Raw genomic sequence first — 55446 nt, 5'->3', positions numbered from 1 at the left:
GTTCGCCGGTCAGCTTCAAGCGCGCGGCCGTACCCGTGGGATAGCCCAGCGAGAAGTCGAAGCCGACCAGCACCCGGTCGCCGCGCTTGCGGTGATCGGCCAGGATGGAGGCCAGCAGGGCCTCGCCCTCGGCGCGGGTCGCGACATTGTGGGTCTCGGTATAGAGGCGGAAGCGCACGTCGCGCTTGGCCACTCCGATCCACACGGAATTCTCGCCGAGCTTCTTGCCCTCGGCGGCGGTCCAGTCAGCGATCACATAGGCGTCGAAAAGGCGGGCCACGGCGGGCTCCTCAATACTCAGGCACGGATAAGGAACGGGGGGTTCTAGCCTTCCCGGGCGGTCGCCGAAAGGGCGATCAGGCCTTCAACAGCGCTTCCAGGTGGGACAACCAGCGTCGGCCCAGCCGCAGGGCCTCGGCGGGCGAGCCTGTCTGGGTCGGCGCAGTGGCGTTCCACAGGGCCAGTTCGAACTCCGGATAGCGGGCGTCCGCGAACATCAGCCGCAGGGTGACCTGTTCGGCGTCGGGGGCCATGACGTCCAGGGACTTGCGCGGTTCGCCCCGACGGATGCGCGCCAGGACATGGCCGTCGACGATGACCTCGCCGCCCTCGACCTCCTCGAAGCCATAGACCAGGCCGTGGGCGCCCCGGTCCCAGAGGACGGCGATCTGGCCGCCATCGAAGTCCAGGCCGGCGGCGCGGCCCTCGGTCGGCGACAGGGCTTCGGCCTCGGGCTGGACGCCCAGCGACTTGAGCAGGGCGCGGCGCATCCGGCGCTCGGGCTCCATCCACCAGTTCAGCGTCAGGGCGCCGGTGGTCAGGGCCGCGGCGGCGAGGCCGACCAGCAGGATGACCCGCAGCGCCTCGCCCATCAGGCGTCGAGAGCCAGTTCGACCACGACAGGCACGTGGTCAGAGGGCTTGTCCATGTCGCGGGCGTCGCGGTGGGTCTCCACGCCCTTGAACCGGTCGGCGGCCTGGGGCGAGAGCAGGTGGAAGTCGATACGGATGCCGTTGTTTCTCTGCCAGGCGCCCGCCTGATAGTCCCAGAAGGTATAGGTCCCGGGCGGCTGCTCGCCCAGTTCGCCGGCTTCCGACAGGCCCAGCCACTTCAGCGCCTTGAAGGCCGCGCGGCTCTCGGGCTGGAACAGGGCGTCGCCGACCCAGTCGGCCGGGTTCTTCGCATCGACAGGCTCGGGAATGACATTGTAGTCCCCGCACAGGACGAAGGGCTCTTCCAGCGCCAGCAGACTGCGGGCATGGGCGTTCAGCCGGTCGAACCAGGCCAGCTTGTAGGGGAACTTGCCAGTGCCGACGGGATTGCCGTTCGGCAGATAGATGGCCCCGACCCGCACCGGAACCGGCGCCTCGACCAGGGCCTCGATATAGCGCGCCTGATCGTCGTCGGCGCCGTCGATACCCGCGCCCTCCGCGCCCGGCAGGCCGCGGCGGATATCGGAGAGGGGGAATTTCGAGAGGATGGCCACGCCGTTGTAGGTCTTCTGGCCGTGGGTCTCGACGTTGTAGCCCAGCCGCTCGAACTCCTCGCGCGGGAATTTCTCGTCGATCGTCTTGATCTCCTGGAAGCAGACGACGTCGGGCGCGGCGGCCTCAAGCCAGGCCAGCACCGTCGGCAGACGGGCGTTGACCGAGTTCACATTCCAGGTGGCGATACGCATGCGCCGGACGCTAGGGCGATCCGCTCAAAAGCGAAAGAGCCGCCCCGCTTTCGCGGGACGGCTCCTGAAGGCGTCAGACCGGAGGTCTGTTTACTGCTGGGTCGCCGGGGCGGCGGCCGGAGCGGGGGCGGCAACCGGAGCGGGCGCTCCGGTCAGGGTGCAGCCGCCGCCGATGCGCTGGGCCTCGGCGCAGGGATAGACCTGCTGCACGGCCATGGCGGTGTCGAAGCGGGCGATGAGGCCGTCGCCGGCCGCACATTTGGCTTCATAGAAGGAGCCGTTGGCGTTCGAGCCCATGTAACGGGCCTGGGCCACGTCACAGGCGGAGGCGGCGCTGCCTTCGAACCACTTCTTCAGGGTCGCGGCCTGTTCGGCGGGGGTGGTGAAGCGGCATTTGCCGTTGGTGGTGACTACCTTCTGACATTCGGTGATGGTCCAACCGGTTGGGGTTTTTTCGAGCCAGTAGCCATCGACGCCGGCGCAACCGGCCTCATAGATGATGTTGCCGCCAGAGGACCGGCCGACCGAGGCGCCCTGATCGACAGTGCAGGCGACGCCCGCAGTCTTGGCGTATTCGGCGACGACCTTGGTCACGTCCAGGTTGGCCGGGATGGTGCACTGCAGGCCGACATCGGCGGCCGGGTTGGCGGCGCGGGTGATGTCAGCCTGGCCGGCCAGGATGACGCAATCGATCGCCTGAGGCGGGGTGGAGGCGATCAGGATCAGGCCGGGACCGGTGGCGCAGGTCGCTTCAAAGACGTTGGCGCGCTCGAGCTTGCCACGCACGATGGCGCCGGTCAGTTCGCAGGTTGCGTTGGCGGCGGTGGCGACGGCCTGGGCCTGGGCCAGGGTCTGGGCCGGCGAGGGGCCGCCGCTCAGGCGACCGCGACCGCGGGGGGCTCCATCGGTGACCGGCGGGGCGTTGGGCCGCTCGTTTGCAGCTTGCGGGGCGGCGGGCTCGGCGTTCGCCGCGACGGGGGCGCCGGCGACCAAGAGAGCGACCGCGGCCAGTGCGCCGGTGAAAGCTCGAGTGAACACGAAAACGACTCCTGTCGATGGACTTGATCGGGAAGCCATGACGTCCCGGGAACGCGCGGTCAAGCGATCCAAAACCGGGGAGCAGCGCCCTCTCGCGGACCCGTGGGGGCGGGAGACGGGTCTGGACGCAAGCCAATCACGCGCCTAAGTCAACGTTGCGATAGGAGACTGACTTGGCCGAGGGCGCGCCGACAACCACCCGGGATGGAACGGCTGAGGTCGGGTCGGGCAACCGCGGGTTGACCTATCCGCTCGGCGCGCCGCCCGTTCCCGGTCAGACGGTCGAGGCCGCCCCCGGGGTCCTGTGGCTGCGCCTGCCCCTGCCGATGTCGCTGGATCATATTAATGTCTATGCGCTCGCGGACGGCGATGGCTGGACCCTGGTCGACACGGGTCTTTACACCAAGGCCTCGATCGCCGGCTGGGAAGCGGCCTTCGAGGGGCCGCTGGGCGGCAAGCCGGTCAAGCGGGTGATCTGCACCCATATGCATCCCGATCACCTGGGCCTCGCGGGCTGGCTGTGCGAGCGGTTCGGGGTTCCGCTGCTGATGTCGCGGCTTGAGTATGTCACCGCCCGGATGCTGGTCGCCGACACCGGCCCGGCCCCGCCAGAGGGCGAGACCTTCTTCCGCGCGGCGGGCTGGGACGGCGAACGCATCGACGGCTGGCGGCGCGAGTTCGGCCGCTTCGGCAAGGGCGTCTATCCCATGCCCCAGAGCTATCAGCGGCTGAGCGAGGGCGATGAGGTCGAGATCGGCGGCGATGTCTGGACCGTGGTCGTCGGCAACGGTCATTGCCCCGAGCATGTCTGTCTGTGGCGCAAGTCCGACGACGTCTTCCTGTCGGGCGACCAGATCCTGCCGCGCATCTCGTCCAACGTCTCGGTCTGGCCGACGGAGCCGTTGCAGGATCCGCTGGGCGACTGGCTGACTTCGCTTTCGAAGCTGCGCGCCCTGTTGCCGGAGGGCCTGTTGGTCCTGCCCTCGCACGGCGAACCCTTCACCGGCGTGCATACGCGGCTGGACGCCCTCACCCGGGGCCATCACGCCGGGCTGACCCGGCTGGAGCGGGCGCTCCGGGAGCCGCGCCGCGCCGTCGACGTCTTCTCCAGCCTGTTCGCCCGCCCGATCGGCGACGCGGTCTTCGGCATGGCCACGGGCGAGAGTGTGGCCCACCTGAACTATCTGGAAGCCCAGGGCCGCGCCCGCCGCGAGCGCGACGCCGACGGCGTCGACTGGTGGACGGCGATCCGTACTGAAAATGAAATCGGGAACGATCCCGAAGAGGAAGCGACCGCATGAGCGACCCCATCCGCACCGAATTGAACGATGGCGTCCTGACCGTCACCCTGGCGCGGGCCGAGAAGAAGAACGCCATCACCCAGGCCATGTACGCCGCCCTCGCCGAGGCGACGGAGCGGGCCCAGACCGACGCCGCCGTGCGGGTTCTGGTGTTCAAGGCCGAGGGCGACAGCTTCTCCGCCGGCAACGACATCGCCGACTTCATCGCCATCGGAACCAGCGGCGGCGGCCAGATGCTGGATGCTCCCGTGTTCCGCTTCCTCAAGAGCCTGGCCGAGCTGGACAAGCCGGCGGTGGCGGCGGTGCGCGGCCGCGCGGTGGGCATCGGGGTGACCCTGCTGCTGCATTGCGATCTGGTGGTGGTCGCAGAGGACGCCCTGCTGTCGACGCCCTTCGTCAATCTGGCCCTGGCGCCCGAGGCGGCGTCCTCGATGCTGCTGCCGATGGTCATGGGTCATCAGCGGGCCTTCGAAATGTTCGCCCTCGGTGAGCCCATCGACGGCAAGACCGCCTTCGCCTGGGGTCTGGCCAACCGCTGCGTTCCAGCCGCCGAGGTGGAGGCCGTCGCTGATGGTCTCGTGGCCAAACTGGCCGCCCGCGCGCCCAATTCCATCCGCAAGACCAAGCGGTTGATGCGCGACGCCGAGCAGATCTGGGCCCTGATGCAGCGCGAGGGCGAGGCCTTCGGATCGCAGCTGTCCAGCCCCGAAGCGATGGAGGCCTTCATGGCCTTCAGCCAGAAACGTGCGCCGGATTTCTCGAAAGCCGGTTGAAACCGTCACATCAAGGGCCTAGGTGCGCGCGCCATGACCGCCGCCGCCGTGCTTCGTAACACCCCTCTGGCCATCACGCCGGAACTACCGTCCGACCGCGCCGCGGTCGAGGCGCTGGTTCTGGCCGCCTTCGGTCCAGGGCGGTACGCCAAGACGGCCGAGCGCATTCGCGAACACGCCCGCATGACCCTGGGTCTGGTCGCCCGCGACGGCGACCGCATCGTCGGCTCGGTGCATCTGTGGGCGGTGAAGGTGGGCGAGGTCCCGGCGGTATTTCTGGGCCCCATCACCGTCGATGCGACCTGCCGCAAGGGCGGGCTGGGCGGCGATCTGGTCGCGGCCTGTATCGAGGCGGCGCGTCAGGACGAGGTCGGAGGGGTGCTGCTGGTCGGCGATCCCCCCTATTTCGAGCGCTTCGGCTTCCTGCCGGCGCCGGACGCCATCCTGCCCGGGCCAGTCGACCGCCGCCGGGTCATGTGGCTGCCGGTCACCGCGCCCGTTCCTGCCGGCCCGGTGATGCCCGTCGCGTAAGCGGTTTGCGGCGCGGGCTTCCCGCGCTTAAGTCGGGGCATGACGGATCAACCGACAGGACTCGCTGGCATCGCCGCCGCCGCCAAACAGGCGCCTGGCCGGGGCTTGCCGCCAGTGCATCTCTGGCATCCCGAGCACTGCGGCGATATCGACATCCTGATCCGGGCCGACGGCGTGTGGATGCATGAGGGTTCGCCCATCGGCCGCAAGGAGCTGGTGCGGCTGTTCTCCACCGTCCTGCGCCTCGACCCGGACGGCTATCATCTGGTCACCCCCGTCGAGAAGATGAAGATCCGCGTTGAGGACCTGCCGTTCCGCGCCGTGACCATGGAACAGCGCGGTGACGCCCTGGCCTTCACCACCGACGTCGGCGACGAGGTCCTGGCCGACGCCGACCATCCCATCGTGGTCGAGACCGATCCGGTGACAGGCGAACCCGCGCCGCGCATTCGGGTCCGCGCGGACCTTGAGGCCCGCATCGCCCGTACCGTCTTCTATGATCTGGTCGAGATGGCCGAGGTGACTGACGGGCGGCTGACCGTGACCTCGGCGGGCGAACGCTTCCCCCTGGGGCCGGTCGGGGCGGGCATCGAATGAGCCTCGCTTCCCTGAAGGCGCGTCTGATCGAGCGCCTGCATTCGCCCGAGAGCTGGCGGCCGGACGCCGACGCCGAACGCTCGGACTTCGACCTCAATCCGGGCCTGACCCCGGACGGCAAGCCGCTGAAACCGGCGGCGGTGCTCGTGCCCGTCATCGCCCATGCGGACGGGGCGACCGTCCTCCTGACCCGCCGCGCCGACACCCTGACCAGCCACTCGGGCCAGATCGCCTTCCCCGGCGGCCGCCACGAGCCGGGCGAGACGGCCGTTCAGACCGCCCTGCGCGAAGCCAATGAGGAGGTTGGCCTCGACCCCGCCGCCGTCGAGGTGCTGGGGATCATGCCCGCCTATCGCACCGGCACGGGCTTCCTGATCACCCCGGTGATCGGCTGGATCGCCTCGGCGCCCGAACTGACGGCCCAGGACGGGGAGGTCGCCGACATTTTCGAGGTCCCGTGGGACTTCCTGATGGACGTCGCCAATCACCAGCGCGGCCATATGGACCCGCCCGAGGGGCCGCGCCGCTGGTTCTGGGCCATGCCGTTCGAGAACCGCTACATCTGGGGCGTGACCGCCGGGATGATCCGCGCCCTGCACGATCGCCTGTATGAAGACGTGCCCGACCCGGAAGCCGCCGCCGCCGAGGACGCGGCATGAGCGCTTCGGTTTCCGATCGGGACTGGCTGACCACCCCGGCGACCCGGGCGGTGCTCAAGGCTCTGGAGGCCGCGGGCGGGCCCGACTGTGTCCGCTTCGTCGGCGGCTGCATCCGCAACGCCCTGATGGGGCAGACCGTCGACGATCTGGATCTGGCCACCCGCCTGTTGCCTGAGGTCGCGATGGCGGCTCTGCAGAAGGCCGGGCTCAAGGTCGTGCCGACCGGGATCGCCCACGGCACGGTCACGGCGGTGTCGAAGGGCCGACCCTATGAGATCACCACCCTGCGCCGCGACGTCTCGACGGACGGCAGGAACGCCACCGTCGCCTTCACCGACGACTGGGCCGAGGACGCCGCGCGCCGCGACTTCCGCCTGAACGCCCTCTATGCAGACGCGCAAGGTCAGGTGTTCGATCCGACGGGCGCAGGCGTCGATGACGCGCGCGAGGGCCGGATCGTCTTCGTCGGCGACCCGGAGACCCGCATCCGCGAGGACTACCTGCGGATCCTGCGCTTCTTCCGCTTCTTCGCCTGGTATGGCCGGGGCGAACCTGACGCGGCGGGGCTGAAGGCCTGCGCCGACCTGTCCGAGGGCATGGTCCGTCTCTCGGCCGAGCGGGTGTCGAAGGAACTGCTCAAGTTGCTGGCCGCGCCCGATCCGTGTGCGGCCGTGCAGGCGATGGCGCAGGCCGGGGTGCTGGCGCGCATCCTGCCCGAGGCGGAGGACATGGCCGCCTTCGAGGTCATGGTCGGCCTGACGGATGACCCGGCCCTGAGACTGTCGGCCCTGCTGTCTTCAGACCTGACCCGGGTCGAGGCGGCGGCGCGGCGCCTGCGCCTGCCCAATGCGATGCGCGACCGGCTGCTGGCGGCGGCTGGCGGCGAGGTCGATCCCGCGACGGACGCTCGAGCGGCCCGGGCGCTGATCTATCGTCTGGGCAAGCCGACCTTCGCCGACCGGGTGCTCAGGGCCGAGGCGCGGATAAACCGTCCCGGCGCGGGCGCGGCCCTGCTGGAGCTGACCGACCGCTGGCCGGTCCCGCGCCTGCCGGTCGGCGGGCGTCAGGTCGCGGCGACGGGTCTGGCGGCCGGGCCACAGACGGGGCAGGTGCTGGCGGCCTTCGAGGATGGCTGGATCGCCGACGACTTCCCGACCGAAGGCCACGCCGAGCGCCTCAAGGCTCTTGTTCAGGCTCTGTCAGGGTCAGGCGGGTGATCACCGGCCGGTGATCCGATCCGGTCCGCTTTCCGATCTCGCGCCCTACCACGGCCAGATCGGGCGTCCGGTAGACCTGATCGATGGTGAAGCCGAAGATCGCCGGCGCCGCCGACGGCCAGGTGCCCGGCCAGCCGGGATTGGCCTTCAGCCCGATGTCCGACTGGATCTGGCGTCCCACACGGGCGCTGGAGACGCTGTTAAAATCCCCGGCGACGATGACCGGCCCGTCCAGCTTCTTCACCAGCGTATCCAGGGTCATGGCCTGGGTCAGCTGTCCCCACTGGAACTGGAACGGCCAAGGGCGGGTCATGTGCACGCCTACGACATTCAGCGGCCCCAGCGGCGTCTCGACCTTGGCCAGCGCATAGCTGAGACCCGGCGCCCGGATCTTTCCGGGGGTTAGCGGCCAGCGCGACAGGATCATGTTGCCGGACGTGCCCGCTCCAAACCCGGGCCAGGGCGACCTCAGCCGATACGGATACTGCGGAAACAGATCGTGGGCGGGCTTGCCGACGACCAGCGGCGCCTCGATCAGCACCACGATGTCCGGGTTCGCCGCCGCGATCGAGGCCTTCACCGCCTCGACATTGGTATTGGTGACCAGCAGGTTGGCCGAATAGAGGGTGATGACTGGCGCGCCGGGCTTCGGCCTTCCCCGGTCCACCACGGCCTGGGGCCACAGCGCCGCCGCCAGCACCAGAGCCACCGCCGCCCCGACGCCCGCCGCGAGCCTCAGCCGCAAGATCGCGAGCACTGCGACAAGGATCAGGGTCATGATCAGGGCCGGCGCCGGGAACTGCGCCAGGATGTCCACCCAGCGATGGCCGATGCCGCTAAGCGCCGACAGACCGATGATCAGCGGCAGGGTCAGGATGCACAGCACAAGGGCCGTCACGATCCGCCTCAGAACCGTCATCCCGTCGGGCCCGCGCATGGTCCAGCTGATCGGCTGGTGCTCAGGTCCACGATCGGACAGCAGCTTGGGCATACGTCCTTGCCTTTTTGGTGAACGCGGTTCGAGATGGGGCGTTGGGTATCCGCTGCGGAGGGAAGATGGCCAGGCGGACGATCAAGGATATCGAGAAAATCTGGTCCAATGTCGAGGGCGTCAAAAAGCTCTCGGACCGGGCGGTGGGCATTGGCCCGTTCGGCATCGGGCTGGACGGTCTGCTGGCGTTCGTGCCGGGCGTGGGTCTGGCCTATACGGTCGGCGCCGCGGGCTGGCTGATGATCCAGGCCGTGCGCGCCAAGGCTTCGCCTTCAACCATGCTGCAAATGACAACATGGCTGGGGCTGGATACCGTCACGACCCTGACCGGCGAGGCCTTTTTCCTGCCGGCCGATGTGGTCGACGTCCTGTTCCCCGGACACCTTCTGGCGGCCAAGGCGCTGCAGAAGGACATCGCCTCCACCCATTGGGTCGAGGACTCGGAGCGCGAGGCCAAGGCCTCCGGCGAGCATGAGCGGCATCTCGAGACGGTGCGCGCGGACCGCAAGCTCAAGCGCGTCGTCTATCTGCACGACTGAGCAATTTTTTGGCTTGGGTACGCATCCGCACGCTCGGCGCTGACGTAGCTCACGCGATCGGGCGTGCGGGACGTTTCACCCCTCCCGAGCGGTCCTGACAGCCGCGTCCCGGTCAGCGGGGAGACCACAAGAGCCCTTCCACGGTCTCCCCGCACCCCTCCTCCAGATGCCGAAGCGCGGCTCCGATCCGGCGAGCCACCGTAGTACTGGGCTAAAAAGTCCCTGATTCCCGGCGGTTGAACTGAAAGCACCCGCCTGAGCCCGCCCGGGTCCGCTCCGGCCGGACACTGATCTCCGCAATCGATGGAGATCGGAAATGAGTGACGACGCCAGCGCCCGTCTGGGCCTGTCCTATCTGGCCCCGGGCCAGCTTCAGAAACATGTGACGCTGAATGAGGCTCTGACCCGGCTCGACGCCCTCGTTCAGGCGCGGGCGGTCAGCCGCTCGTCGGCGGCCCAGCCGGCCTCGCCCGCCGACGGGGCGCTCTACATCCTGCCGACCTCGCCGACAGGTGCGGTCTGGGCGAGCCGCGCGGCCGGAGACCTGATGCGGTTCGAGGCGGGCGGCTGGTCGCGCGTCGCGGTTCCGGACGGGGCCCTGGTCTGGATCGCCGATGAGGACGTCTTTGTCCTGCGCGACGGCGCAGCCTGGGTCGCCCTGGGCCAGAGGCTGGGCGCGGTTCAGGGGCTGACGCGGCTTGGGCTGAACACCACGGCGGACGCGACCAACCCCTTCGCCGCCCGGATCAACAAGGCGCTCTGGACCGCGATCAATGCGGGCGACGGTGGTGACGGCGACCTGCGTATGACCTTCAACAAGGAGGCGGCGGCCGATGTCCTGTCCCTGCTGTTCCAGAGCAACTGGGGCGGCCGGGCCGAGCTGGGCCTGATCGGCGACGACGATCTGACGCTGAAGGTCAGCGCGGACGGTACGACCTGGCGCACCGCCCTGATCGTGGACCGGTCGACGGGTGCGGCGGCCTTCCCGACCGGCTGCGGCCGGGTGGAGACCACGGTCCTGACCAGCGGCGCGACCTGGACCGTCCCTGCATGGGCGCGGCGGGTCGAGGCCGTCGTCGTGGGCGGGGGCGGTGGCGGCGGCTCGGGCTGCGCCGGGGCCTCGGGTGCGTCGCGGTTCGGCGGCGGCGGTGGCGGGGCGGGCGGCGCCTGTACGGCCGCCTGGGCGGTGGCGGACCTGTCCTCGACCCTGACGGTTACCGTCGGCGCGGCGGGTTCGGCGGGTGCCTCGGTCGCCTCCGGGACCGGCAACACCGGCGGCGCCGGCGGGACCAGCGCGATCACCAGCGGCGGCGTGACCCTGATCAGCGCGCCGGGCGGATCGGGCGGGGCAGGGGGTGGCCCCTCATCGGGAGCCGGCGGCGCGGGCGGAGCGGGATTCCCGGTTTCCAACGGCGGCGGCGCGGCCTCGGTCACGGCGTCCTCCGGCGCGGGCGCCTCTCTGACCCGGCCCGACGGCTCGGGGGGCGGCGGCGCGGGCGGCGGTCTCGATTCCGCCAATACGGTGCGGGTCGGCGGCGCGGGTGGGGCGGGCGGCAGTCTGACCACCCCGGCGAATGGCGGCGCGGGCGGCAGCGCGGCTGTGGGCTCCGCCGGAACGGCGGCCTCGACGCCCGCGAGATCCTGGGCCGGAGGCGGCGGAGGCGGCGGCGGAGCCTCGACCACGACCGGCTATGCGGGCGCGTCCGGCGCGGCAGGCGCGGGTGGCGGAGGAGGAGGCGCTGGCGTGACCGCCTCGGGCGCCGGCGGGGCAGGGGGCTCGGGCCTGGTTCGGCTCACGGCGATCGGATGAGCTCGATGACGCCGGATCCTCCACCCGAAATCGAACCGCTGGACCCGGAGCTCTTCGAGGCTCCGCGCCGGCTCTCCCGCGACGACTGCCGCGACCACATCGGAGGCGACGGCTTGCGTCGCGCGCCTCTGACCGAACCCGAACAGGACGACGACCGATGACCGAAGCGAACGAACTCATGCCTCCGCCGGCGGCGCCCCCATCCCCTCCGCTCGCCGAAGGCCGCTGGCTGTGGCGGCGCATCTATGTGTTCGGCGTCAGCCTCGGCCTGTGGGCCCTTCTGGCGGGAATCGTCCGGACCGCGACGCCGGAGACCCTGCCGCATCTGTCCGACGGGCTGATGGGGCTGCTGGCCCTTCTGCTGATCCTCTACCTGGTCGCGCCCACGGCCGAGCAGCTGCTGGAGCTCATCGCGGACATGCAGCCGAGGCTGGGACGGGAGCGGTAAGCGCCGTCAAGGGTGCTTCGTCCGTGAGCTGACGGTCGGCATGGCAGGATTTGGCAGTCTGTCAGTGTGTTTTGACCGCCAGACCCGGCAATCCCTGCCGGGCGCCCGGCAGGTTTTGCCGCCGCCCCGACTTTCACCCGGCAGGGCTTGCCGGGTCGAAAGCGTGGTTAAGCGAAAGTACCGTAAGAAAAACAACGAAACCCGGCTCTGGCACGGCTTCGAGACCGAACAACGGTGTCTGGCGCGGCCCTTGCTCTGGACCTCTCCGAGCAAAATGCTCCCGACGGCTAAAATGGCGGTCGGACACCTTGAAACAAGGACTATGGTCATGGCTGTGAACAGCGTGAACACGAACGCGGGCGCTCTGGTCGCCCTGCAAAACCTCAACGCCACGAATACCGAACTGGGCACCGTCCAGTCGCGTATCAACACCGGCAAGAAGGTCAACTCCGCCAAAGACAACGGCGCTATCTGGGCTATCGCCCAAGGTCAGCGTTCGGAAATCTCGGCCCTGGGCGCCGTCAAGGACTCCCTGGCCCGTGGTTCGTCGGCCGTGGACGTCTCCATCGCTGCCGGCGAGTCGGTCTCCGACCTGCTGACCCAGCTGAAGGAAAAGGCCCTGGCCGCGACCGACAAGTCGCTGTCGACGGCCTCGCGCAGCGCCCTGAACGAAGACTTCAAGGCGATCCGCGATCAGATCACCACCGTGGTCACCAACGCCAAGTTCAACGGCATCAACCTGCTGGATAACTCCACGGGCACCGCCGGCTACAAGGCGCTCTCGAACACCACCGGTTCGACCATCAAGGTCTCCGGTGAAAACCTCTCGCTGGGCGGCGCCAACGTCACCGTCGCGGCGACCACCACCATCGGCACCTCGACCCTGGCCACCACGGCTCTGGGTCTGGTCAACGCCTCGATCGACAAGGTCTCCGCCTCCCTGGCTCGCCTGGGCACCGGCGCCAAGTCGCTCGAAACCCATGCTACGTTCGTCGGCAAGCTGTCGGACGCCATGGAAGCCGGCGTTGGCAACCTGGTCGACGCCGACCTCGCCAAGGAAAGCGCTCGTCTGCAGTCGCTGCAAACCAAGCAACAGCTGGGTGTGCAGGCTCTGTCGATCGCCAACCAGTCGACGTCGGTCCTGCTGGGCCTGTTCCGCTAATACACTCTCGGAAGGGCGGGACCTCGGTCCCGCCCGACCTTGCCCCTTCATCCTTATCAGGGAGCCGAAGCAGACTTCGGCCTAGGGAGTCATGGAAACCAATGCAAAGCTGAGTCTTGTAAGCCCCGCCCCCGCCGTTACGCCCACCGTGACGTCCGGAGACGAAGCCCCCGTCACCCAGGCCTCCAGCGAGGTCGAACAGGCCGCTCACTACCGGCTGGTGATCGAAGAAGGCCCGACCATCGGGTCGTTCATCTACAAGACCATGGACAGCACCACCGGCGAGATCGTCCGTCAGTTCCCCCGGGAACAGGTGATCCGAATGGCGGAAGCGAAGAAATACGATGCGGGATCGGTGATCGACACCACCGCCTGAGGACCGAAACGGACGCCCCGGCGTCTGGATCGAGACAGACCTTTCGCCACGCAGGGAGCCCCTGACGTGGTTAAAATGCGTGGTTATCGCGCGTTAACCATCCGCTCACTTGTTAACCATAAGCTGCTGGGAACTTTCCGGGGCTATCAAAACGATGAGCAACAGCGTCCTTACCAATTCCGCAGCCGCGATCGCGCTGCAGAACCTGACCACGACCAACACCAAGCTGACGGACGTTCAAGGCCGCATCAGCACAGGGTTGAAGGTCCAGGGAGCCAAGGACAATGCCGCGGTCTGGGCCATCGCCCAGAGCCAGCGCGCCGATGTCGGGGCTCTGGGGGCGGTGAAATCCAGCCTGGACCGCGCGACCTCGGTCGCCGACGTGGCCCGCTCGGCGGGCGAATCGGTCTCGGACCTGCTGAACCAGCTCAAGGAAAAGGTGGTCGCGGCCAAGGATCCTTCGCTGACGACCCAGTCGCGCAAGCTCCTCAACTCTGACTTCAAGGCCATTCTGGGCGCGATCAAGTCGGCCGTCGACAACGCCACCTTCGACGGCGGCAACGTCCTGAACGGCTCCCTGCCGACGGGGCTGAAATTCCTGGCCAACGCTGACGCCAGCTCGTTCGTGACCCTGTCGACGCAGAACCTGAGCCTGTCGGGTTCGATCCTCAGCCTGGGCATGGCCGACAGCCTGCTGACCATGACCGGCGCGACCACCGCCCTGAACAAGCTCGACAATTCGATCACGGCCGTGAACGCGGCGCTCGGCGCGCTCGGCTCGCAGGCCAAGCAGATCGAGGCCCACAACACCTTCGTGTCCAAGCTGACGGATACGCTGGAATCGGGCATCGGCAACCTCGTGGATGCCGATCTGGCCAAGGAAAGCGCGCGTCTGCAGGCTCTGCAGGTTCAGCAACAGCTGGGCGCGCAATCCCTGTCGATCGCGAACCAGTCGCCGCAGGTCATCCTCAAGCTGTTCCAGTAAAACCGGTTCAGCGTCGGGGCTGAGGAGCCCCGATCATCACCGGGGCAGGGCGGCGGCGCGGGGCATGGGCGCGGTCGCCGAAGCCGTAAAGCGCGAGAAAAGACTGAACCACCGACGGGAAACTCATCGCGACGCTCCAGAATACCGAGGGCGCTCCGGGTATGGCGTGCAAATGCTCGCCGAACCCCGCTCTCCTGAGACGCGATGAACGCACGATTCCATGCCGGGTTCCGAGCCCGTGTTAACGGTCCGTTGCCTCTCGTCTGAGATACTGCCAAGGCGGAGGTTCGTGTGACATCGGTCAACAACGGCTATCTTCTGGGTTTGTTCGGCGGGAGCTATGATGCTTCGAGCGCCACTGCCCTGACGTCCGCCATCACGAAAAAGGCCCAGCCGACCGCACCCTGGTCCACCAGCGTGAAGGCCTCGGACCCCTCAGCCCTGGTCCGTTCGGCCCTGGCCGGCCGCAGCATCATCAACGAGAACGCCGCCCAGGTGGATGTGAAGGGCGCCTCGTCGGACTACAAAAAGCTGTTCGCCATGTACTCGGGTCTGGAGACCCTGAGCGCCCTGGCCAGCAGGGCCTCCACCAGCGGCCTGACCTCGACCGAGACTGCCCTGCTGCAGAAGCGCTTTGCCTCGGGCATGGCCGAGCTCAGCAAATATATGACCACCGCCGATCTGGACGGTGTCCGGATCGTTCAGGGGACCGCCGCTGCGACCTCCAAGACCACGGCCGCCGTGCCGCGTGACAGCGCCGTCTCCATCACGGGGCCGATCCACGAGGGTTCGCTGGACACTCCGGTGACGGCCTTCCAGGGCGATACGAAATTCAACATCACCATCAAGGTGCCGGTCGGGCTGACGTCCAGCCAGACGACCACGGTGCCGATCGATCTGTCGAACATGGGCTCCACGCCCCGGACGATGGACAACGTGCTGGAGTACATCAACAAACAGCTCTCCGACGGCGGCTTCCAGACCCGGATCGGGCGTCAGCAGATCAAGGAAGATCCCAAGACGGTTCAGGTCAACGGCAAGCCGGTCACCCTGCCGGCCGGTCCGGACAAATGGGCCCTGGCGATCCGCGGGACCTCGACCGAGACCGTGGGCTTCACCGCCGACCAGACCTCCGACGCCGTCTATGTGGTCCAGCAGGCGGGCAATGCCGCGGTGACCACCACGACTACGGTCAATGGCGTCAAGACGACCAAGACCACGACCGCCTCGACCCTGACCAACCAGATCCTGAAATTCCAGGTCGACGGGGGCGCCGCGCCGGAGCCGACTGCGGGCAATGTCGGCGAGACCCAATGGGTCGACGGAAGGCTGTCGCAGGAAACCCTGCCCGAGGGCGTTCAGACGGTGCGGGCCAGCGCGGTCGGCCCCGACGGCTCGTTGTGGATCGTCGCCGACGTCACCGCCGGCCCGGACACCCAGCCGATCAAGGGCGTCCAGGACGTCGCCCTGATGAAGTACGACAGCGCCGGCCGACTGATCGCGACGCGGGCGCTCGGCGCCGCCTCGACCGCCAGCGGCTATGCCCTGGCCATCGACGCCAACGGCAATGTCGCGGTCGCGGGTTCGGTCACCGGCGCGCTCAACACCTCAACGACCGATGCGGGCAAGACGGGCGATGTCGCCGGCGTCGCCGACAGCTTCGTGACCGTCTTCAACAAGGATGGCGAGGAGCAGTGGACCCAGCGGCGCGGCGCCCGGGCCGCGGACGAGGCCACTTCGGTCAGCTTCGGCGCAAACGGCGTCGTCTATGTCGCCGGACGTTCGCAGTCGGCCATGACCGGCGCGGTAAGCGTCGGCGGCTGGGACGGCTATGTCCAGGCGTTCAAGGCGGCAGAGCCCTATCCGACCGCCGGCATCGTTTCCAAGTCTATCGGCGTCACCCAGTTCGGCACCGGCGGCGAAGACAGCGTCGCTGCGACCACGGTCGACGGGAACAATCTCTATACGGCGGGCGTCGAGAACGGTCGCGCGGTGGTGCGCCAGTTTACCCTCGGCGCCGACGGCGTGCCAACCCTGGCGGCGACGCGCGACCTGGGCCTGATCAGCGGCGACATCGCGGGTATCGCGGTCGCCGACGGCAAGGTCATCCTGACCGGGACCAGCCGCGACAGCGGCCTGTCGGCAGGCACGGCGACCAACGCCAACTCGGGAGGCAAGGACGTCTTCGTCGCCTCCCTGTCGACCAATCTGACCCCGGCCGCCAGCGATCGGCTGAGCTGGTACGGTACGGCGGGCGAGGACACGGCCGCTGACGTCAAGGTCCACGACGGCAAGGTCTGGATCACGGGCATCACCGGCAAGACCGAGGGGGCGCTCGCGACCGATCCGACCAAGGGCTATCTGGCCCGTCTCGACCCGACGACCGGGACGGTCGAATATGAACAGAGCTGGACCGGCGTCGGCGATCAGGCCAAGCCCGCCACCCTGGCTATCGCTTCCAACGGCGCCAGCGTGCTGGACCGGTTGGGCCTGCCCCAGGGCGAGATCGACCAGAGCGATTCCAAATATCTGACCGCCGCGACCTCGCTGCGGGTCGGCGACCGCTTCTATATCAGCCCGCCCGACGGTGGTCGCGCCGTGCCGGTGACCATCGAGGCCAAGGACACACTGGCCACCCTGGCGCGCAAGATCTCGGTCGCCTCGGGCGGCAAGCTGAAGGTCACGGTCGCCTCCGAAGGGGGCACCGTCACCGGCAAGGACGGCGAGACCACCACCACCACCGGGGGCTTCCAGCGCCTGTCGATCACGGCCAAGGACGGCGTCAAGGGCGCGGTCCTCACCTCCGGCGAGACGGGCCGCGACGCCCTCGCGGGCCTCGGTCTCTCGGCGGGCTATATCGGCCTGGCGACCGTCGACAAGGGGCTCAAAACCTATGGCATGGGCCTGCCGTCCAACCTGACGCTCAACGACGCCGCCTCGATCAAGACGTCGGGCGAGAAGCTTCAGGCCGCGCTGAAGGCCGTGCGCGACGCCTATCGCGCCATGGCCCCGGTCGATCCGACGACAACGGCCGCCAGCGGCACGGTTCCGGCCTATCTGACCGCCCAGATCTCCAACTATCAGGCCGCCCTGTCGCGTTTGACCGGCGGTTCCTGAACGCCGCCGGGTTCTTCGGGGTCGCAGCCTGACGGTTGGCGGTTGACCTCAAGGGTGATGGCGGGGTTATTGAGGCTCCGGTCCCCGCGAGTGCTCCATGGCGTTTCCCAACGACAATCGAACCATCATCGCGATCGGCGCCGGCCTCGTCGTCGTCGCAGCGGTGGTGGCGGGCCTGGTCTTCGCCGGCGGTGGCGACAAGACGCCCGAGGCGCCGCCCGCCTCCCGAGGGGGTTTGAATATCGACCTGGCCGAGGCCCCGGTGCTGGAGACGACGCGCCAGCTGCGCTGCTTCGTCAACGGCCAGTTCGTCGGCATGGCCACCCTCGCCGACTGCGCCCGGCGCAACGGCCTGGCCACTGACGCTCTCGATGTGGGTCTGGACGAGACCGGCGCGCTGGCCGCCGCACCGACCGCCGCCTTCGCCCCCCCGCCGGCCGCACCGGTCGCCGAACCGACCGTCGAGATCCCGGCCGCCGCCACGCCGACCGACGCCCATCCCGCGCCCGCCCAGACCGCCGTGGTCAACGGCAGTCCCTGTCTGCGTTATACCGGCAATGAGTGGCGCACCGTCTCGGCGGGCACGACGCTCGGTCAGTGCGTCCAGGCGCTCTACGCCGGTCAGTGCGTGGGCCGTCCGGGCGACGCCCAGTACGGCCGCTGGGGCGATCAGACGCTTCGTCTGGTCCCACGCCGCGTGGAACAGTCCAGCGACAACAGCCGTTTCCGCGTCCTGGCCGAACAGGACCGTAGCTGCCAATTTCCGGGGTTGAACTGATGCGTCTCTCTACCGTCGCAGTGATCGCCGGGGCTCTGACCGCAGGTCTGCTGGCCGGCTGCTCCACCCAGACCAAGGCTCCGTTCGACCAGGGCGTCTGCTACAGCGTCGCCCTGCCGGATGCGGGCGAGAAGGCCGAGCCTCGCTTTAACGTTCTGGCGCGCGACCAGGCCCGGATCGAGGACTGCGCGGCCCGGCTGGAGGACATGCGGCTGCGGTTCCTGGGCATGGGTGGATCCAACAGCGACATCGTCGGCGCCTATCAGGGCCAGTTCATCTTCCTGGACCGCGCGGGTGTCTGGTTCGGCAAGACGCTGGAGGGGCAGCGCTTCTTCGCCCTGGCCCGGACCGGCGACGGTCGTCTGGCGACGCCGGGGACCATCGAGCGCGCTCCGGCCCAGTAAGATGCGGAGGGCTCCAGCCCGGTTCCCACGCTGTGTGATGAGAACAAAGCTGGAACATCCACAAGCTTTCGTTTAGGATGTCTTAACGGGGGGTGGCTTGGCGGCCGTGGCGCGCTAGGCCGGTCCTCCGACGACTGATCGTCGGATACGGCATTCAAGCAAGCCGCAGCCCGGACGGGCGCGGGGCAGACAACGAGAGAGCATCATGGCGGGCAGCGTCAACAAGGTCATTCTGGTCGGCAACCTGGGGCGCGACCCCGAAATCCGGTCGATGCCGAACGGCGACCGCATCGCCAACTTCTCCCTGGCCACCTCGGAGACCTGGCGCGACAAGTCCTCGGGCGAGCGCAAGGAAAAGACCGAATGGCACCGCGTCTCGGTCTTCAACGACAACATCGTCAAGGTCGTTGAAAACTATGTGAAAAAGGGCTCGACCGTCTATGTCGAGGGCTCGCTGCAGACCCGCAAGTGGACCGACAAGGACGGCGTCGAGAAATACACCACCGAGGTCATCATCGGCCGCTTTAACGGCCAGCTGACCATGCTGGGCGGCCGTGACGGCGGCGGCGCCTCGCAGGGCGGCGGCAGTCGCGGCAACGACGACGACTATTCGTCAGGTTTCTCCACCGGCGGCGCCAACAAGCCCTCCGGCCCGCGCGAAAGCTACGACCTGAACGACGACATTCCGTTCTAAACGGCTTGGACAAGACTGGTCCTGCAACGTCGGCTCACGGATTGTGAGCCGACGTTTTGCGTTCAGCGTGCGATAGGCGGGCGGTGACCACGCCAGACAAACCGCACAGCCCGCTGACCCTGCTCGAGATCGCCGCCATCGTGGCGATTATCGTGATCTGGGGCGTGAACAACGCCGGGGCCAAGGTGGCGACCGAGCAGATGTCGCCCCTGCTGGTCGGGGCGATTCGGTTCGGCATCGCCAGCATCTGCCTCGCCGGCTTCATCCGGCCGCCGTTTCCGGACTGGAAGAGCCTGCTGATCATCGTCCTGGTGGGCGGTTCGCTGCAGTATGGCCTCGTCTACACCGCCTACTGGCTGGCCCGGGACGTCAGCCCGGTGACCGTCGCCAACCAGCTGTGGATCCCGTTCACGGCCCTGTTCGCCTTCCTGCTGCTGAAGGAGCGCCTGAGCCGGGCGGCCATGGTCGGGATGGTGGTGGCCTTCGTCGGCGTCGGCTGGATGACGCTGGACGCGCATGCGCTGCAGGACTGGCGCGCTATTCTGGTCGGGATCGCCGCCGCCGCCGCCTGGGCCCTGACCACGGTCGTCGCGCGCCGCACGACCTCAATCCCGCCGCTGAAGATGCAGGCCATGCTGGCGGTCGGGACCCTGCCGGTCATGGCCTTTGGATCGGCCGTATTCGAACACCATCAGATCGAGGCCGTGAAGGCGGCGACGCCCATCGTCTGGGTGTCCCTGTTGTGGGCCGGAATCGTGTCGTCGGTTGTCGCGACGACCCTGCTGTTCTGGCTGGTGCAGAAACGCGAGGCCGGGCGGGTGACGCCCTATCTGCTGGCGACGCCGGTGGTGTCGATCCTGATCGGCTGGGGCCTGATGGGCGACGTGTTGACGCCCCAGATCCTGACCGGCTCGGCCATCGCTATGGCCGGGGTGGCGGTGGTGGCCCTGGCCGAGCGGGGCTTGCGCGCCGGCGCGGCCAAGGCCTGAACCACAGCGTTTAGCGGGCGGTGACGACCACCGGTTCGAACACGCCGCATGCGATGCGAGCGCCGGCCCCGCCGATCGGCTGGCTCACATAGTCGTCGGCGTTGGCGTGGACGACGAACGACAGGCCGTTGGCGTCGACATAGTCGCTCTCGTGCGCGTCGAGACCCTCCCAGGCCAGATAGACGTCGGCATTGGCCGCGCCGTCGGCGGCGGCGAAGACGTTCTGCAGATCGCCCAGGTCCGGACCGCCGTCCTTGTTGAGCAGGCCGTGCGGGCGGGCGCCCTCGGCGTGGTTCACATGGCCGCCGGCCGAGGTGAAGCCGGGCGCCTCGCAGCTGCCGACGGCGTGCAGGTGGACGGCGTGCCAGCCGGCCGGCCAGCCCTTGCCGACGACGCGGAAGATCATCCCCTTGGGCCCTTCATAGCCGGTCACCGTGCCGGCGTCGGCGCCGTCGGCCGTCTTCAGCGCGGCGACGACCACGGCCTGCGGCGGCGGGGCAGGGGCGGGCGTCGGGGCGGAGGCAGCGGTCTGGGCGAGAGCCGCTCCGGCTCCCAGAATCGAGGGGATGGCGAGAAGGGCGGCGAGGGGGAGGGCGCGCATGGAATCTTCCTTTCACGGACGACGTCGAAACAGGCGTAAACTTTGCCTCCTGACGCCACGGATGCTAGAAAACCGGACAGCGGATCACGTTCCGATTCCGGCCATTTAAAGCCTAAACTCCTTGACCGACGACAGCTACGAAAACGCCGCACCTCCTGCAGGACCGAGCGGCGGTTCCGACATTTCGACCATCACGATCGAGGACGAGCTGAAACGCTCCTACCTCGACTACGCCATGAGCGTGATCGTCAGCCGCGCCCTGCCGGACGCGCGCGACGGCCTGAAGCCGGTTCACCGTCGCATCCTGTACTCGATGCACGACCTGAACATGACGCCCGAGCGGTCGTACTCGAAGTGCGCGCGCGTCGTCGGTGATGTGCTCGGTCGCTTCCATCCGCACGGCGACGCCTCGGTCTATATGGCCCTGGTGCGCATGGCCCAGCCGTTCTCCATGGGTCTGATGCTGGTCGACGGTCAGGGCAATTTCGGCTCGGTCGACGGCGATATGCCGGCCTCGATGCGATACACGGAAGCGCGCATGGCGCCGGCCGCCGTGGCCCTGCTGGCCGACATCGACAAGGACACCGTCGATTTCCAGCCGAACTACGACGAGAAGGAGCTGGAGCCTGTCGTCCTGCCGTCGCGGATCCCGAACCTGCTGGTCAACGGCGCGGGCGGCATCGCCGTCGGCATGGCGACGAACATTCCGCCGCATAATCTGGGCGAGATCGTCGATGCGGCCGTGGCGCTGCTGGACGATCCGAACATCTCCGACGACGCCATCCTGGACATCGTGCCCGGTCCCGACTTCCCGACGGGCGGCGAGATCATGGGCCGCACCGCGCCGCGCAACGCGCTGCGCGACGGTCGCGGCTCGGTCATCGTGCGCGGCAAGGCCTCGATCGAGACGATCCGCAAGGATCGTGAAGCTATCGTCGTCACCGAGCTGCCGTTCCAGGTCAACAAACAGACCCTGATCGAGCGTATCGCCGAAATGGTCCGCGAGAAGCGGATCGAGGGCATCTCCGACGTCCGCGACGAATCCGACCGTCAGGGCATGCGGATGGTGATCGAGCTGAAGCGCGACGCTTCGGGCGATGTGATCCTGAACCAGCTGTGGCGCTACACCGCCATGCAGTCGTCGTTCGGCGTCAACATGCTGGCCCTGAACCACGGCCGTCCCGAGCAGATGGGCCTGCGCCAGTTGCTGGAAGCCTTCCTCGAGTTCCGTGAGGAAGTCGTGGTCCGCCGGGTCAAGTTCGAACTGGCCAAGGCCCGCGATCGCGGGCACGTGCTGGTCGGTCTGGCCGTCGCCGTGGCCAATATCGACGAGGTCATCCACATCATCCGCTCGTCGGCCGACCCGGCCGAGGCGCGCCAACGCCTGCAGGCCAAGTCCTGGCCGGTCGGCGACATGCTGGCTCTGGTCGAGCTGATCGCCGATCCGCGCTCGATGCTGATCGACGGCGACAAGCTGAACCTGACCGATGAACAGGCCCGCGCCATCCTGGCCCTGACCCTGTCGCGTCTGACCGGCCTGGGCCGTGACGACATCTTCGGCGAAGCTCGCGGCCTGGCCGACACCATCCAGGGCCACCTGACCATCCTGTCGGACCGCGCCAACATCATCGCCATCATCCGCGAGGACCTCTTGGCGGTGAAGGGCGAGTTCGCCGTGCCACGCCGCACCCTGATCGGGGAAGGCGACGCCGAGATGGAGGACGAGGACCTGATCCCGCGCGAGGACATGGTCGTCACCGTCACCCACGGCGGCTACGTCAAGCGCGTGGCCCTGAACGCCTATCGGACCCAGCATCGCGGCGGCAAGGGCAAGTCCGGCATGACGATGAAGGACGAGGACGCCATCACCGGCGTCTTCTCCGCCTCGACCCATACGCCGGTGCTGTTCTTCGCCACCAACGGCAAGGCCTACAAGCTCAAGGTCTGGCGCCTGCCGCTGGGCGGACCAACCTCGCGCGGCAAGGCCTTCGTCAACCTGCTGCCGATCGAGCCGGGCGACAGCATCATGAACGTCCTCCCGCTGCCCGAGGACGAGGCGACCTGGGGCGACTACGACATCATGTTCGCCACCAAGTCGGGCGACGTGCGTCGGAACAAGCTGTCCGACTTCGCCACGGTCAACCGCGCCGGCAAGCTGGCCATGAAGCTGGAAGACGACGACCACATGGTCGGCGTCGCCCTGTGCACGGCCGAGGACGACGTCCTGCTGACCACCGCCATGGGCCGCGCCATCCGCTTCAAGGCCGACGACGTTCGCGTCTTCAAGGGCCGGGATTCGACCGGTGTGCGCGGCGTCCGGCTTCAGGACGGCGACGAGGTCATCTCGATGGCCGTGCTCGGCCGCGTCGATGCCACGCCGGAAGAGCGCGCCGCCTACGTCAAACACGCCAACGCCATGCGCAAGGCGGCGTCCGGCGAGGGCGACGACGAGGCCACGACGCCGGAAGCCGATGACGAGGTCGTCGGCGACGCCGCCCTGACTGTCGAACGCATCGCCGAACTGGGCGCGGCGGAGCAGTTCATCCTGACCGTCACTGACAGCGGCTTCGGCAAGCGCTCCTCGGCTTATGAGTACCGCCGCACCGGTCGCGGCGGGCAGGGGCTGACGGCCCACGGCCTGGGCGGTCGCGCGGGCACGCGTCTGGCCGCGGCCTTCCCGGTGGAAGACACCGACGAACTGCTGATGGTCACCTCCAGCGGCCAGATGATCCGGACCCGGGTCGGTCAGGTCCGCGTGGTCGGCCGCTCCAGCCAGGGCGTCACCATCTTCAAGACCGCCGACGGCGAGCGCGTGGTCTCGGTTGAGCGTCTGGCGGAAACACCGGGCGACGACGATGCCGGCGGCGATGAAGGCGGTGAAGGAACCGAGGGCGGCGACGAAAGCTGATCGCATGACCGGGTTCCCGCCGATCCTTATCGACGGCGAACCCGCCTCGACCGACGACCTGACCTATCTGGCTCTGGTCAACTACGGCGCCTACACCTCGTTCCACGTCGAAGCCGGCGCGGCGCGGGGGCTGGCCCGCCATCTGGCCCGGCTCGAGGCCTCGGCGGTCGAGCTGTTTGGAGAAAGCCCCGGCGAGGCCCGGCTGCGCGATCTGATGCGGCTGGCGGTCGAGGGGCGTGACGCCTGCTGGCTGCGGGTCAGCCTGTTCTCGCCCGAGCTCTGGGCGCGGACTCCCTCGTGGTGCGGCGTACCCAAGGTCATGACCATGGCCGCCGAACCGCCGCCGCCTCTGGCCGCCTCGCTGCGTCTGGCGACCCGGGTCTATTCGCGCGACGCCGCCCATCTGAAGCACACGGCCCTGTTCGGTCTGATCCAGTCACGGCGGCAGGCGCGCGAGGAAGACTTCGACGACGCCCTGTTCATCGATGCGGCGGGCCTGATCAGCGAAGGCAGTCTCTGGAACATCGGTTTCGCAAAAGATGACCGCATCATCTGGCCCGCGGCGCCGATGCTTGCGGGCGTGACCCAAGCTCTGATTGAGGAGGGGCTGGCGCGCGTCGGCCTGGGGTCGGAGACCCGGCCCGTGCATCTGGCCGATCTGGCCGGGTTCGATCAGGCCTTCATCTGCAACAGCGCGACGCCCGCCTGCGCGGTGACGGCCATCGGCGATCACGCCTTCTCGGGCGATCCGGCCCTGATGGAACGTCTGGAAGCGGCCTGGGCGTCGAATACGCCCGAGGCCATCTAGGCGCTACGGACCGACGTCGTTGGCGACCGCGGCGCCGTCATCCACCGGCACCGGCAGGTTGACGGCGATGCCCAGGGCCTCGGCCAGCTTCTGGTCGCGCTTGTAGACGTCCTCGCGGAAGGCCACGCGCTGCTGACCATCGACGAAGGCCGTCCAGTAGAGCAGGCGCACGGTGATCTCGCGGCCGGTCTGGATGCGCTGGGTCTCACGCGTCTGCTGGGCCGTGTCGAACTCGGCCAGACGCAGGGGGTCGGGCGACAGCAGCAGGCGCGCGAACTCGACCGCGCCCTGCACCCGGACGCAGCCGTGCGAACGCTGGCGGGTGGCGAGGTCGAAGGCGCCCTTGGCCGGGGTGTCGTGCAGGAAGATGGCGTAGCTGTCGCGCAGTTCGAACTTCACATAGCCGAGCGCGGCCTGGGGTCCGGCGCGCTGGATCACCTGGCCGTTGGAAATATACATGTCCCGGGCGGCCAGATAGGCCGGGCCCTGGGGCAGGATTTCGCGGCGCGCGATGCCGGCCGGGACGTACCAGGGCGGGTTGGCCACGACGGAGGCGAACGGCTTCTCGAGGCTGGGCGTCTGGTTCTCGGCCGAGCCGACGACGACGCGGTTGGAATGAACCGGACGGCCGTCCTTCCAGTAGACCATGATGGCGGCGGCGGTGTTGACCTCGATGCGCTCAGGGTTCAGCTCGCGCTTCAGCCAGCGGCGGCGTTCCAAGTTCAGGGCGATCTGGCGGGCGCGGTCGTCGGACGAGGCGCCGAGCGAGCGCTGGGTGCCGGTGCCGATGCGGGCGTCAGGCAGCAGGCCATGGCGCTGCTGGAAGCCGCGCACCGCCGTCTGGAGTTCGTCGCCGTAGGTCAGGCCCTGGGCCTTCAGGCGGGCGCCGTCGGCGGCGCTGAGGTCGCCCTCGGCCACCAGACGTTCGATCAGAACCGGGATGCGGACGTCGCTCATCCCCGGCTCGATCGCGCCGCCCTGGTTGAAGGCCGGCCAGCCACCAGCGCGGCTCAGGCGGCGATAGCGCAGATAGCCGTTCGAGAGGTTGGTATAGCCGATGTCGGTCGGCGGCAGGCCGTCGAACCACTGCGCCAGCTGGTTCTGGCCCAGGGCGGCGTTCAGACCGGTCGGAAGGTCGACGCGGTTCTTGCCCATCTCCCACAGGTCTTCCACGTCCTCGGGGCGGACGCGGCCCTCGGCGAGGACACGGGCGTAGGTCAGGGCGGCGGCGGTGGTGCGTACGTCGCTGGAGGCCGGATCTGCGGCCAGACCCACGAAGTCGAAGAAGTCGGTCGCCGCCAGGCCGTGGTTCTCGGACTTGCGCGCGACGGCGTTGAGCGCCTGCATCTGGGCCGGGGTCCAGACGGCTTTCCAGCCGTTGGCTTCATAGAAGATGCGAACATCGTCCTGAAGATTGGCGGGCAGGCGGGCGATCTGCGGAGCGAATACGCTCTGGCCGCTGGGCGCCGCGGCGGGCTGGGCCGGACGGGAGCGGCGGAACTGGGCGGCCTGCGCTGACCCCGCAGCAGAGACCATCGCCGCTGTTGCGATGCCGAAACCCAATTCCCGTCGATTCATCTCAGTCCGCTCTAGATTTGTCCGCCGCCCCAAGGACTGCCCCCGCGACGCCGAACGCACTGATGTTACCGAGGTTCAACGCAAACAAAAAGCGCCGGTCGCAGGACCGGCGCCTTTCGTGATCCCAAAAGCGCAGTCCCACAAAATGGGCCGGCGCCGGGAACCGGCTTACTTCTTGATGAAGCCGCCGAACTTGTTGTTGAAGCGCGAAACGCGGCCGCCACGGTCCAGCATCTGCTGGTTGCCGCCGGTCCAGGCCGGGTGGGTCGACGGGTCGATATCCAGGTTCAGCACTTCGCCTTCCTTGCCGTAGGTCGAACGCGTTTGATACGTCGAGCCGTTCGTCAGGGTGACGGTGATGAAGTGGTAGTCGGGGTGCGTATTCGCTTTCATGGTCGTTCGGCCTCTGGCGCGATGACGATGCCGACCGTCGGTGCGCATAAATGAGAAAACCCGCCAGCAGGGGCGGGAATGAGCGGCGGCGTTTACACCGCAGGGCGTTCCGGGGCAAGAGGCGGCCATGACCGACGTTTCGCCGACCAATAGCCCCGCCGACGTTCAGGGACGCCCCGGGGCCGGCGCCCTTCTGGCCGAACAGCTGGGTGAGGCCGGTTCGCGACGCCAGAAGCGCAAGGACATCCGCCCCCTGGGTCGACTGCTGCCCTATCTGGGCAAGCACAAGCTGGACGCCCTGTTCGCCCTGTTCTGGCTGCTGGCCTCGACCGGGGCCTCGCTGGCCCTGACCGCCACCGCGCGCGGCGCGATCGATCAGGGATTCGCCGGCGGCGGCTCGCACATCAATCGCTGGTTCCTGCTGCTGGGCGCCAACGCCCTGGTCCTGGGGGGCGCGACCGCCGTCCGCTATTTCTATGTGACCAAGACCGGCGAGCGGATCATCGCTGACGTTCGCACCGCCCTGTTTGGTCGCATCCTGACGCTGGACCCCTCCTTCTATGCGAAGATGCGGACAGGGGAGGTGCTCAGCCGCCTGACCACCGACATCGCCCTGGTCGAGACGCTGCTGACCACCTCGGTCTCCTTTGCCCTTCGCAACTTCCTGACGCTGGTGGGCGGCATTGGCATGCTGTTCGTGGTCAGCCCCAAGCTGACGGGGCTGGTGCTGCTGATCGCCCCGGTGCTGCTGGGGCCGGTCTTCCTGTTCGGCCGGACGGTGAGGAAGCTGACCGTGGCCTCGCAGGACCGGTTCGCCAACGCCGTCGGCTTCGCGGGCGAGAGCGTCGACGCGATCGAGACCGTCCAGGCCTTTGGCCGCGTTGGCTCGGCCATCGCCCGCTTCGGCGCGGCGGTGGAGGCGGCCTTTGCGGTCTCCCTGACCCGGATGAAGGCCCGCGCCCTGATGACCGCCCTGGTCATCGTGGTCATGTTCGGCGGGGTGACGCTGGTGCTCTGGCTCGGCGCCCAGGACGTGGTCCGGGGCGCCATGTCGCCGGGCGCCCTGCTTCAGTTCGTCCTGCTGTCGGTCTTTGTCGCCGGGGCCGTCGGCGCGCTCGGCGAAAGCTGGGGCGATGTCCAGAAGGCCGCCGGGGCCATGGAGCGGATCGACGAGCTGATGCGCGCCACGCCCGATATCGCCGCGCCTGAAAAGCCCGTCGCCCTGCCCAGCCCGCCGCGCGGCGAGGTGTCGATGTCGGCGGTGGCCTTCGCCTATCCGGGCCGGCCCGACCTGCCGGCGCTGAGGGGCTTCTCCCTGACCGTGCGTCCCGGCGAAACCGTGGCCCTGGTCGGGCCGTCGGGCGCGGGCAAGTCGACCGTCTTCCGCCTGTTGCTGCGCTTCTACGATCCGCAGGCGGGCGTGGTGTCCGTGGACGGCGTCGACGTGCGCGCCGCCGATCCGACCGCGGTGCGCAACCGCTTCGCCTGGGTGTCGCAGGAGGCGCCCCTGTTCTCCGGTTCGGCGCTGGAGAACATCCAGTTCGGCCGCGAGGACGCCACCGAGGAGGACGCCCGGGCCGTCGCCGCCGAGGCCCAGGCCCTGACCTTCATCGACGCCCTGCCGGAAGGCTTCGCCACGCCTCTGGGCGAGCGCGGCAAGAGCCTGTCGGGCGGCCAGCGCCAGCGTCTGGCCATCGCCCGCGCCCTGGTCCGCGACGCCCCGATCCTGCTGCTCGACGAGGCCACCAGCGCGCTGGACGCCGAGAACGAACGTCTGGTGCAGGTCGCGCTCGATCAGGCGATGGAGAGCCGCACCACCCTGGTCATCGCGCACCGTCTGGCGACGGTCCTGCGGGCCGACCGCATCGTGGTCATGGAGGACGGCCGGGTGGCGGAGGAGGGGACCCACGCCGAACTGGTGGCCAAGGGCGGCCTGTACGCGCGTCTGGCCAAGCTCCAGTTCCGGGACGACTGATCTGTGATGGATTGATATCGTCCGCGTTCGGAGCGACTGTCCCGGCCTTCGAAAGGCGACAGTATGCTTTTGACCACTGTATTCAGCCTGATGCTTCTGGTTCAGGCCCATGGGGAGGCGGGGGCCGCGCCCACGGAGGCCGATCTGGAGCCCGCCTTCGGCAACACCCTCCTGTCCACCTATCCGGACGGGCGCACCGCGCGGATGTGGTTGCAGCGCGGCGGACGGTTCGAGGGGCGGGGGCGACGCGGCGGGCTCAGCAGCGGCACATGGCGGGTCCGCAACGGTCAGGTCTGCTTCAGCCAGCGCCGACCCGTGCCCCTGCCGGGCTCCTTCTGCACCCCCATCGTCCCGGGCGGCATCGGCAGTCACTGGACGGCCAAGGCCGTCACCGGTGAAACCATCCGTGTGGATCTGGTGGCCGGCCGATAAGCGATCCCGGGTTCACCCGAACGACCCGGCGGTCTAGAAACCGGCATGACCCAGCCTCACGCACTCTCCGGCCTCGGCGCCGTCGCTGCCGACTATGATGTCCTGCTGTGCGACATCTGGGGGGTGATCCACAACGGCCGCGAAAGCTGGCCCGCTGCCTGTGAGGCCCTGGCCCGGTTCAATCGCGAAGGCGGAACGGTGGTGCTGATCTCCAACTCCCCGCGCCCGACACCGGGCGTGGTGGTCCAGCTGGATCAGCTGAACGTGCCGCGCGAGAGCTGGAAGGCCATCGTGACCTCGGGCGACGCCACCCGCTTCGAGCTGGGCAAACGCGCGCCCGGACCGGCCTGGATCATCGGCCCCGACCGCGACGCCCCCCTCTATGAAGGCCTGGGTCTGGAACGCGCCGAGAGCGCCGAGGACGCCGCCTTCGTCTCCGTCACCGGCCCGACCGACGACGAGGTAGAGACGCCCGAGGACTATCGCGAACGCTTCGCCCCCGCCGCCGCCCGCGATCTGGAAATGATCTGCGCCAACCCGGACCGGGTCGTGCAGCGCGGCGACCGGATCATCTACTGCGGCGGTTCGCTGGCCGATCTCTATGAGTCGATGGGCGGGCGGGTGACCATGGCGGGCAAGCCCTATGGCCCGATCTACGCCCTGGCCCTGACCGAGGCGGAGCAGCTGCTTGGCCGTCCGGTCGACCGCTCGCGTGTCCTGTGCATCGGCGACGGCGTGGTCACCGACGTTATGGGCGCCAACCAGCAGGGCCTCGACTGCCTCTTCATCGCGCAAGGCATCCACGGCGATGCGGCGCGCGGCGCCGACGGCAAGCTGGACCCGGCGAAGGCCGCTGATTTGCTCAAGGCCGAGACGACCTACGCCCGTTACGCCGCCCTCGACCTGATCTGGTAGGTTCGGCCTCGCCAAATCGTCGCACCGGCGCTAACACCGTCCGATGGTTGAACTGGTTCAGAAGCATCCGTCGGGGGGCTATATCCTCGACGAACTCCACGTGGGCATGACCGCCGAGAAGGCTGTCGAGGTCACCGAAGCCCGCATCGCGCAATTCGCCGAGGCCTCGGACGATTTCAATCCCGTCCACATGGACGAGGCCTTTGCGTCGAAGACCGCCTATCGCGGGCGGATCGCGCACGGCCTGCTGTCTGCGTCGTTCGGTTCGGCGGTGGTGGGCACCATCCTGCCGGGCGCGGGCGCCATCTATCTGACCCAGACCCTGGCCTTCCACAAGCCGGTGCGCATTGGCGACGTCGTCATCGCCCGCATCACCGTCTCGGCCGTGGACGAGGTCTCGGCCCGGGTGACCCTGCGCTGCGAGGGCTATGTCGGCGACGAGCCGATCATGGACGGCGAGGCCACCGTCCGGGTCCCGCGCCGGCGTCGTCCCGCCAAGGGCTGATGTCTATCGAGGTCTTCCGCGGCTGGCGCGACCTGCCGGAAACGGCGAAGGGTGCGGCCGTCGCCGTCGGCGCCTTCGACGGCGTCCATCGCGGCCATCAGGCGGTGATCGCCGCCGCGCGTCAGGCCGCTGACACCATCGGCGCCCCGCTCGCCGTTGTCAGTTTCGATCCGCATCCGCGCCGCTGGTTCCAACCGGACGCTGCGCCCTTCCGCCTGATGAGCGCGGGCCAGATGGCGCGGGCGCTGCAGCCGCTGGGCGTCGACCGTCTGTATCTGCTGCCGTTCGACGGTGAGATGGCGGCCATGACCGACGTCGAGTTCGCACGCCGGGTCCTGGCCGACGGCCTCGGCATCCGCCATGCGGCGGTCGGCTTCGACTTCACCTTCGGCCGCGGCCGTTCGGGCTCGCCCGAGGCGCTCCGGACCTATGGCGAGACCCTGGGCTTCACCGTCTCCACGACCGAACGCATCGATGATCCGGACGGGCTGAAGCTGTCGTCCAGCGCGGTGCGCGAGGCCCTCAAGGCCGGGGACATGGCCCGCGCCGCCGCCATCCTGGGCCGCCCCTTCGCCATCGAGGGTGAGGTCATCCACGGCGACAAGCGCGGCCGGACTATCGGCGTGCCCACGGCCAATGTCGCGCTCGGCGACTATATGCGCCCGGCCTACGGAGTTTATGCGACGCGCACCCGCCTCCCGGATGGTCGTGTGGTCGACGGTGTCGCCAATCTGGGCGTCCGGCCGATGTTCGAGATCGAGACCCCGCTGCTGGAGGTCTGGCTGTTCGACTTCGCCGAAGACCTCTACGGCCAGACCGTCGAGACCGAACTGGTCGCCTTCCTGCGCGGCGAGCTCAATTTCGACAGTCTCGACGCCCTCAAGGTCCAGATCGATGCAGACGCAGAAGCTGCGCGGGCGATCCTGAAGGGCTGAGCGTCAGCCCCCCGCCGCCTCGATCACCTTGATCGTCGCGTCCTTGAGGGACTTGCCCTCGGCGTCGATGACGTCATCGACCTTCCAGTTGCTGCCCTCGCGGACCAGCTTGAGCGTCTGGTGCGTCGTCTGGCCGGCGTTGGTGAAGGCCACGGCTGCGGTGGCGTCGTTCACGCCGCTCTTGGTGACGGCCAGGCTGTCGAGGGTGAAGGCGCCCTGGTCCTGACAGCCGCACAGGATGTCGTAGTTGACCGTCGGGACCTCGCCCTTCGCGACCCGGACATCGGCGCCGAGGGTGGCGTTCAGCATGCGAGAATAGATGGGGTCCTGACCGGCGGCAGGCGGTGGCTCCTTGGGTCCGCCCGCGACATAGACGGCGTAGATGGCGCGCACGAAGGGTTCGGGGCCTTCGCCGGCGGCCTGATAGATGGCGGGGCGGCCCGGCGTCATGCTGGCCGAGGCCGGAGCGGCGGGCTCCCCGGCCTTCTTCTCGGGTTCGGTGCAGCCGGCCAGCAGGGCCATGGCGGCGGCGGGAAGCAGGAGAAGGGCGCGCATGATTTCCTCGGAAGCGACAACGGCGCCCCGACGGCGCTCTTGGAGCGCACGCTACGCTTTTCCCCTGCGCTGTCACCTGTTACACCGCCCGGCATGGACGTCCGCCTGATCATTCCGGCCCGGATTAGCCGCCCGGCGTAGCGCCGACGGGGCTGTCGCCCCCGCGCACGTCGGGTTCCGAGCTTTCCACCTACGTCCCCTTGCCTGATCCGAGACGCCGAATGTCCGATACCCCTACCGAATCCCCCGTCGAATCCGGCCGCGACTACCGCGAGACCGTCTTCCTGCCGGAGACCCCGTTCCCGATGCGCGGCGGCCTGCCGCAGAAAGAGCCGCTGATCATCGAGCAGTGGGGCGACCTCTATGGAACCCTGCGCGCCGAGCGGCAGAAGCAGAAGGCGCCGCTCTACGTGCTGCACGACGGCCCGCCCTATGCGAACGGCGACATCCACATCGGGCACGCCCTGAACAAGACGCTGAAGGATTTCGTGGTCCGCTCGCGCTTCCTGCTGGGTTATGACGTCGACTACGTCCCCGGCTGGGACTGCCACGGCCTGCCGATCGAGTGGAAGATCGAGGAGGAGTTCCGCTCCAAGGGGCGCCGCAAGGACGAGGTCTCCAAGGAGGAGTTCCGTCGTGCCTGTCGCGCCTATGCCGGCAAATACATCGACCTGCAGAAAGAGCAGTTCAAACGTCTCGGCATCACCGGCGACTTCGCCAACCGCTACGCCACCATGGACTTCACGTCCGAGGCGGCCATCGTCGCGGAGTTCCACAAATTCAAGAACTCGGGCCAGCTGTATCGCGGCTCCAAGCCGGTGATGTGGTCGCCGGTCGAGCGCACCGCCCTGGCCGACGCCGAGATCGAGTATCACGACCACGTTTCGCCGACGATCTGGGTCAAGTTCCCGGTCATCGCGGCCTCGGACGACCATGACGACGACCTGCTGAGTTTCCGCAACGCCACGCCGTCGATCGTCATCTGGACGACGACGCCCTGGACCATCCCGGCCAACCGGGCGATCAGCTACGGCCCCGAGATCGCCTACGGCCTGTATGAGGTCACGGCCATGGAGACCGGGCTGGAGTTCGAGCCCTGGGCCAAGCCGGGTGACCGGCTGATCGTCGCCGACAAGCTGGCCGAGGACGTGTTCAAGGCGGCCAAGATCGCGTCCTGGACCCGCGTCGACGACCTCAATCCCTCGGGCCTCGAATGCGCCCACCCGCTGGCCGCGCTCGATCCCGGCTACGGCTTCTCCGTGCCCCTGCTCAGCGGCGACCACGTCACCGACGATGCGGGTACGGGCTTCGTCCACACCGCGCCGGGCCACGGCGCGGACGACTTCGAGGTCTGGAAGGCTCACGGTCATCACGAGGTGCCGGATACGGTCGACCCCGACGGCGCCTACTATCCGACCGTGCCCCTGTTCGCGGGCCTCAAGGTGCTGGAGACCGAGGGCAAGAAGACCGGCAAGTTCGGTCCCGCCAACGGCGCGGTGATGGAGAAGCTGATCGAGGCCGGGACCCTGCTGGCCCGCGGCCGGCTGGAGCACTCCTATCCGCACAGCTGGCGCTCCAAGGCGCCGGTCATCTTCCGCAACACGCCGCAGTGGTTCATCCGCATGGATCAGCCTCTGGACGCCGCCGCCAGCAACGGCGCGACCCTGCGCGAGATCGCCCTGGCCTCCATCGACCAGACCGCCTTCCACCCGGCCTCTGGCAGGAACCGTATCCGCTCCATGGTCGAGGGCCGTCCCGACTGGCTGGTCAGCCGCCAGCGCGCCTGGGGCACGCCTCTGGCCATGTTCATCGACAAACAGACGGGCCAGCCGCTGCACGACCCTGAGGTCGATGCGCGCATCGTCAAGGCCATCGCCGACGGCGGCGCGGACGTCTGGTTCACCGCGCCCGACAGCGATTTCCTCGGCGCCCACGATCCGGCCCGGTTCGAGAAGGTCGAGGACATCCTCGACGTCTGGTTCGACTCCGGCTCGACCCACGCCTTCACCATCGACCCGCGCACGGCCGAGAACGGCTATACGGGCGACCGCCCGTCGCACTGGCCGGCCGACCTCTATCTGGAAGGCTCCGACCAGCACCGCGGCTGGTTCCAGTCGTCGCTGCTGGAAGGCTCCGGCACGCGTGGCCGGGCGCCCTTCGAGGCCGTCCTGACCCACGGCTTCACCCTCGACGAGAAGGGGGAGAAGATGTCCAAATCCAAGGGCAACACCACCGATCCCCTGACCATCATCAAGGAATCGGGCGCCGACATCCTGCGCCTCTGGGTCGCCTTGGTGGACTATTCCGAGGACCAGCGGATCGGGAAGCAGATCCTGCAGACCACGGTCGACGCCTATCGCAAGCTGCGCAACACCGTCCGCTATCTGCTGGGCGCCCTGGAAGGCTTCGATGACGCCGAGCGCCTGCCGCTCGACCAGATGCCGCCGCTCGAGAAGTTCATCCTGCATCGTCTGCACGAGCTGGATGGTCAGGTGCGCAAGGCTTACGGCGAATACCGCTTCCAGGACGTGGTGCGGCCGGTGCTGGAGTTCTGCTCCAACGACCTGTCGGCCCTCTACTTCGACGTCCGCAAGGACAGCCTCTACTGCGACCGGCCTGACGCGATCCGTCGTCGTGCGGCCCGGACGGTGATGGATGAGGTCTTCGCCCGCCTGACCGCCTGGCTGGCTCCGCTGACGCCGTTCACGATGGAAGAGGCCTGGCAGACGCGACTCCCGGGCTCGCAGACCAACTGCGCCCGGGTGATCCCCGAGACGCCGGACAGCTGGAAGAACGAGGCCGAGGCGGCGCGCTGGGCCAAGGTCCAGACGGTGCTGGAAACGGTCAACGAACAGCTTGAGGCCGCGCGCCGCGACAGGGTCATCGGCGGGGCGCTGGACGCCTGGCCTGTGGTCACCGGTCCGGCGGAGGCCTTCGCGCCGTTCGAGGGTCTGGACGCCGCCGAGGTGTTCCGCACCTCGGGCGCCGAATTCGTCATCGGCGGAGAAGCGGTGACGGCCGAGGTCAAGCTGGCCGATTATCCCAAATGCGCCCGCTCGTGGCGGCGCGTGCCGGACGTCGGGTCGGACGCCGCCTATCCCGAGCTCAGCGCCCGCGACGCCGACGCGGTCCGCTACTGGGACGAACGGCACGTCGGCTAAGCCGCCGCACGCATCGCTCAAAGCAAAACCGGCCCGGAGCGGATGCTCCGGGCCGGTTCTCGTTTAGCCGTATCGATGGATCAGGCGGCTTCGCCGAACTGGTTCATCGTGTTGTGGACGCCGCCGGCCTTCAGGGCGGCCTCGCCGGCGAAGTATTCCTTGTGGTCGTCGCCGATGTCCGAGCCGGACATGTTCTGGTGCTTCACGCAGGCGATGCCCTGACGGATCTCCTTGCGCTGGACGCCCGCGACATAACCCAGCATCCCGGCGTCGCCGAAATACTCCTTGGCCAGATTGTCCGTGGACAGGGCCGCCGTGTGGTAGGTCGGCAGGGTGATCAGGTGGTGGAAGATGCCCGCCCGCTTCGCGCCGTCCGCCTGGAAGGTGCGGATGCGTTCGTCGGCTTCGAGCGCCAGAGGCGTCTCGTCATAGGCCGCGCTCATCAGCTTGGCGCGGTCATAGCCGGAGACGTCCTGACCATCGGTCTGCATCGCGTCGAAGACCTGCTGGCGGAAGTTGAGCGTCCAGTTGAACGAGGGCGAGTTGTTGTAGACCAGCTTGGCGTTGGGGATGACCTCGCGGACGCGGTCCATCATGCCGGCGATCTGTTCGACGTGGGGCTTCTCGGTCTCGATCCACAGCAGGTCGGCGCCGTTCTGCAGCGAGGTAATGCTGTCCAGGACGCAGCGGTCCTCACCCGTTCCGGCGCGGAACTGGAACAGGTTGGACGGCAGGCGCTTGGGTCGCAGCAGCTTGCCGTCGCGGTTCAGGATGACGTCGCCGTTCTTCAGGTCCGAGGGCGCGATCTCCTCGCAGTCCAGGAAGCTGTTGTACTGGTCGCCCAGATCACCGGGCTCGTTCGAGACGGCGATCTGCTTGGTCAGGCCGGCGCCGAGCGAGTCGGTGCGGGTGACGATGACGCCGTCTTCGACGCCCAGCTCCAGGAAGGCGTAGCGGCAGGCGCGGACCTTGGCCAGGAAGTCCTCGTGCGGGACAGTGACCTTGCCGTCCTGGTGACCGCACTGCTTCTCGTCGGAGACCTGGTTTTCGATCTGCAGGGCGCAGGCGCCCGCCTCGATCATCTTCTTGGCCAGCAGATAGGTCGCCTCGGCATTGCCGAAGCCGGCGTCGATGTCGGCGATGATCGGCACGACGTGGGTCTGGTGGCCCTCGATGGCGTCCAGCGCCTTGCGCTCGGCGGCGGCGTCGCCGGCTTCGCGGGCGGCGTCCAGATCGCGGAACAGCATGCCCAGCTCGCGGGCGTCGGCCTGACGCAGGAAGGTGTAGAGCTCCTCGATCAGGGCCGGGACCGAGGTCTTCTCATGCATCGACTGGTCGGGCAGGGGGCCGAACTCCGAGCGCAGGGCGGCGATCATCCAGCCGGACAGGTAGAGGTACTTCCGGTCGGTGGTGCCGAAATGCTTCTTGATGGAGATCATCTTTTGCTGGCCGATGAAGCCGTGCCAGCAGCCCAGCGACTGGGTGTACTTCGACGGGTCGGCGTCATAGGCCGCCATGTCCTTGCGCATGATGGCGGCGGTATAGCGGGCGATGTCGAGGCCGGTGCGGAACCGGTTCTGCAGCCGCATGCGGGCCACGGCCTCGGCCGAGATGCCGGACCAGGGGGCGGCCTTGGCTTCGATCAGCGAAGCGACCTGGGTGATGTGATCCTGATAGGACATGGGATGTTCCTCGACGCACGGAGATGACGTTGAGCGCATCCGTAAGCGTGAGGTTCAAGCTCGGGCAGAGGCTTCGCGGTGAAGCTGTCAAACTTTACAAGATTTTCCTGTAATGATGTAATGTCTCGACCGACGCTGACTTTTCAGGCCGTTTTCCATGCCCGCTCAACGCCGCCTCTATGTCGGGCCCAGCCTCAGGCGGCTTCGGCGCGACCTCGGCCTGACCCAGGCGGACATGGCCTCTGATCTGGAGGTCTCGGCCTCCTATGTCGCCCTGCTGGAGCGGAACCACCGGCCGCTCAGCGCCGAAATGCTGCTCAGGCTGGCCCAGACCTACAAGCTGGACATGGCGACCCTGGCCGGAGACGCCTCGACCGATATCGCGGCCCGGCTGAACGCGGCGCTGAAGGATCCGATGTTCGCCGACATCGACCTGCCGTCGCTGGAGAACGCCGACCTCGTCACCAACTTTCCGGGCGTCACCGAGGCCCTGCTGAGGCTCTATACCGCCTATCAGGAGGAGCATCTGGCGCTGGCGGACCGCAGCGTCGAGGCGATCGATCCTGACGGGGCCGACAGCGCCGATCCGGTCGCCGAGTCGCGGCGCTTCCTGGCGGCGCGGCGCAACAGCTTCCCGGTGCTGGACGAGGCGGCCGAGCGGCTGGCGGCGGCGGCCGTGGAGGCAGGCGGGCTGGAGGGCTATCTCAGCGAGACGCACGGCCTGCGGACCCGGCGGATGCCGCCCGACGTCATGGTCGGCTCGATCCGGCGCTATGACCTGCACCGGCGCGAAGTGCTGCTGGACGACACCCTGGACGGCGCCAGCCGGCAGTTCCAACTGGCGCTGCAGATCGCCTGGCTGGACCTGAGGGCCGACATCGAGGCGGTGGCGGCGGGCGGCGTCTTCGCGACCGAGGGCGGGGAGCGGCTGACCAAGCGGGCGCTGGCCTCCTATGCAGCGGCGGCCATGGTCATGCCCTATACGGCCTTCGCCCGGGCGGCGGAGACCCGGCGCTACGACGTCGAGGCCCTGGCCCGGCAGTTCGGGACCAGCTTCGAACAGACGGCGCACCGGCTGACCACCCTGCAGAAGCCGGGGCAGGAGCGGGTGCCCTTCTTCTTCATCCGGGTCGATCCGGCGGGCAATGTTTCCAAGCGGCTGGACGGGGCCGGCTTCTCCTTCGCGCGGCACGGCGGGGGCTGCCCGCTGTGGTCGGTGCATCTGGCCTTCCGGACGCCTCGGGAAATCGTCACCCAGTGGCTGGAGCTTCCCGACGGCCAGCGCTTCTTCTCCATCGCCCGGACGGTGACGGCGGGCGGCGGCGCCTTCGGGGCCCAGAGGGTCGAGCGGGCCATCGCCCTGGGGTGCGCGGCCGAGCACGCCCATCGGCTGATCTATACGCAAGGCGCGCCGGAGCCCGATCCGACGCCGATCGGGGTCACCTGCCGGCTGTGCCAGAGGATGGAGTGCACGGCCCGGTCCGCGCCGCCCATCGGCCGCCAGATCCTGCCCGACGATATCCGCCGGACCAGTACGCCCTTCGGTTTCTCGGACGGGTGAGGTAGGCCGAGCCATGATCAAGGACCGACCATGACCGGGTTGCCTCTGTTGCCCGACCGGACCTGCGGCGGCTGCGTGGAGTGCTGCCGCTATATTCCGCTCGACCTGCCCGAACTGGCCAAGCCGACGGGCGCGCTGTGCGCCTATTGCGTCGACGGGGCGGGATGCGGCGTGCATGCGATCCGGCCGCAGACCTGCCGGACCTGGTTCTGCGTCTGGCGGGTGGTGGAGCTGTCAGACGACTGGCGGCCCGACCGCAGCGGGGTGATCGTCCGGCCCGACGGCCTGACCGAGGGGGATATCACCCTCTATGTCATCGAGCGCTCCGACTTCCTGCTGTCCGACGACTTCTTCGACACCGTGGTCCACTGGATCGACAGCGGCATCCGGCTGGCGCTGAGCATCCCAGGGCCGGTTGGAACCTTCCCCGTGCGGGCAGTGGTGACCGACTATCTGAAGCAGGCGATCACGGCGGGGGACCGCGACCTGTTCGACGACCTGGTCGAGCGGTCGCTGGACAGTCTGGCGCGGCACGACTGGCAGCCGGATGGGGTCGTCGCCCGCTATGCCATCGGGGAGACGCCCTCGTGATGCGGCCACGTTGGACGCAGGGCAGTGCGGGCCCGCGCGCACCCAAGTCGCTGTCGAGCGACCCGGGCGCCAATCGGATACGCTGGATCGGGGCCATAGTCCTGGCGGTCGTGGCCTACTGGACCTACAGCCATCAGAAGCCGGGCTTCGCCCGCCGGGCCGAAGCGGCGGCGAAGGCGGCAGGGGCGACCGAGGTTCATTTCGACCCGGCGCGTCAGAGGAACGGCAAGACGGTGATCTGCGGCGTCGCCGACGGCAAGCTCGTGATCTATCGCGAGCCGCAGGGGCTTTCGAAAGACGACGGGTCGCTGGCCTTCATCACCCTGTTCCGCGACGGCTGCGCGTGAGGGGTTTGGGCAGGGCGCCTCGAAAACGGGGTGACAGACTGCCAAATCCTGCCATCGATATTGAGTAAAAACAGAAGCTTGGCAAATTCGGTGTGACCGAGACTGCCAGATTATGCGAAATCGGACCCTCGGCGCACCGGGCGGCGAGGGGTAGGCTGAACATTTCAAAGACCCACCCTGTGACATGGCGACACCTGTTCAGCGGCGCAAGCACAACGCAGGAATAAATTCCTCTAATTGAGTCTCAGCGGCAGGCCGGCGACGATCAGCATCGTCTCTTCGGCGACCTTGGCCAGCCGCTGATGCAGACGCCCGGCGTGGTCGCGGAAGGCGCGGGCGAGGGCGTTGTCGGGGACGATGCCCCAGCCGACTTCATTGGAGACCAGCAGCAGATCGGCCGGACAGGCGACGACCGCGTCCACGAGCACATCGAACGCCGCCTCGATGTCGGCCTCGGCCAGCATCTGGTTGCTGAGCCACAGGGTCAGGCAGTCGACCACGCAGACGTCGTCGGGCGCCAGGGCGGCGAGGGCGGCGGCCAGGTCCAGCGGCGCCTCCACCGTGGTCCAGCGGTCGTCGCGATCAGCCTGATGGCGGGCGATCCGGTCGGTCATTTCGGTGTCGAAGGCCTGGGCCGTGGCGATCATGACAAGGCGGCGATGCATCGGGGCGGCGATGGATTCGGCGCGGTTCTGGGCATGAGCCGTCTTGCCGGAGCGGGCGCCGCCGAGAACGAGCGTGGTCGGCATCAAGACACTCCATTGCCTGCCGCTACGCTTTGGCCTAAGTCGGCCTCGCGACAGGTTCCCCGGAAACGGGGATGAAAAGGGAACTCGGGTGTAAATCCCGGACTGCCCACGCAACTGTAAGCGGCGAGCCCGCGCACCATTAGCCACTGGACCCCGAAGGCGAAAGCCGGACGGCCTGGGAAGGCGGTGCGCACCGGCATTGACCCGTGAGCCAGGAGACCTGCCCGTCGTGGTCGTCCTTCGCGCGGACGTGGTGTGCCGAGCGGAACGGGTCTTTCCCGAATGACGACGTCTGTTGGGCTGCGTGCGAGCGCGGCCGTGACCGGGCGCGTCCGCAACCGATCATGGTCTCGTTCGGCCGGCTCGTTGTCGAGCAAGGGATTGGACCCGCTATGAGACCTGAACTGTACCTGGGCGCCGCGACAGCCGCGCTTCTCCTGACCGCAAACGCCGCTTCGGCGCAAACTGCCCCGCAAACCGAGGACTCGACCCTGCTGGGCGACGTCGTCGTCACCGCCAACCGTTCGGCCCAGGCGGCCGACCGCGTCGGGCAGTCGGTGGCCGTCCTGACCACCCAGCAGATCGAGGCCAGCCAGACGGTCGAGATCGTCGACCTGCTGGTCCGCACGCCCGGCGTCAGCCTGTCGCGCAACGGCGGCATCGGGACCACGACCTCGCTGCGCATCCGCGGCGCCGAGGCCGACCAGACCGTCTATGTCATCGACGGCGTGAAGCTGAACGACCCCTCGTCGACGGGCAGCGGCTATAACCCCGGCAACCTGCTGACCGGCGACATCGCCCGGATCGAGATCCTGCGCGGCGCCCAGTCGACCCTTTGGGGCTCCCAGGCCATCGGCGGCGTGGTCAACCTGATCACCGCCGAGCCGACCCGTCCGTTCCAGGCATCGCTGAACGCCGAGGCCGGTTCGCGCGGCACCTCCTATCTGCGTGGCGGCGTGGGCGGCGCCGGCGAATACATCAACTGGCGCGTTGCGGCTTCGCACTACCAGACCGACGGCTTCTCGACCTTCGTGCGCGGAACCGAGAAGGACGGCTATGAGAACACCGGCCTCAGCGGCCGCCTGAACATCAAGCTGTCGGACGACGTCTCCATCGACCTGCGCTCGGTCTGGTCAAACGGCCGGACCGATATCGACGGCTTCCCGGCCCCGACCTATGCCTTCGGCGACACGCGTGAATACGCCACGACCAAGGATCTGGTCGCCTATGCCGGGCTGAATTTCGATCTGTTCGACGATCGGCTGAAGAACCGCGTCGCCTATGCGTACACCCAGACCATCCGCAAGAATTTCGACCCGGCCCAGGCCGTTACCAACCTGACCTTCGATGCGCGCGGCGAAAACAAGCGGTACGAATACCAGGGCGTGTTCGATATCGCGCAGGGCTGGGTCGCCACCTTCGGCGCCGAGCATGAGGATTCTGAATTCCGTACGGCCTCACCGTCGGCGTTCGACCCCAATCCCGCGCCGACGGCTAATTCGGTCGGCCTCGACGGCTATTATCTGCAGGTTCAGGGCGAGGTGGTTTCCGGCCTGACCCTGACCGGCGGGGTGCGTCGCGACGAGCATGACACCTTCGGCGGCAAGACCCTGGGGCAGGCCGCCGTGGCCTGGTCGCTGAATGACGGCGCGACCGTGCTGCGCGCCAGCTTCGGTCAGGGCTTCAAGGCGCCGAGCCTGTATCAGCTCTACAGCGAGTACGGGAACACAGCCCTGCTACCGGAAGAGGCGGACGGCTGGGACGCCGGTGTCGAACAGCACTTCTTCGACAACAAGTTGATGCTGTCGGCGACGTACTTCAGCCGGGATACGACCAACCAGATCGACTTCGTCTCCTGCAATGGAACCGAGACCGTCGCCGCGGCGCCGCTGTGCTTCGTGCCCGGATCGATCGGCGCCGGAGCGCCGGTCAACCGCTTTGGCTACTATAACAACACCGCCAAGACCGAGGCGGACGGCGTCGAACTGGCCGGCGCGGCCTACCTCGGTCCGTTCGAGGTGCAGGCCAACTACACCTGGACCGATGCGACCAATGAATCGGCGGGCGCCAACAACGGCAAGCGTCTGGTGCGTCGCCCGGAAGAGACGGCCAACCTGTCGGCGACCTATGTCTGGCCGTTCCGCCTGTCGACGACTGTCGCGGTCCAGTATGCGGGCGAAAGCTTCAACAACGCGTCCAACTCCCAGCGTCTGGAGCCCTATACCCTGGTCGATCTGCGGGCGTCCTATCCGATTAACGACGCGGTCGAGATCTATGGCCGGGTCGAGAACGTCGGCGACGAGAAGTACGAGACGACCCGTGACTACGGCACGGCCGGTCGCGGGACCTTCGTCGGCGTGCGGGCCCGGTTCTAGGGGTATGGCAGGCGCCCTCTTTCATGGCGGGCGACTGGCGGCGGCGCGGGCGGAACATCCGTCCGCGCCGGAGCCCTGGCTCGATCTGTCGACGGGGATCAATCCTGACGGCTGGCGGGGCGTTCGCGCCCCGACCACGGCCCTGACGGTGCTGCCCGATCCGGTGGAGACGGCGGCGCTGGAGGCAGCGGCGGCCAAGGCCTTCGGCTGCGATACTGAACAGGTCGCGGCCGTGCCGGGCGCCGAGGCGGGGCTGAGACTGCTACCCGGTCTGCTGGACGTGGCCCGGGTCGCCATCGCGGCGCCGACCTACGGCAGCCATGCCGACGCCTGGCGGCAGGCGCGGGTGGAGACGACCGAGGTCGAGCGATCGGCCCTGTTCCAGCAACCGACCGACGCCCTGGTCGTGGTCAATCCGAACAATCCGGACGGGGCGATGACACCGGGCGCCGAACTGGTCGCGGCGGCCGGGCGGCGCTGGCTGGTGATCGACGAATCCTTCATCGACACCGACCCGACGATGAGCGCCATTCCGCATCTGACCGAACGGACGGTGGTGTTGCGTTCGTTCGGCAAATTCTACGGCCTGCCCGGTTTGCGGCTGGGCTTTGTGGTCGGCAGCCCGACCCTGGCGCAGCGGGTACGCGAGCGGACCGGCGACTGGCCGGTCAGCGGCGACGCTATCGCCATGGGGCGGGTCGCCTATGCCGACGACGCCTGGGCGGTGAAGACGCGGGCCGCCCTGATCTGGGATGCCGAACGGCTCGACGCCAAACTGAAGGCGACGGGGTTCGAGATCGTGGGCGGGACCAGCCTGTTCCGGCTGGCGCGTTGCGAGGATGCGAAGGGGCGGGCGTACCGGCTGGCGGAGCAGGGGCTTCTGGTGCGAACCTTCCCCCACGATCCGACGCTGATCCGTTTCGGTCTGCCGGGCAAAAGGAATTGGCGGCGGCTGAAGGCCGCTCTGGAGGCTTCACGATGACCGATCAGACGGACGCCGAGCATACGGAGGCGATGAAGGCCCTGCAGGCCGAGCGCCGCGAACTGATGCGTTCCAAGACCGAGGAGCGCGGCCTCCTGATCGTCAACACCGGCGACGGCAAGGGCAAGTCGACGGCCGGTTTCGGCATGGTCGCCCGCGCCCTGGGCTGGGGCCAGAAGGTCGGGATCGTCCAGTATATCAAGGGCAAGTGGATCACCGGCGAGCGTCAGTTCTTCCGCAAATTTCCTGATCAGGTCCGCTATGAGGTCATGGGCGAGGGCTTTACCTGGGACACCCAGGATCGGGCGCGGGATATCGCGGCGGCCGAGGCGGCCTGGGCGACCTCGCTGGAGATGATCGCCGATCCGACGCTGGATCTGGTGCTGCTGGACGAGCTGAACATCGCCCTGCGGTACGACTATCTGGACATCAACGCCGTGGTCGCCGGACTGGTGGCGCGGCCCAAGGGCAAGCATGTCTGCGTCACCGGCCGCAACGCCAAGCCCGAGCTGCTGGCCGTCGCCGATCTGGTCACCGAGATGACCCTGGTGAAGCATCCGTTCGAACAGGGCGTGAAGGCCCAGCGGGGGATCGACTTCTGATGACAGTCGACCGGCGGACAGTGCTGGCGGCGGGCGGGCTGGCGATGCTGGCCGGCTGCGGCGTCGCGCCGGCGCCGGCGCGGGCTCCGGCTGCGAACGACAGGCCGCAGCGGATCGTGTCGCTCAATCCGTGCCTCGACGTCATCCTGATCCACGTCGCCGACCGCGAGCAGATCGCGGCTCTGAGTCACTATGCGCGCGACGATTACGGCTCGACCTTCGCCCCCGTCGCCCGGACCCTGCCGTTCACCTACGAGACGGCGGAGGAGGTGATCGCCCTGCGGCCCGATCTGGTGATGACGGGACGGCACTCCTCGCTGGCGACACGCAATGCGCTGGATCGGCTGAAGATTCCTACCGCCCTGTTTGGCGTGCCCGAGACGGTCGCGGAAAGCCTGGAGCAGGTGCGCGAGGTCGCGGCGGCCGTCGGTCATCCGGAGCGCGGCGAGGTCCTGATCGCGCGGATCGAGGCGGCGCTGGCGGCGGCTGCGCCGAAGCCGGGGACGCCGCGGCTGTCGGCGCTGGTCTTCATGCCCGGCGGTTTCGCCTCCGGTCCCGGCACCCTGATGGACGAGATGATGCGGCGGATGGGGCTGGACAATGCGGCCTCCCGTTACGGACTGAAGAGCTCCAGGCGCGTGCCGCTCGAACGGATCATCGCCGACCCGCCGCAGGTGCTGCTCGCCGGCGAGGCCTGGCCCGGCGCGCCGAACTGGGCCCTGCGCGTCATGACCCATCCGGCGCTCAGCCACGTCGCGGGCCATATGCAACGCGCGACCTTCCCCGAGAAGCTGCTGTTCTGCGGCGGCCCGGTTCTGATCCAGACCGCCGCCGCCCTGTCGCGGGCCCGTGAAAGCGCCTTGAAAGGTCGAGCATGAAACCGGTCAGCCGACCTCTTCTCTATGCGGGGCTGATCGCCCTGCTGCTGCTGCTCTCGGGCCTCAGCCTGATCTCCGGAAAGGTCTGGGTGCCGTTCAGCGCCTGGACGCAGCCGGACCTCGATCCGCGCTGGGCGATCGTGTTCGAGCTGCGCCTGCCGCGCACCCTGCTGGGCATCGCCGTGGGCGCCGCGCTCGGTCTCTCGGGCGCGGTGCTGCAGGGCTATACGCGCAACCCGCTGGCCGATCCGGGCGTGTTGGGCGTCTCGGCAATGGCGGCGCTGGGCGCGGTCCTGACCCTCTATTACGGCGTCACCGCCGTCGCGCCCTGGGCCCTGCCGGTGGCGGCGATCAGCGGAGCCCTGATCGGGGTGGCGATCCTGATGCTGCTGTCGGGTTCGGCCTCCAGTCTGGTGACCTTTGTGCTGGCGGGGGCGATCCTGAACATCCTGTCGAGCGCGGGGGTGTCGCTGGCCCTGTCGCTGGCGCCCAATCCCTGGGCCGTGAACGAGATCGTCGACTGGCTGATGGGCTCGCTGGCCGACCGCAGCTTCGAGGAGGTGAAGATGGCTCTGCCCTTCATCGTCGCGGGTTGCGGCCTGCTGCTGACCACGGGCCGGGCGCTGGACGCCCTGACTTTGGGGGAGACGGGCGCGCGGTCGCTGGGCGTGTCCATGCGCGTGACCCGCTGGAGCATCGCGCTGGGCGTCGGCCTCGCCGCCGGGGCCAGCGTCGCGGTGACGGGGGTGATCGGCTTCGTCGGACTGGTGACGCCGCACCTGCTGCGCCCGCTGGTCGGAGCGCGGCCCGGCGCCCTGCTGGTCCCCAGCATCCTCGGCGGGGCGGTGATCGTTCTGGCCGGCGACGTTCTGGTGCGGCTGACCCCGGCGGCGGGAGAGGTCAAGTTGGGCGTCGCCATGGCGGCCTTGGGCGCGCCCTTCTTCCTCGCGCTGCTGCTGCGTCTCAGGAGGACGATCGCATGAGCCTTCTGTCCTGTTCCCGCCTCGGCGTCGCCATCGGCGGTAAGACGATCCTGTCGGACGTGTCCCTGATGATCGACGTCGGCACGGTGACGGCCATCGTCGGTCCCAACGGCGCCGGCAAGTCAACCCTGCTGTCCTGCCTCGCCGGCCTGAGGGCGCCGTCCACGGGGTCGGTCATGCTGGACGACGCGGTGCTGTCGGAGATGAAGTCGCGCGACCGCGCCCGACGGTTGGCCTTCTTGCCCCAGACGCCGGAGATCGCCTGGTCGGTCGAGGCGCGGACTCTGATCGAGCTGGGCCGCACCCCCTTCATCGGCGCGCGAGGCCAGACCGAGGTCGACCGCGCCGCCGTGGATCGCGCCATGACGGCGGCCAACGTCCGGGAATTCGAGCATCGCATCGTCGACACCCTGTCGGGCGGCGAGCGGGCGCGGGTGCTGATCGCCCGGGGTTTGGCAGGGGAGCCGGAATGGCTGCTGGCCGACGAGCCCCTGACCGGCCTCGACCCGGCGCACCAGCTGGACGCCGCGGCCCTGTTCCGGCGTCTGGCCGACAGCGGGGTGGGGGTGGTGGTGACCCTGCATGACCTGTCGATGGCCCTGCGCATGGCCGACCGGATCATCGTGCTGGCGGAGGGGGGCGTGATGGCTGACGAACCGCCTGCGACCGCCCTGACGCCCGAGGTGCTCAGGCGCGCCTATGGCGTGGAGGCGACCGTGACCGCAGGCCCCGGCGGACCGCTGATCGATGTCATCCGGCGTGCCTAGAGGGGGCGCTCCATTCGCCCACGCATCACTGGCCCTGGCCGCGCTCGCGGTCGAGGCGGTGGTCGGCTATCCGGACCGTCTGCACCGCCGCCTGCCGCATCCGGTCATGGGTCTCGGCGCCTTGATCGATGCGGGCGAGCGGCGGCTGAACCGGAGCGATCGTTCCCCGCGTGCGAGGCGTCTGTCGGGCGTTGCGACCGTATTGGCGACGGCGGGGGTGGCGGCTCTGGCCGGGCTGGCGGCCTCGCGCCTGCCGGGACCCGCGCCGGTTCTGGCCGCGACTCTCGGCCTCGCGCAGCGCAGCCTGTACGACCACGTCGCCGCCGTCGCGAAGGCGCTGGAGGCGGACGATCTGCCCGCCGCCCGGACCGCTGTCGGGATGATCGTGGGGCGGGATACGGCGGAGCTGGACGCGTCTGGCGTCGCGACGGCCGCCATCGAAAGCCTGGCCGAAAGCTTCAACGACGGCGTCGTGGCGCCCGCCTTCTGGCTGGCTCTGGCCGGTCTGCCGGGCCTCTACGCCTACAAGGCGGTCAATACGGCGGACAGCCTGATCGGCCACAAAGAGCCCCGTTGGAAGGATTTCGGCTGGGCCGCCGCCCGCACTGACGATGTCATGAACCTGGCGCCCGCACGGCTGGCCGGGGCGTTGATCGCGATGGCCGGAGGCGGCGGCTGGACGGTCATGTTGCGTGACGCCCGTCATCACGCCTCACCCAACGCCGGCTGGCCCGAGGCCGCCATGGCCGGAGCGCTGGGCGTGAGGCTGGGCGGCCCTGTCGCCTATGACGGCGTGATGACCGACCGTCCGGTCTTCGGCGAGGGTCCGGCGCCCACCGTCGCAGACCTGAAACGCGCTTTGAATATCTATGTTCGTTCAACCGGTCTGCTATGGATGGCGGTCGCGACACTTTCGTCTCGCGGAGGTCGTGCATGGCGGCGTTGATGATACAGGGCTGCGGCTCCGACGTCGGCAAGTCGGTGCTGGTCGCGGGTCTGTGCCGGCTGTTCACCAACCGGGGCTATACGGTTCGCCCGTTCAAGCCGCAGAATATGAGCAACAACGCGGCCGTCACCGAGCCGGACGAGAGCGGCCGTCGCGGCGAGATTGGTCGCGCCCAGGCGCTGCAGGCCATCGCCTGTCGCACGCCCCTGACGGTTCACATGAACCCGGTTCTGCTGAAGCCCCAGAGCGACGTCGGCGCCCAGCTGGTGGTGCGCGGTCAGGTCGAGGCCAGCTATCAGGCGATGGCCTATCAGGACCGCAAGGCCGCCCTGCTGGACGTCGTGCTCGACAGCTTCTGGAGGCTGGAAGACGAAGCCGATCTGGTTCTGGTCGAGGGGGCAGGCAGTCCGGCCGAGATCAATCTGCGCAAGGGCGACATCGCCAATATGGGCTTCGCCCTGGCCGCCGAGGTGCCGGTGGTTCTAGTCGGCGACATCGACCGGGGCCATGTCATCGCCGCCCTGGTCGGCGCCAAGGTCGTGCTGGACGAGGCCGACGCGATCAAAGGGTTCATCATCAACAAGTTCCGGGGTGACCCGAAGCTGTTCGACTGCGGCCGCCACGAGATCATCAAACGCACGGGCTGGCCGGATATGGGGCTGGTGCCCTGGCTGGCGGCGGCGCGGCGTCTGCCGGCGGAGGACGCCGTGGTGCTGGGCGAGGCGTCTGATCGGGCGGATCGCCGCCTCAGGATCGCCGTGCCGATCCTGCGCCACATCGCCAATTTCGACGACTTCGACCCGCTGCAATCCGAGCCATCGGTCGATCTCATCTATGTGCCTCCGGGGGCGCCGCTGCCGGGCGATGCGGACCTGATCATCCTGCCGGGCTCCAAGGCGACCCTGTCCGATCTGGCCTTCATCCGCGCGCAGGGCTGGGACATCGATATCCGGGCGCACGTCCGCCGCGGCGGACGGGTTCTGGGCGTCTGTGGCGGCTTCCAGATGCTGGGCCACACCGTCGCCGATCCGGACGGGATCGAGGGTGAGGCAGGGACGGCCGAGGGGCTGGGGTTGCTGGAGATCGACACCGTGCTGGGCGGCGACAAGGTGCTGGAGCCCTGCCGTGGCCGGACCGTCGTCGGCGACGGCGCCTATGAGGGGTTCGAGATGCATATCGGCCGCACGACCGGCGAGGGGCTGACGCGGCCCATGCTGTTGCGTGAAGACGGCAAGGGCGAAGGCGCAGTCTCGGCCGACGGTCGGGTCTCTGGCTGCTACGTCCACCGGCTGTTCGACCGGGGCGAGGCGCGGGCGGCCCTGCTGGCCGAACTGGGCGCCGCCTCCGATGCGATCGACCACCGGGTCTGCGTCGATGCGGCCCTGGACGAGATCGCCGAGGCCCTGGAAGCCCATCTCGACATCGCCGCCCTGGCCAAGCTCGCCGGGTTGAAGGACTTCAAGCTGTGATCACTGAAGCTGGCCTGCGGGCGCATCTGGACGCCCAGGCCCGACCACCGGGATCGCTGGGGCGGATCGAGGATCTGGCCGTGAGGCTGGCCCTGATCCAGCAGAGCGCGACGCCGCGTGCGAACGCCTTGACCCTGTTGGTCTTCGCCGGAGATCACGGACTGACCGAGGACGGGGTGTCCCGTTATCCGTCGGCGGTGACCCAGGCGATGGTGGCCACGCTGCTGGCCGGCAAGGCCACGGCCAACGCCTTCGCCCGTGCGGTCGGGGCCGAGGTGGCAGTCGTGGATGCGGGGGTGGACGCCGATCTGCCCGGCCATCCGGCGTTGGTGGACGCCAAGGTCCGCAAGGGAACGCGCAACGCCGCCCGCGAACCGGCGATGACGCAGGACGAGGTCGCGCTGGCCCTGAGTCGCGGCGCCGAACAGGCCGCCGTCGCCATTGATCGTGGGGCCGAGGTCATCGTGCTGGGCGAAATGGGCATCGGCAACAGCGCCTCGGCGGCCCTGCTGATGCACCGTCTGGCGCCGGCGCCGCTGGCGGACTGCGTCGGGGCTGGCGCCGGCCATGACGCGGCGGGTCTGGCGCACAAGCTGGCCGTCCTGACCCGCGCCGCCGACCGGTCCGAAGCGACCGATCCGCTTGAGGTTCTGCGTCAGTTCGGCGGACTGGAGATCGCCATGATGGCCGGGGCGATCCACGGCGCGGCGGAGCGCAGGACGCCGGTGGTGGTGGACGGCTTCATCTGCACAGCTGCCGCGCTGGTCGCGATCCGGCTGCGGCCCGAGGTGCGCGACGTCTGCGTGTTCGCCCATCGCTCGGCGGAGGCCGGGCACGAGCGGATGCTGAAGGCGCTGGGCGCCGAGCCCCTGCTGGATCTGGGGCTGCGGCTCGGGGAGGGGACCGGGGGCTTGCTGGCCCTGCCCCTGCTGCGCGCGGCCTGCGCCCTGTTGTCCGAGGTCGCCAGTCTGGATGACGTTCTGGCCGGACGGATCTGATGCCCCGTCAGCTGGCCCTGTTCCTGACCGCGGTGCAGTTCCTGACCCGGGTTCCCGTGCCGACGCTCAAGGATTTCCAGCCCGACTGGACGGCACGGTCGGCGCGCTATTTCCCTCTGGTCGGGGCGCTGGTGGGGCTGTCGTCCGGCGCTGTGCTGATCGCGGCGGCGCAGGTCTGGAGCGGCGCTCTGGCAGCCCTGCTGGCGACGGCGGCGGGCATACTGATCACCGGCGCCTTTCACGAGGACGGACTGGCCGACACGGCCGACGGGCTGGGCGGCGGACAGACGGTCGAGCGTCGTCTGGAGATCATGAAGGACAGCCGGCTCGGGACGTTCGGGGTGCTGGCGCTCGGGTTCGCGCTGGCGCTGAAGGTCGCGGCCTTGGCCGAGACGCCGGTCTCATCGGTGGTGCTCGCACTGATTGCCGCCCATGCCGGAGGGCGCGGCGCGGCAGTGCTGGCGATGCGGTGGCTGCCCTACGCCGGCGACCGGGCGGCGACCAAGGTCAAGCCGACGGCGGACGGGGTGACGACGGCTGAGGTCGGCGTCGGGCTGACGTTCGTCTTGCTGGCCATGCTTCCGGCGATCCTGCTGGCGCCCGTGGCGACGGCGGGGGCGGTGGTCGCAGGCGCGACGGTCGCGATCCTGATGGCTGTGACAGCCCGTCGGCTGATCGGCGGCTGGGTGGGAGATACACTCGGGGCGACCGAGCAGGCGTTCGAGATCGGATTTCTGGTCGTCTTCGCGGGGCTGATCGCCGGATGATCGTCGTCGCTCCCCTGCATGAGGTCGAGGACGCTATCCGGATCTGGCGACCGTCGCATGTCGTGGGTCTGGCCTCGCCGGGGGCGGAGATGGCGCGGCTTCCCGCCAGCGTCGCGCGGCTGCAACTGAGCTTCCACGACATCGACGGGCCACGGGACGGGCTGCAGCCGGTGATGGAGGCCGATGTGGGGCAGCTGCTGGCCTTCGCAGGGAGCTGGCCGCGGACTGCGCCGTTGCTGATCCAGTGCTGGGCGGGCGTCAGCCGGTCTCCCGCGGCCGCCTATGCGGTCGCCTGTGCGATAAGGGCGCCGGGAGAAGAGGCGGCCTTGGCCGATGCGCTGAGGCAGACGGCGCCGTTTGCGACGCCCAATCCGCGACTGGTCGCCCTGGCCGATGCGGCGCTGGGGCGGCGGGGGCGGATGATCGAGGCGATCGCCGCGATCGGCCGGGGGGCGGAGACCTTGACCGGCGCGACCTTCGCCCTGGCTTGACGAGGGGCCTAGCGCCAGAGGCGGCCTCGCGGCGCCGGGGACAGGATTTCGAGCTCGTCGATGAAGTCGGCGTGGCTGGGCAGGGTGTCGAGGGCGCCGGGCAGTTCGGCCAGATGAGCGGCCTCGGCCGACAGAGCCCGCACTTCGTCCGACCGGCCCAGTCCCTGACGCGCCAGGGCCCGGGCGCGCGAGCGGATCAGGGCCAGGGCCGCATTGGGCCAGCGCCCCTCCAGCCGCCCGGCCCAGAGCGCTGTGTCCTCGGCCGTGGCGTGGAGTTCGTCGGCGCGGGCCAGCACCATGGTCGCCGCTTCGCGCAGGGCGGGCCAGTTGATAAGGAACCGGAGGCCCGCCGTGGCGTCGAACCAGCCGGCGGCGAAGGCCAGGGCGCGGTCGATGGCCTCGACGTCGTCGAAATCAGCCAGCCGGGCGATGTGGGCGCGCAGATGGGCCTCCGACAGGGTGCGCTCGAAGGCGATCCAGCGGGCGGTCTGGGCGTCCTCGGGGCGGCCCTCGGCGTCGAGCACGGCGATCTCGGCGGCCTCCCAGAGGGCGGAGGGCTCGGGCGCTGCGGGCGTCTTCGCGCGAAGGGCCAGCCGGGAAGGAGCGGCGATGCGCGGCTTCGAGGCGTCCAGAGCCGCGCGGGCCTCGACCGGGCGGCCGGCTTCGGCGAGGCGGCGGGCGATCTCGGCGCCGACATCGGGCTTGAGCCGGTCCTCGTCGGAAAAGGCGGCGGCCCAGGCTTCGACGTCGCCAGCCCGGTCCGCAAGCTTGCGCACCACCAGGGCCCGGCGTCCCGTCGGGCGGGGGCGTCCGGCGGTGAGCGCCTTCAGGAGGCCGGCCGCCAGCGGCTCGCTCATCGTCGGCGCCGCGCGGCCGATCCAGCCGCCCCAGTCGGAAAGCCGCGTCTCCACGGCCTCGGCCAGGATCGGTACGGCGTCCGGCCCGACCGCGGAGGCCACGGTCGCCAGATCGGGAGCGGCGTCGAAGAACAGGGCGGCCAGCTCGCCCTTGGGATCCTTCACCCGCACCGCCAGACCTGAATAGAGGTCGAACCAGGCGACCAGCCGGTCCAGCGCCAACCGCGCGTCCAGCGGCGCCAGACGGTCCACGATCATGCGGCGATGCGCCTGAAGGTCTGCGACCAGTTCGGGGCGTTTGCGCCAGGAGACGCGGGTCTTCGAAGACTCCAGAGCCGTCAGTCGCTTGTCGATCTCAAGCGCCAGATCGGGCGCTCCGACCGCGGCGGCCAGTTCGAGCTTGAGCACCCGCTTCAGATTGGCGTCGCCGACGGTGGCCTGCATCAGCAGTTCGGCCAGGACATCGGCGCCCAGCGCCGAAAGGTTGGCGGCCGAAAGGGTCTTCCGACGCGCGGGGGAGGGGGCGGTCGAAGCGGCCCGCGGAGATGTAGAGCGGGGAGACGCAGGACGTTTGGCCATCCCTCTCATGAGGGGATTCGCGAGGCCCCCGTCAACCGGTCACGTCAGGCCGAGGCTCATCCGTACGAGCGCCGACAGATTGGCGGCTTCCATCTTGCTCATGACCTTGGCGCGGAAGATCTCGACGGTGCGCGGACTGATGTCGAGCTGACCGGCGATCTCCTTGTTCGACAGCCCGCCGGCGAGGGCCTCGAACACCTGGCGCTCGCGCGCGGTCAACTGGGACAGCCGCCGGTCGATGTCGGCGCGCCGCTCCAGACTGGCGCCGACCTCTTCCACGCGGCGGATGCAGCCCTTGAGGGTCTCGACGAGGCGATGCGGCTCGAACGGCTTTTCGATGAAGTCGGTGACCCCCGCCTTCATCAACTCGACCGCCGACGAGACGTCGGCGTGGCCGGTGATGACGACGATGGGCCAGGCCTCGCCGCGCAGCTCGACCAGTTTGCGCACCACCTCGAAGCCGTCGGCGCCGGGCATCCTCAGGTCGGTGACCACGCAGGCCACCGGGTCGTTGGGCAGGTTGTCGAGAAACTCCTCACCATTGGCGAAACCGCGGGCCCGCATCCCTTCGGAGCGAAGCAGCAGGACCAGGGAGTCCCTTACGGCGAAGTCGTCCTCGACGACAAAAACGGACACCGTCACGGGTTCGGTTCCTCCTTCGCTCGGCTGAGACTGAACGTGAACGCAGCCCCGCCCATGGCGCTGCGGCCGACGGTCAGTGAGCCGCCGTGGTTTTCGACAATGGTGCGGGTGACCGACAGGCCCAGGCCCATGCCGTCCGACTTGGTGGTCATCAGGGGTTCGAACATGCGCTCGACCTGATCGGCCGGGACGCCGGGGCCACTGTCCTCGACCCGGACCTCGTAGAAGTCGGGGCAGGTCGGGCGGCCGACCAGCCGGACCTCGCGCCGGTCCCGATCGGCGACCGCTTCGACCGCGTTGCGGACCAGGTTGACGATGGCCTGCTGGAACTGGATCCGGTCGGCCATGACCCGGTCGTCGATATTGTCGATGTCGATCTGGATGCTGGCGTCGGAGGCCGGGCCCAGAAGCTGGATGATCGGCCCAAGGTCGTCGATCATCGAGGACATCCGCTCGGGCTCCAGCGGCTGGGTTTCGACGGTCAGCAGCTCACGCGCCCGGCGGATGATGGCGCCGGCCCGCAGCACCTGGCTCTTGGCCAGTTCGACCGTGCGGCTGGCGCTGTCGGCGATGATGCCCGCGCGCCCGAGATCGACCTGGCTGGCCTGGAGGTAGCTGGCCGCGGCGGTCAGGGGCTGGTTCAGCTCGTGCGACAGGATGGCGGCCATCTCGCCGAGCGAGTTCATGCGCCAGACCTGGTTCAGCTGATCGCTCAGCTCCTGGCTTCTCAGCTCGGCCGAATGCCACAGGCTGAGATCGGTCAGGGTCAGGATGGCTTCCGAAGTTTTGGGGTCCCCGGTGACGAAGGCCAGCTGGATGCCCAGAGGGAAGACGTCGCCATCGGCGCGGCGGCCCAGCCAGTATTGGTCGGCTGAATACTCGCCAGGCGGCGAGGATCTGATGATGCCGGCGTCGAAGAACTCGACGAACTCCTGGAACGGCCGGCCCGTGGCTTCGCGTTCGGCGACCCGGAACAGGGCGCAGGCCGGCTGGCTGATGGCCAGGATGACCGATCGGGAGTCGAGGGTCACCACCGGCGCTGACGCCAGCATGGCGTGTATGGTGGCGTTTCGGGTGTTGAGCTGGGTTTTCAGCTCCAGCGAGCGTTCCTTCAGCGACCGGCGCGCCCGGCCGATCTCTCCGATCGCGGCGCCGACCAGGGCGAAGAGCAGGGCGTTGACCACTGCGTCGACGGCGCTTTCGCGCGAGACCAGGACCACATTGGCGGCGATGGACAAGGCGATGGCGAGGGCAGTCGCCCGCCGCGACGCGAGCATCGCCGGCAGCATCACCGCGGGAATGAGGGGCAGATAGTAGAACTTGCCGAAGGCCTCGAGACCGAGGCGGGCCAGAAGCGCCAGTCCCACGGCGACGACGGCGAGGGCATAGCCGTTCGGCCCCCTGGAGGCCCAGTTCGAGATCGCAGCGATGCGCGCCATGAATGGTGGCGAATCTGTGGCGGAATTCACTTGGGCGACGCTCGGCACGGCCTGTTTTCTTGCCCCTTACCCTATCCGTTCGTAGCATCGCGTTCGTTAAGGGTAAATACGTAAGCAAAACACCCTAATCCGAAAGTTACGCCCGCTTCGCACCTGCACATTATCGATGGTCCTCTGACGGAGGGCCTGACGATGACTGACGCTGTGCGCATACTGGTCGTGGACGACTCCGCGGCTATCAGACAGGTGCTCGGCGGCATTCTTCGCGCCGCCGGTTGCGAGGTCGTCACGGCCGAAGGGGCGAGGGCCGCCCTGCGCTGTCTCCGGGCCTTCGAGCCCGATGTGATCCTGACCGATTTCAACATGCCACGCCTGAATGGAGAGGCATTCGTCAGGCTGATCCGGCGTGATCCCCGCCTCCTGGATCTGCCGGTTTTCGTGGTCTCCAGCGAGGACGATCCGGGCATTCAGGAACGAATGAAAGTGGCCGGCGCAGACGCCTGGTTCGACAAACCGGTCGATGTTCAGGGACTGGTGCGGACCATCCGGGCGGTCGTCTCGACGCCCCGCGAAGACACCGGTTCCCGTCCCCGCCGCCGCCCCTCTGAAGGCCTCGAAGCCGCGGCTTAGCAAGCGGTAGGTATTTTTACGTAGAGAGCGATTTACGAAGAATATTAGCCCTTTGCCTCAACCTTAACGACAACGGCGACTGCCAGAACGGCGAAATATGACCAAAGTTATACTGAAGAACACTGTAATTCGAATCGCCATGAGCGGTATTTCCGGCGTCATCGGGGCGATGATGCTGGCCGGAGCGGCCCAGGCTGCGGATCCGGTGTCGGTTCAGGTCGGCGTCGCCAGCCAGTATCTCGGCAAGGGCGTCGGCAA

The 55446-nt window shown here is 68.6% G+C and carries 55 protein-coding genes and 1 riboswitch (2 of these 56 cut by a window edge); of the genes, 41 read left to right on the top strand and 14 right to left on the bottom strand.

What is annotated here, in order from left to right; all coding sequences use genetic code 11:
* The 4 genes from AC07U0_RS01445 to AC07U0_RS01430 form a co-directional block, all read right to left on the bottom strand.
* Window positions 1–280, bottom strand: the 5' end (the start) of a protein-coding gene (locus AC07U0_RS01445) for a cobalamin biosynthesis protein CbiG (RefSeq protein ID WP_494718256.1). Its footprint begins 632 nt before the window's first position; only the first 280 of its 912 coding nucleotides appear in the window; the start codon lies at window positions 278–280; the stop codon falls past the left edge of the window.
* Between the two features lie 76 nt (window positions 281–356).
* Window positions 357–872: a hypothetical protein gene (locus AC07U0_RS01440; protein ID WP_494718255.1), complete on the bottom strand. Its 516-nt coding sequence runs from the start codon at window positions 870–872 to the stop codon at window positions 357–359.
* A complete protein-coding gene (gene xth / locus AC07U0_RS01435) occupies window positions 872–1678 on the bottom strand; it encodes an exodeoxyribonuclease III (RefSeq protein ID WP_494718254.1) in 807 nt (268 codons plus the stop codon). Before xth ends, AC07U0_RS01440 begins: the two co-directional genes overlap by 1 nt.
* Window positions 1679–1768: 90 nt before the next feature.
* Window positions 1769–2716, bottom strand: a complete 948-nt coding sequence (locus AC07U0_RS01430; RefSeq protein ID WP_494718253.1) for a hypothetical protein — start codon at window positions 2714–2716, stop codon at window positions 1769–1771.
* Between the two features lie 173 nt (window positions 2717–2889).
* Here AC07U0_RS01430 and AC07U0_RS01425 point away from each other — a divergent pair, with 173 nt between their 5' ends.
* Genes AC07U0_RS01425 through AC07U0_RS01400 form a run of 6 tightly spaced genes read left to right on the top strand, consistent with a single transcriptional unit; the run spans window position 2890 to window position 7794 of the window.
* Complete coding sequence (locus AC07U0_RS01425; RefSeq protein WP_494718252.1) at window positions 2890–4017, top strand: MBL fold metallo-hydrolase; 1128 nt, start codon at window positions 2890–2892, stop codon at window positions 4015–4017.
* The gene (locus AC07U0_RS01420) at window positions 4014–4790 is read left to right on the top strand and encodes an enoyl-CoA hydratase (RefSeq protein ID WP_492031822.1); all 777 of its coding nucleotides are present in this window, start codon (window positions 4014–4016) and stop codon (window positions 4788–4790) included. Before AC07U0_RS01425 ends, AC07U0_RS01420 begins: the two co-directional genes overlap by 4 nt.
* A gap of 33 nt (window positions 4791–4823) precedes the next feature.
* Window positions 4824–5321 (top strand): GNAT family N-acetyltransferase, encoded by a 498-nt coding sequence (locus tag AC07U0_RS01415; RefSeq protein ID WP_494718251.1) that lies wholly within the window; start codon window positions 4824–4826, stop codon window positions 5319–5321.
* Between the two features lie 39 nt (window positions 5322–5360).
* On the top strand, window positions 5361–5918 hold the full coding sequence (locus AC07U0_RS01410) for a DUF1285 domain-containing protein (protein WP_494718250.1): 558 nt from the start codon (window positions 5361–5363) through the stop codon (window positions 5916–5918).
* On the top strand, window positions 5915–6577 hold the full coding sequence (locus tag AC07U0_RS01405; RefSeq protein WP_494718249.1) for a CoA pyrophosphatase: 663 nt from the start codon (window positions 5915–5917) through the stop codon (window positions 6575–6577). The genes AC07U0_RS01410 and AC07U0_RS01405 overlap by 4 nt, the downstream gene beginning before the upstream one ends.
* Entirely contained in the window at window positions 6574–7794 is a 1221-nt protein-coding gene (locus tag AC07U0_RS01400; RefSeq protein ID WP_494718248.1) for a CCA tRNA nucleotidyltransferase, read from the top strand. Before AC07U0_RS01405 ends, AC07U0_RS01400 begins: the two co-directional genes overlap by 4 nt.
* Here the strand turns inward: AC07U0_RS01400 and AC07U0_RS01395 are convergent.
* Window positions 7754–8785 carry an endonuclease/exonuclease/phosphatase family protein gene (locus AC07U0_RS01395; protein WP_494718247.1) on the bottom strand — a complete coding sequence of 344 codons (1032 nt, stop codon included), beginning with the start codon at window positions 8783–8785 and terminating at the stop codon, window positions 7754–7756. The genes AC07U0_RS01400 and AC07U0_RS01395 overlap by 41 nt on opposite strands.
* A 65-nt stretch (window positions 8786–8850) precedes the next feature.
* Here AC07U0_RS01395 and AC07U0_RS01390 point away from each other — a divergent pair, with 65 nt between their 5' ends.
* The 11 genes from AC07U0_RS01390 (at window position 8851) to AC07U0_RS01340 (ending at window position 20087) form a co-directional block, all read left to right on the top strand.
* A complete protein-coding gene (locus AC07U0_RS01390; RefSeq protein ID WP_494718246.1) occupies window positions 8851–9324 on the top strand; it encodes a DUF4112 domain-containing protein in 474 nt (157 codons plus the stop codon).
* A 316-nt stretch (window positions 9325–9640) separates the two neighbouring features.
* On the top strand, window positions 9641–11134 hold the full coding sequence (locus tag AC07U0_RS01385; protein ID WP_494718245.1) for a DUF2793 domain-containing protein: 1494 nt from the start codon (window positions 9641–9643) through the stop codon (window positions 11132–11134).
* A gap of 157 nt (window positions 11135–11291) precedes the next feature.
* Window positions 11292–11582, top strand: a complete 291-nt coding sequence (locus tag AC07U0_RS01380) for a hypothetical protein (RefSeq protein ID WP_494718244.1) — start codon at window positions 11292–11294, stop codon at window positions 11580–11582.
* Between the two features lie 328 nt (window positions 11583–11910).
* Window positions 11911–12744, top strand: coding sequence for a flagellin (locus tag AC07U0_RS01375; RefSeq protein ID WP_494718243.1), 834 nt, complete (start codon window positions 11911–11913; stop codon window positions 12742–12744).
* Window positions 12745–12835: 91 nt separating this feature from the next.
* On the top strand, window positions 12836–13120 hold the full coding sequence (locus tag AC07U0_RS01370; RefSeq protein WP_494718242.1) for a flagellar protein FlaG: 285 nt from the start codon (window positions 12836–12838) through the stop codon (window positions 13118–13120).
* Window positions 13121–13274: 154 nt separating this feature from the next.
* Window positions 13275–14105 carry a flagellin gene (locus AC07U0_RS01365; RefSeq protein WP_494718241.1) on the top strand — a complete coding sequence of 277 codons (831 nt, stop codon included), beginning with the start codon at window positions 13275–13277 and terminating at the stop codon, window positions 14103–14105.
* Window positions 14106–14396: 291 nt separating this feature from the next.
* Window positions 14397–17222 (top strand): NHL repeat-containing protein, encoded by a 2826-nt coding sequence (locus AC07U0_RS01360; RefSeq protein WP_494718240.1) that lies wholly within the window; start codon window positions 14397–14399, stop codon window positions 17220–17222.
* Window positions 17223–17319: 97 nt separating this feature from the next.
* On the top strand, window positions 17320–18000 hold the full coding sequence (locus AC07U0_RS01355; RefSeq protein WP_494718239.1) for a hypothetical protein: 681 nt from the start codon (window positions 17320–17322) through the stop codon (window positions 17998–18000).
* Complete coding sequence (locus AC07U0_RS01350) at window positions 18000–18404, top strand: hypothetical protein (RefSeq protein ID WP_494718238.1); 405 nt, start codon at window positions 18000–18002, stop codon at window positions 18402–18404. Before AC07U0_RS01355 ends, AC07U0_RS01350 begins: the two co-directional genes overlap by 1 nt.
* 205 nt (window positions 18405–18609) lie before the next feature.
* Complete coding sequence (ssb, locus tag AC07U0_RS01345; protein WP_494718237.1) at window positions 18610–19098, top strand: single-stranded DNA-binding protein; 489 nt, start codon at window positions 18610–18612, stop codon at window positions 19096–19098.
* A gap of 83 nt (window positions 19099–19181) precedes the next feature.
* Window positions 19182–20087, top strand: coding sequence for a DMT family transporter (locus AC07U0_RS01340; protein ID WP_494718236.1), 906 nt, complete (start codon window positions 19182–19184; stop codon window positions 20085–20087).
* 10 nt (window positions 20088–20097) lie between these two features.
* On the opposite strand, the gene AC07U0_RS01335 is transcribed toward AC07U0_RS01340, so the two are convergent.
* Window positions 20098–20688 (bottom strand): superoxide dismutase family protein, encoded by a 591-nt coding sequence (locus AC07U0_RS01335; RefSeq protein WP_494718235.1) that lies wholly within the window; start codon window positions 20686–20688, stop codon window positions 20098–20100.
* A 121-nt stretch (window positions 20689–20809) separates the two neighbouring features.
* On the opposite strand from AC07U0_RS01335, the gene gyrA reads away from it, so the two are divergent.
* Together gyrA and AC07U0_RS01325 are read left to right on the top strand one after the other, a co-directional pair.
* Entirely contained in the window at window positions 20810–23596 is a 2787-nt protein-coding gene (gene gyrA, locus AC07U0_RS01330) for a DNA gyrase subunit A (protein ID WP_494718234.1), read from the top strand.
* Window positions 23597–23600: 4 nt separating this feature from the next.
* Window positions 23601–24404 (top strand): aminotransferase class IV, encoded by an 804-nt coding sequence (locus AC07U0_RS01325; protein ID WP_494718233.1) that lies wholly within the window; start codon window positions 23601–23603, stop codon window positions 24402–24404.
* Between the two features lie 3 nt (window positions 24405–24407).
* On the opposite strand, the gene AC07U0_RS01320 is transcribed toward AC07U0_RS01325, so the two are convergent.
* Together AC07U0_RS01320 and rpmE are read right to left on the bottom strand one after the other, a co-directional pair.
* Entirely contained in the window at window positions 24408–25982 is a 1575-nt protein-coding gene (locus AC07U0_RS01320; RefSeq protein WP_494718232.1) for a L,D-transpeptidase family protein, read from the bottom strand.
* A 168-nt stretch (window positions 25983–26150) separates the two neighbouring features.
* Window positions 26151–26375: a 50S ribosomal protein L31 gene (rpmE, locus tag AC07U0_RS01315; protein ID WP_494718231.1), complete on the bottom strand. Its 225-nt coding sequence runs from the start codon at window positions 26373–26375 to the stop codon at window positions 26151–26153.
* Window positions 26376–26502: 127 nt separating this feature from the next.
* Here rpmE and AC07U0_RS01310 point away from each other — a divergent pair, with 127 nt between their 5' ends.
* The 5 genes from AC07U0_RS01310 to AC07U0_RS01290 all read left to right on the top strand — a co-directional run bounded on the left by AC07U0_RS01310 (window position 26503) and on the right by AC07U0_RS01290 (window position 31137).
* A complete protein-coding gene (locus AC07U0_RS01310; RefSeq protein WP_494718230.1) occupies window positions 26503–28350 on the top strand; it encodes an ABC transporter transmembrane domain-containing protein in 1848 nt (615 codons plus the stop codon).
* A 63-nt stretch (window positions 28351–28413) separates the two neighbouring features.
* A complete protein-coding gene (locus tag AC07U0_RS01305) occupies window positions 28414–28782 on the top strand; it encodes a hypothetical protein (protein ID WP_494718229.1) in 369 nt (122 codons plus the stop codon).
* A 45-nt stretch (window positions 28783–28827) separates the two neighbouring features.
* Window positions 28828–29697, top strand: a complete 870-nt coding sequence (locus tag AC07U0_RS01300; RefSeq protein WP_494718228.1) for a TIGR01459 family HAD-type hydrolase — start codon at window positions 28828–28830, stop codon at window positions 29695–29697.
* A gap of 43 nt (window positions 29698–29740) precedes the next feature.
* Entirely contained in the window at window positions 29741–30202 is a 462-nt protein-coding gene (locus AC07U0_RS01295) for a MaoC family dehydratase (protein WP_492031846.1), read from the top strand.
* Window positions 30202–31137, top strand: coding sequence for a bifunctional riboflavin kinase/FAD synthetase (locus tag AC07U0_RS01290; protein WP_494718227.1), 936 nt, complete (start codon window positions 30202–30204; stop codon window positions 31135–31137). Before AC07U0_RS01295 ends, AC07U0_RS01290 begins: the two co-directional genes overlap by 1 nt.
* Before the next feature lie 3 nt (window positions 31138–31140).
* On the opposite strand, the gene AC07U0_RS01285 is transcribed toward AC07U0_RS01290, so the two are convergent.
* Window positions 31141–31692: a DUF3828 domain-containing protein gene (locus tag AC07U0_RS01285; RefSeq protein WP_494718226.1), complete on the bottom strand. Its 552-nt coding sequence runs from the start codon at window positions 31690–31692 to the stop codon at window positions 31141–31143.
* A gap of 221 nt (window positions 31693–31913) precedes the next feature.
* Here AC07U0_RS01285 and ileS point away from each other — a divergent pair, with 221 nt between their 5' ends.
* Window positions 31914–34853 (top strand): isoleucine--tRNA ligase, encoded by a 2940-nt coding sequence (ileS, locus tag AC07U0_RS01280; RefSeq protein WP_494718225.1) that lies wholly within the window; start codon window positions 31914–31916, stop codon window positions 34851–34853.
* Window positions 34854–34933: 80 nt separating this feature from the next.
* On the opposite strand, the gene AC07U0_RS01275 is transcribed toward ileS, so the two are convergent.
* On the bottom strand, window positions 34934–36535 hold the full coding sequence (locus AC07U0_RS01275; protein WP_494718224.1) for an isocitrate lyase: 1602 nt from the start codon (window positions 36533–36535) through the stop codon (window positions 34934–34936).
* 157 nt (window positions 36536–36692) lie between these two features.
* On the opposite strand from AC07U0_RS01275, the gene AC07U0_RS01270 reads away from it, so the two are divergent.
* Genes AC07U0_RS01270 through AC07U0_RS01260 form a run of 3 tightly spaced genes read left to right on the top strand, consistent with a single transcriptional unit; the run spans window position 36693 to window position 39034 of the window.
* Window positions 36693–38096 (top strand): helix-turn-helix domain-containing protein, encoded by a 1404-nt coding sequence (locus AC07U0_RS01270; protein ID WP_494718223.1) that lies wholly within the window; start codon window positions 36693–36695, stop codon window positions 38094–38096.
* Between the two features lie 30 nt (window positions 38097–38126).
* Complete coding sequence (locus AC07U0_RS01265) at window positions 38127–38687, top strand: hypothetical protein (RefSeq protein ID WP_494718222.1); 561 nt, start codon at window positions 38127–38129, stop codon at window positions 38685–38687.
* Window positions 38684–39034 carry a hypothetical protein gene (locus AC07U0_RS01260; protein WP_494718221.1) on the top strand — a complete coding sequence of 117 codons (351 nt, stop codon included), beginning with the start codon at window positions 38684–38686 and terminating at the stop codon, window positions 39032–39034. The genes AC07U0_RS01265 and AC07U0_RS01260 overlap by 4 nt, the downstream gene beginning before the upstream one ends.
* A 233-nt stretch (window positions 39035–39267) precedes the next feature.
* Here the strand turns inward: AC07U0_RS01260 and cobU are convergent, their stop codons facing one another.
* Complete coding sequence (cobU, locus tag AC07U0_RS01255; protein ID WP_494718220.1) at window positions 39268–39783, bottom strand: bifunctional adenosylcobinamide kinase/adenosylcobinamide-phosphate guanylyltransferase; 516 nt, start codon at window positions 39781–39783, stop codon at window positions 39268–39270.
* Between the two features lie 35 nt (window positions 39784–39818).
* Window positions 39819–40025, top strand: a riboswitch (cobalamin riboswitch).
* A 150-nt stretch (window positions 40026–40175) separates the two neighbouring features.
* On the opposite strand from cobU, the gene AC07U0_RS01250 reads away from it, so the two are divergent.
* The 11 genes from AC07U0_RS01250 to AC07U0_RS01200 are packed head-to-tail and all read left to right on the top strand — an operon-like array spanning window position 40176 to window position 51041.
* The gene (locus tag AC07U0_RS01250) at window positions 40176–42158 is read left to right on the top strand and encodes a TonB-dependent receptor plug domain-containing protein (protein ID WP_494718219.1); all 1983 of its coding nucleotides are present in this window, start codon (window positions 40176–40178) and stop codon (window positions 42156–42158) included.
* A 4-nt stretch (window positions 42159–42162) separates the two neighbouring features.
* Entirely contained in the window at window positions 42163–43140 is a 978-nt protein-coding gene (gene cobD, locus AC07U0_RS01245) for a threonine-phosphate decarboxylase CobD (RefSeq protein ID WP_494718218.1), read from the top strand.
* Complete coding sequence (gene cobO / locus AC07U0_RS01240; RefSeq protein ID WP_494718217.1) at window positions 43137–43742, top strand: cob(I)yrinic acid a,c-diamide adenosyltransferase; 606 nt, start codon at window positions 43137–43139, stop codon at window positions 43740–43742. Before cobD ends, cobO begins: the two co-directional genes overlap by 4 nt.
* On the top strand, window positions 43742–44620 hold the full coding sequence (locus tag AC07U0_RS01235; RefSeq protein ID WP_494718216.1) for an ABC transporter substrate-binding protein: 879 nt from the start codon (window positions 43742–43744) through the stop codon (window positions 44618–44620). The genes cobO and AC07U0_RS01235 overlap by 1 nt, the downstream gene beginning before the upstream one ends.
* Window positions 44617–45603 carry a FecCD family ABC transporter permease gene (locus AC07U0_RS01230; protein WP_494718215.1) on the top strand — a complete coding sequence of 329 codons (987 nt, stop codon included), beginning with the start codon at window positions 44617–44619 and terminating at the stop codon, window positions 45601–45603. The genes AC07U0_RS01235 and AC07U0_RS01230 overlap by 4 nt, the downstream gene beginning before the upstream one ends.
* Window positions 45600–46370 carry an ABC transporter ATP-binding protein gene (locus AC07U0_RS01225; protein ID WP_494718214.1) on the top strand — a complete coding sequence of 257 codons (771 nt, stop codon included), beginning with the start codon at window positions 45600–45602 and terminating at the stop codon, window positions 46368–46370. Before AC07U0_RS01230 ends, AC07U0_RS01225 begins: the two co-directional genes overlap by 4 nt.
* Entirely contained in the window at window positions 46351–47316 is a 966-nt protein-coding gene (gene cbiB / locus AC07U0_RS01220; protein WP_494718213.1) for an adenosylcobinamide-phosphate synthase CbiB, read from the top strand. The genes AC07U0_RS01225 and cbiB overlap by 20 nt, the downstream gene beginning before the upstream one ends.
* Window positions 47304–48785, top strand: coding sequence for a cobyric acid synthase (locus AC07U0_RS01215; RefSeq protein ID WP_494718212.1), 1482 nt, complete (start codon window positions 47304–47306; stop codon window positions 48783–48785). Before cbiB ends, AC07U0_RS01215 begins: the two co-directional genes overlap by 13 nt.
* Entirely contained in the window at window positions 48782–49783 is a 1002-nt protein-coding gene (gene cobT / locus AC07U0_RS01210) for a nicotinate-nucleotide--dimethylbenzimidazole phosphoribosyltransferase (protein WP_494718211.1), read from the top strand. Before AC07U0_RS01215 ends, cobT begins: the two co-directional genes overlap by 4 nt.
* Entirely contained in the window at window positions 49783–50550 is a 768-nt protein-coding gene (cobS, locus tag AC07U0_RS01205; RefSeq protein WP_494718210.1) for an adenosylcobinamide-GDP ribazoletransferase, read from the top strand. Before cobT ends, cobS begins: the two co-directional genes overlap by 1 nt.
* Window positions 50547–51041, top strand: coding sequence for a tyrosine phosphatase family protein (locus AC07U0_RS01200; protein WP_494718209.1), 495 nt, complete (start codon window positions 50547–50549; stop codon window positions 51039–51041). Before cobS ends, AC07U0_RS01200 begins: the two co-directional genes overlap by 4 nt.
* 8 nt (window positions 51042–51049) lie before the next feature.
* Here AC07U0_RS01200 and AC07U0_RS01195 read toward each other — a convergent pair whose 3' ends face one another.
* The 3 genes from AC07U0_RS01195 to AC07U0_RS01185 are packed head-to-tail and all read right to left on the bottom strand — an operon-like array spanning window position 51050 to window position 54558.
* Window positions 51050–52477, bottom strand: a complete 1428-nt coding sequence (locus tag AC07U0_RS01195; RefSeq protein WP_494718208.1) for a DUF6880 family protein — start codon at window positions 52475–52477, stop codon at window positions 51050–51052.
* A gap of 39 nt (window positions 52478–52516) precedes the next feature.
* Entirely contained in the window at window positions 52517–53119 is a 603-nt protein-coding gene (locus tag AC07U0_RS01190; RefSeq protein ID WP_494718207.1) for a response regulator transcription factor, read from the bottom strand.
* Window positions 53116–54558 (bottom strand): sensor histidine kinase, encoded by a 1443-nt coding sequence (locus tag AC07U0_RS01185; RefSeq protein WP_494718206.1) that lies wholly within the window; start codon window positions 54556–54558, stop codon window positions 53116–53118. Before AC07U0_RS01185 ends, AC07U0_RS01190 begins: the two co-directional genes overlap by 4 nt.
* Before the next feature lie 192 nt (window positions 54559–54750).
* Between AC07U0_RS01185 and AC07U0_RS01180 the strand changes: the two genes are divergently transcribed.
* Both AC07U0_RS01180 and AC07U0_RS01175 read left to right on the top strand, forming a co-directional pair.
* The gene (locus AC07U0_RS01180; RefSeq protein ID WP_494718205.1) at window positions 54751–55188 is read left to right on the top strand and encodes a response regulator; all 438 of its coding nucleotides are present in this window, start codon (window positions 54751–54753) and stop codon (window positions 55186–55188) included.
* A gap of 139 nt (window positions 55189–55327) precedes the next feature.
* Window positions 55328–55446, top strand: partial view of a TorF family putative porin gene (locus tag AC07U0_RS01175; RefSeq protein ID WP_494718204.1) — the 5' portion only. The gene runs 550 nt beyond the window's last position; the window shows 119 of its 669 coding nt (coding positions 1–119); the start codon lies at window positions 55328–55330; the stop codon falls past the right edge of the window.

This window comes from Brevundimonas sp. GW821-FHT02A10 (genome assembly GCF_059422025.1).
Note: the sequence above shows the minus strand (reverse complement) of the source record. Positions and strands in the feature narration are given on the sequence as shown.

Excerpts from the sequence above, each read along its gene's own strand:
- AC07U0_RS01440 (WP_494718255.1), bottom strand. The coding sequence starts at position 872 with ATGGGCGAGGCGCTGCGGGTCATCCTGCTGGTCGGCCTCGCCGCCGCG.
- xth (WP_494718254.1), bottom strand. The coding sequence starts at position 1,678 with ATGCGTATCGCCACCTGGAATGTGAACTCGGTCAACGCCCGTCTGCCG.
- AC07U0_RS01420 (WP_492031822.1), top strand. The coding sequence starts at position 4,014 with ATGAGCGACCCCATCCGCACCGAATTGAACGATGGCGTCCTGACCGTC.
- AC07U0_RS01415 (WP_494718251.1), top strand. The coding sequence starts at position 4,824 with ATGACCGCCGCCGCCGTGCTTCGTAACACCCCTCTGGCCATCACGCCG.
- AC07U0_RS01410 (WP_494718250.1), top strand. The coding sequence starts at position 5,361 with ATGACGGATCAACCGACAGGACTCGCTGGCATCGCCGCCGCCGCCAAA.
- AC07U0_RS01405 (WP_494718249.1), top strand. The coding sequence starts at position 5,915 with ATGAGCCTCGCTTCCCTGAAGGCGCGTCTGATCGAGCGCCTGCATTCG.
- AC07U0_RS01400 (WP_494718248.1), top strand. The coding sequence starts at position 6,574 with ATGAGCGCTTCGGTTTCCGATCGGGACTGGCTGACCACCCCGGCGACC.
- AC07U0_RS01395 (WP_494718247.1), bottom strand. The coding sequence starts at position 8,785 with ATGCCCAAGCTGCTGTCCGATCGTGGACCTGAGCACCAGCCGATCAGC.
- AC07U0_RS01390 (WP_494718246.1), top strand. The coding sequence starts at position 8,851 with ATGGCCAGGCGGACGATCAAGGATATCGAGAAAATCTGGTCCAATGTC.
- AC07U0_RS01385 (WP_494718245.1), top strand. The coding sequence starts at position 9,641 with ATGAGTGACGACGCCAGCGCCCGTCTGGGCCTGTCCTATCTGGCCCCG.
- AC07U0_RS01380 (WP_494718244.1), top strand. The coding sequence starts at position 11,292 with ATGACCGAAGCGAACGAACTCATGCCTCCGCCGGCGGCGCCCCCATCC.
- AC07U0_RS01375 (WP_494718243.1), top strand. The coding sequence starts at position 11,911 with ATGGCTGTGAACAGCGTGAACACGAACGCGGGCGCTCTGGTCGCCCTG.
- AC07U0_RS01370 (WP_494718242.1), top strand. The coding sequence starts at position 12,836 with ATGGAAACCAATGCAAAGCTGAGTCTTGTAAGCCCCGCCCCCGCCGTT.
- AC07U0_RS01365 (WP_494718241.1), top strand. The coding sequence starts at position 13,275 with ATGAGCAACAGCGTCCTTACCAATTCCGCAGCCGCGATCGCGCTGCAG.
- AC07U0_RS01355 (WP_494718239.1), top strand. The coding sequence starts at position 17,320 with ATGGCGTTTCCCAACGACAATCGAACCATCATCGCGATCGGCGCCGGC.
- AC07U0_RS01350 (WP_494718238.1), top strand. The coding sequence starts at position 18,000 with ATGCGTCTCTCTACCGTCGCAGTGATCGCCGGGGCTCTGACCGCAGGT.
- ssb (WP_494718237.1), top strand. The coding sequence starts at position 18,610 with ATGGCGGGCAGCGTCAACAAGGTCATTCTGGTCGGCAACCTGGGGCGC.
- AC07U0_RS01335 (WP_494718235.1), bottom strand. The coding sequence starts at position 20,688 with ATGCGCGCCCTCCCCCTCGCCGCCCTTCTCGCCATCCCCTCGATTCTG.
- AC07U0_RS01325 (WP_494718233.1), top strand. The coding sequence starts at position 23,601 with ATGACCGGGTTCCCGCCGATCCTTATCGACGGCGAACCCGCCTCGACC.
- AC07U0_RS01320 (WP_494718232.1), bottom strand. The coding sequence starts at position 25,982 with ATGAATCGACGGGAATTGGGTTTCGGCATCGCAACAGCGGCGATGGTC.
- rpmE (WP_494718231.1), bottom strand. The coding sequence starts at position 26,375 with ATGAAAGCGAATACGCACCCCGACTACCACTTCATCACCGTCACCCTG.
- AC07U0_RS01310 (WP_494718230.1), top strand. The coding sequence starts at position 26,503 with ATGACCGACGTTTCGCCGACCAATAGCCCCGCCGACGTTCAGGGACGC.
- AC07U0_RS01305 (WP_494718229.1), top strand. The coding sequence starts at position 28,414 with ATGCTTTTGACCACTGTATTCAGCCTGATGCTTCTGGTTCAGGCCCAT.
- AC07U0_RS01300 (WP_494718228.1), top strand. The coding sequence starts at position 28,828 with ATGACCCAGCCTCACGCACTCTCCGGCCTCGGCGCCGTCGCTGCCGAC.
- AC07U0_RS01295 (WP_492031846.1), top strand. The coding sequence starts at position 29,741 with ATGGTTGAACTGGTTCAGAAGCATCCGTCGGGGGGCTATATCCTCGAC.
- AC07U0_RS01290 (WP_494718227.1), top strand. The coding sequence starts at position 30,202 with ATGTCTATCGAGGTCTTCCGCGGCTGGCGCGACCTGCCGGAAACGGCG.
- AC07U0_RS01285 (WP_494718226.1), bottom strand. The coding sequence starts at position 31,692 with ATGCGCGCCCTTCTCCTGCTTCCCGCCGCCGCCATGGCCCTGCTGGCC.
- ileS (WP_494718225.1), top strand. The coding sequence starts at position 31,914 with ATGTCCGATACCCCTACCGAATCCCCCGTCGAATCCGGCCGCGACTAC.
- AC07U0_RS01275 (WP_494718224.1), bottom strand. The coding sequence starts at position 36,535 with ATGTCCTATCAGGATCACATCACCCAGGTCGCTTCGCTGATCGAAGCC.
- AC07U0_RS01270 (WP_494718223.1), top strand. The coding sequence starts at position 36,693 with ATGCCCGCTCAACGCCGCCTCTATGTCGGGCCCAGCCTCAGGCGGCTT.
- AC07U0_RS01265 (WP_494718222.1), top strand. The coding sequence starts at position 38,127 with ATGACCGGGTTGCCTCTGTTGCCCGACCGGACCTGCGGCGGCTGCGTG.
- cobU (WP_494718220.1), bottom strand. The coding sequence starts at position 39,783 with ATGCCGACCACGCTCGTTCTCGGCGGCGCCCGCTCCGGCAAGACGGCT.
- AC07U0_RS01250 (WP_494718219.1), top strand. The coding sequence starts at position 40,176 with ATGAGACCTGAACTGTACCTGGGCGCCGCGACAGCCGCGCTTCTCCTG.
- cobD (WP_494718218.1), top strand. The coding sequence starts at position 42,163 with ATGGCAGGCGCCCTCTTTCATGGCGGGCGACTGGCGGCGGCGCGGGCG.
- cobO (WP_494718217.1), top strand. The coding sequence starts at position 43,137 with ATGACCGATCAGACGGACGCCGAGCATACGGAGGCGATGAAGGCCCTG.
- AC07U0_RS01235 (WP_494718216.1), top strand. The coding sequence starts at position 43,742 with ATGACAGTCGACCGGCGGACAGTGCTGGCGGCGGGCGGGCTGGCGATG.
- AC07U0_RS01230 (WP_494718215.1), top strand. The coding sequence starts at position 44,617 with ATGAAACCGGTCAGCCGACCTCTTCTCTATGCGGGGCTGATCGCCCTG.
- AC07U0_RS01225 (WP_494718214.1), top strand. The coding sequence starts at position 45,600 with ATGAGCCTTCTGTCCTGTTCCCGCCTCGGCGTCGCCATCGGCGGTAAG.
- cbiB (WP_494718213.1), top strand. The coding sequence starts at position 46,351 with ATGTCATCCGGCGTGCCTAGAGGGGGCGCTCCATTCGCCCACGCATCA.
- AC07U0_RS01215 (WP_494718212.1), top strand. The coding sequence starts at position 47,304 with ATGGCGGCGTTGATGATACAGGGCTGCGGCTCCGACGTCGGCAAGTCG.
- cobS (WP_494718210.1), top strand. The coding sequence starts at position 49,783 with ATGCCCCGTCAGCTGGCCCTGTTCCTGACCGCGGTGCAGTTCCTGACC.
- AC07U0_RS01200 (WP_494718209.1), top strand. The coding sequence starts at position 50,547 with ATGATCGTCGTCGCTCCCCTGCATGAGGTCGAGGACGCTATCCGGATC.
- AC07U0_RS01195 (WP_494718208.1), bottom strand. The coding sequence starts at position 52,477 with ATGGCCAAACGTCCTGCGTCTCCCCGCTCTACATCTCCGCGGGCCGCT.
- AC07U0_RS01185 (WP_494718206.1), bottom strand. The coding sequence starts at position 54,558 with ATGGCGCGCATCGCTGCGATCTCGAACTGGGCCTCCAGGGGGCCGAAC.
- AC07U0_RS01180 (WP_494718205.1), top strand. The coding sequence starts at position 54,751 with ATGACTGACGCTGTGCGCATACTGGTCGTGGACGACTCCGCGGCTATC.